General features: G+C 70.5%; 56 protein-coding genes and 1 pseudogene (1 of these 57 only partly in view). 27 read left to right on the forward strand and 30 right to left on the reverse strand.

The features are described 5' to 3' along the window. Positions 1-103: 103 nt before the first annotated feature. From RL72_RS08315 to RL72_RS08345, 7 genes are read right to left on the reverse strand one after another with little or no spacing between them, the layout of a single operon-like run. Positions 104-718, reverse strand: coding sequence for an alkylhydroperoxidase domain protein (locus tag RL72_RS08315; protein WP_045250368.1), 615 nt, complete (start codon positions 716-718; stop codon positions 104-106). Between the two features lies 1 nt (position 719). Next, positions 720-1307 (reverse strand): CMD domain protein, encoded by a 588-nt coding sequence (locus RL72_RS08320; protein WP_045250369.1) that lies wholly within the window; start codon positions 1305-1307, stop codon positions 720-722. Next, positions 1300-2415 carry a putative FMN-dependent luciferase-like monooxygenase gene (locus RL72_RS08325; protein WP_045250370.1) on the reverse strand — a complete coding sequence of 372 codons (1116 nt, stop codon included), beginning with the start codon at positions 2413-2415 and terminating at the stop codon, positions 1300-1302. Before RL72_RS08325 ends, RL72_RS08320 begins: the two co-directional genes overlap by 8 nt. Then, positions 2412-3137, reverse strand: a complete 726-nt coding sequence (locus tag RL72_RS08330) for an ABC transporter ATP-binding protein (RefSeq protein ID WP_045250371.1) — start codon at positions 3135-3137, stop codon at positions 2412-2414. Before RL72_RS08330 ends, RL72_RS08325 begins: the two co-directional genes overlap by 4 nt. After that, entirely contained in the window at positions 3134-4003 is an 870-nt protein-coding gene (locus RL72_RS08335) for an ABC transporter ATP-binding protein (protein ID WP_045250372.1), read from the reverse strand. The genes RL72_RS08330 and RL72_RS08335 overlap by 4 nt, the downstream gene beginning before the upstream one ends. Beyond that, on the reverse strand, positions 4000-5802 hold the full coding sequence (locus RL72_RS08340; RefSeq protein WP_045250373.1) for an ABC transporter permease: 1803 nt from the start codon (positions 5800-5802) through the stop codon (positions 4000-4002). The genes RL72_RS08335 and RL72_RS08340 overlap by 4 nt, the downstream gene beginning before the upstream one ends. A 10-nt stretch (positions 5803-5812) precedes the next feature. Continuing rightward, positions 5813-6982: an ABC transporter substrate-binding protein gene (locus tag RL72_RS08345; protein ID WP_052674270.1), complete on the reverse strand. Its 1170-nt coding sequence runs from the start codon at positions 6980-6982 to the stop codon at positions 5813-5815. Between the two features lie 408 nt (positions 6983-7390). Here RL72_RS08345 and RL72_RS08350 point away from each other — a divergent pair, with 408 nt between their 5' ends. After that, positions 7391-7603: an RNA-binding S4 domain-containing protein gene (locus tag RL72_RS08350; protein ID WP_045250374.1), complete on the forward strand. Its 213-nt coding sequence runs from the start codon at positions 7391-7393 to the stop codon at positions 7601-7603. Positions 7604-7618: 15 nt separating this feature from the next. Here RL72_RS08350 and RL72_RS08355 read toward each other — a convergent pair whose 3' ends face one another. Further along, on the reverse strand, positions 7619-8917 hold the full coding sequence (locus RL72_RS08355) for a hypothetical protein (RefSeq protein ID WP_052674271.1): 1299 nt from the start codon (positions 8915-8917) through the stop codon (positions 7619-7621). Between the two features lie 237 nt (positions 8918-9154). Here RL72_RS08355 and RL72_RS08360 point away from each other — a divergent pair, with 237 nt between their 5' ends. The 4 genes from RL72_RS08360 (at position 9155) to RL72_RS08375 (ending at position 12153) form a co-directional block, all read left to right on the forward strand. Next, positions 9155-9586, forward strand: coding sequence for a hypothetical protein (locus RL72_RS08360; RefSeq protein ID WP_045250375.1), 432 nt, complete (start codon positions 9155-9157; stop codon positions 9584-9586). A 9-nt stretch (positions 9587-9595) separates the two neighbouring features. Further along, positions 9596-10708, forward strand: coding sequence for a sensor histidine kinase (locus RL72_RS08365; protein ID WP_045250376.1), 1113 nt, complete (start codon positions 9596-9598; stop codon positions 10706-10708). Further along, entirely contained in the window at positions 10705-11340 is a 636-nt protein-coding gene (locus tag RL72_RS08370; RefSeq protein WP_045250377.1) for a response regulator, read from the forward strand. Before RL72_RS08365 ends, RL72_RS08370 begins: the two co-directional genes overlap by 4 nt. A gap of 69 nt (positions 11341-11409) precedes the next feature. Beyond that, the gene (locus RL72_RS08375) at positions 11410-12153 is read left to right on the forward strand and encodes a sulfite exporter TauE/SafE family protein (RefSeq protein WP_045250378.1); all 744 of its coding nucleotides are present in this window, start codon (positions 11410-11412) and stop codon (positions 12151-12153) included. 24 nt (positions 12154-12177) lie between these two features. Here the strand turns inward: RL72_RS08375 and RL72_RS08380 are convergent, their stop codons facing one another. The 8 genes from RL72_RS08380 to RL72_RS08415 all read right to left on the reverse strand — a co-directional run bounded on the left by RL72_RS08380 (position 12178) and on the right by RL72_RS08415 (position 17620). After that, a complete protein-coding gene (locus tag RL72_RS08380; RefSeq protein ID WP_045250379.1) occupies positions 12178-12573 on the reverse strand; it encodes a type II toxin-antitoxin system VapC family toxin in 396 nt (131 codons plus the stop codon). Positions 12574-12578: 5 nt separating this feature from the next. Beyond that, a complete protein-coding gene (locus RL72_RS08385; protein WP_082072265.1) occupies positions 12579-12929 on the reverse strand; it encodes a type II toxin-antitoxin system Phd/YefM family antitoxin in 351 nt (116 codons plus the stop codon). 142 nt (positions 12930-13071) lie between these two features. Beyond that, a complete protein-coding gene (locus RL72_RS08390; RefSeq protein ID WP_045250381.1) occupies positions 13072-14142 on the reverse strand; it encodes an RNA polymerase sigma factor in 1071 nt (356 codons plus the stop codon). Continuing rightward, positions 14139-14525: a YciI family protein gene (locus tag RL72_RS08395; RefSeq protein ID WP_045250382.1), complete on the reverse strand. Its 387-nt coding sequence runs from the start codon at positions 14523-14525 to the stop codon at positions 14139-14141. The genes RL72_RS08390 and RL72_RS08395 overlap by 4 nt, the downstream gene beginning before the upstream one ends. Before the next feature lie 147 nt (positions 14526-14672). Then, a complete protein-coding gene (locus tag RL72_RS08400) occupies positions 14673-15620 on the reverse strand; it encodes a proline dehydrogenase family protein (protein WP_045250383.1) in 948 nt (315 codons plus the stop codon). A gap of 48 nt (positions 15621-15668) precedes the next feature. Continuing rightward, entirely contained in the window at positions 15669-16454 is a 786-nt protein-coding gene (locus tag RL72_RS08405; protein ID WP_045250384.1) for a helix-turn-helix transcriptional regulator, read from the reverse strand. 81 nt (positions 16455-16535) lie between these two features. Then, complete coding sequence (locus RL72_RS08410) at positions 16536-16997, reverse strand: hemerythrin domain-containing protein (RefSeq protein WP_045250438.1); 462 nt, start codon at positions 16995-16997, stop codon at positions 16536-16538. 8 nt (positions 16998-17005) lie between these two features. Further along, positions 17006-17620 carry a MarC family protein gene (locus tag RL72_RS08415; RefSeq protein WP_045250439.1) on the reverse strand — a complete coding sequence of 205 codons (615 nt, stop codon included), beginning with the start codon at positions 17618-17620 and terminating at the stop codon, positions 17006-17008. 172 nt (positions 17621-17792) lie between these two features. Here RL72_RS08415 and RL72_RS20065 point away from each other — a divergent pair, with 172 nt between their 5' ends. From RL72_RS20065 to RL72_RS08425, 3 genes are all read left to right on the forward strand, one after another. Further along, positions 17793-17963: a hypothetical protein gene (locus RL72_RS20065; protein ID WP_169748219.1), complete on the forward strand. Its 171-nt coding sequence runs from the start codon at positions 17793-17795 to the stop codon at positions 17961-17963. Positions 17964-17983: 20 nt separating this feature from the next. Continuing rightward, positions 17984-18349, forward strand: a complete 366-nt coding sequence (locus RL72_RS08420; protein WP_045250385.1) for a cupin domain-containing protein — start codon at positions 17984-17986, stop codon at positions 18347-18349. A gap of 120 nt (positions 18350-18469) precedes the next feature. Further along, complete coding sequence (locus RL72_RS08425) at positions 18470-19909, forward strand: HNH endonuclease signature motif containing protein (RefSeq protein ID WP_052674272.1); 1440 nt, start codon at positions 18470-18472, stop codon at positions 19907-19909. 39 nt (positions 19910-19948) lie between these two features. Here RL72_RS08425 and RL72_RS08430 read toward each other — a convergent pair whose 3' ends face one another. The 4 genes from RL72_RS08430 to RL72_RS08445 all read right to left on the reverse strand — a co-directional run bounded on the left by RL72_RS08430 (position 19949) and on the right by RL72_RS08445 (position 23111). Further along, positions 19949-20749 carry a family 1 encapsulin nanocompartment shell protein gene (locus RL72_RS08430; RefSeq protein ID WP_045250386.1) on the reverse strand — a complete coding sequence of 267 codons (801 nt, stop codon included), beginning with the start codon at positions 20747-20749 and terminating at the stop codon, positions 19949-19951. Between the two features lie 25 nt (positions 20750-20774). Then, positions 20775-21827 (reverse strand): Dyp-type peroxidase, encoded by a 1053-nt coding sequence (locus tag RL72_RS08435; protein WP_082072266.1) that lies wholly within the window; start codon positions 21825-21827, stop codon positions 20775-20777. A 142-nt stretch (positions 21828-21969) separates the two neighbouring features. Beyond that, positions 21970-22866 (reverse strand): NAD-dependent epimerase/dehydratase family protein, encoded by an 897-nt coding sequence (locus RL72_RS08440; protein ID WP_045250387.1) that lies wholly within the window; start codon positions 22864-22866, stop codon positions 21970-21972. Continuing rightward, entirely contained in the window at positions 22863-23111 is a 249-nt protein-coding gene (locus RL72_RS08445; RefSeq protein WP_045250388.1) for a hypothetical protein, read from the reverse strand. Before RL72_RS08445 ends, RL72_RS08440 begins: the two co-directional genes overlap by 4 nt. Before the next feature lie 306 nt (positions 23112-23417). On the opposite strand from RL72_RS08445, the gene RL72_RS08450 reads away from it, so the two are divergent. Beyond that, positions 23418-24164, forward strand: a complete 747-nt coding sequence (locus RL72_RS08450; RefSeq protein ID WP_052674273.1) for an RsbRD N-terminal domain-containing protein — start codon at positions 23418-23420, stop codon at positions 24162-24164. On the opposite strand, the gene RL72_RS08455 is transcribed toward RL72_RS08450, so the two are convergent. After that, the gene (locus RL72_RS08455; RefSeq protein WP_045250389.1) at positions 24142-24708 is read right to left on the reverse strand and encodes a TetR/AcrR family transcriptional regulator; all 567 of its coding nucleotides are present in this window, start codon (positions 24706-24708) and stop codon (positions 24142-24144) included. The two genes, RL72_RS08450 and RL72_RS08455, sit on opposite strands and share 23 nt — an antisense overlap. 173 nt (positions 24709-24881) lie before the next feature. Between RL72_RS08455 and RL72_RS08460 the strand changes: the two genes are divergently transcribed. The 8 genes from RL72_RS08460 (at position 24882) to RL72_RS08495 (ending at position 35875) form a co-directional block, all read left to right on the forward strand. Next, positions 24882-26213 (forward strand): ABC transporter substrate-binding protein, encoded by a 1332-nt coding sequence (locus RL72_RS08460; RefSeq protein WP_045250390.1) that lies wholly within the window; start codon positions 24882-24884, stop codon positions 26211-26213. Positions 26214-26232: 19 nt separating this feature from the next. Then, a complete protein-coding gene (locus tag RL72_RS08465) occupies positions 26233-27177 on the forward strand; it encodes a carbohydrate ABC transporter permease (protein WP_082072267.1) in 945 nt (314 codons plus the stop codon). Then, positions 27174-28052 (forward strand): carbohydrate ABC transporter permease, encoded by an 879-nt coding sequence (locus RL72_RS08470; RefSeq protein ID WP_082072268.1) that lies wholly within the window; start codon positions 27174-27176, stop codon positions 28050-28052. Before RL72_RS08465 ends, RL72_RS08470 begins: the two co-directional genes overlap by 4 nt. A 165-nt stretch (positions 28053-28217) precedes the next feature. Then, complete coding sequence (locus RL72_RS08475; protein WP_052674274.1) at positions 28218-29186, forward strand: alpha/beta hydrolase; 969 nt, start codon at positions 28218-28220, stop codon at positions 29184-29186. Between the two features lie 190 nt (positions 29187-29376). Then, complete coding sequence (locus tag RL72_RS08480; protein ID WP_045250391.1) at positions 29377-30345, forward strand: alpha/beta hydrolase; 969 nt, start codon at positions 29377-29379, stop codon at positions 30343-30345. 331 nt (positions 30346-30676) lie between these two features. Further along, complete coding sequence (locus tag RL72_RS08485; protein ID WP_082072269.1) at positions 30677-32083, forward strand: MFS transporter; 1407 nt, start codon at positions 30677-30679, stop codon at positions 32081-32083. A gap of 97 nt (positions 32084-32180) precedes the next feature. Continuing rightward, positions 32181-34307, forward strand: a complete 2127-nt coding sequence (locus tag RL72_RS08490) for a molybdopterin oxidoreductase family protein (protein WP_248700422.1) — start codon at positions 32181-32183, stop codon at positions 34305-34307. Next, the gene (locus RL72_RS08495; protein WP_045250393.1) at positions 34304-35875 is read left to right on the forward strand and encodes an FAD-dependent oxidoreductase; all 1572 of its coding nucleotides are present in this window, start codon (positions 34304-34306) and stop codon (positions 35873-35875) included. Before RL72_RS08490 ends, RL72_RS08495 begins: the two co-directional genes overlap by 4 nt. A gap of 83 nt (positions 35876-35958) precedes the next feature. On the opposite strand, the gene RL72_RS08500 is transcribed toward RL72_RS08495, so the two are convergent. The 3 genes and pseudogenes from RL72_RS08500 to nirB form a co-directional block, all read right to left on the reverse strand. Continuing rightward, complete coding sequence (locus RL72_RS08500; protein ID WP_045250394.1) at positions 35959-37089, reverse strand: uroporphyrinogen-III synthase; 1131 nt, start codon at positions 37087-37089, stop codon at positions 35959-35961. Next, positions 37086-37862, reverse strand: a pseudogene (gene cobA, locus RL72_RS08505) (uroporphyrinogen-III C-methyltransferase); the annotation flags it as partial. The gene RL72_RS08500 and the pseudogene cobA, both read right to left, overlap by 4 nt. Positions 37863-37867: 5 nt before the next feature. Beyond that, a complete protein-coding gene (nirB, locus tag RL72_RS08510; protein ID WP_045250395.1) occupies positions 37868-40462 on the reverse strand; it encodes a nitrite reductase large subunit NirB in 2595 nt (864 codons plus the stop codon). 182 nt (positions 40463-40644) lie between these two features. On the opposite strand from nirB, the gene nirD reads away from it, so the two are divergent. Continuing rightward, complete coding sequence (gene nirD, locus RL72_RS08515) at positions 40645-41034, forward strand: nitrite reductase small subunit NirD (RefSeq protein WP_045250396.1); 390 nt, start codon at positions 40645-40647, stop codon at positions 41032-41034. A gap of 264 nt (positions 41035-41298) precedes the next feature. Here the strand turns inward: nirD and RL72_RS08520 are convergent, their stop codons facing one another. Continuing rightward, positions 41299-41634, reverse strand: a complete 336-nt coding sequence (locus RL72_RS08520) for a hypothetical protein (protein WP_045250448.1) — start codon at positions 41632-41634, stop codon at positions 41299-41301. A 602-nt stretch (positions 41635-42236) separates the two neighbouring features. On the opposite strand from RL72_RS08520, the gene RL72_RS08525 reads away from it, so the two are divergent. The 3 genes from RL72_RS08525 (at position 42237) to RL72_RS08535 (ending at position 44627) form a co-directional block, all read left to right on the forward strand. Next, a complete protein-coding gene (locus tag RL72_RS08525) occupies positions 42237-42746 on the forward strand; it encodes a PucR family transcriptional regulator (RefSeq protein ID WP_139168288.1) in 510 nt (169 codons plus the stop codon). A gap of 84 nt (positions 42747-42830) precedes the next feature. Then, positions 42831-43694, forward strand: coding sequence for a helix-turn-helix domain-containing protein (locus RL72_RS08530; RefSeq protein WP_045250397.1), 864 nt, complete (start codon positions 42831-42833; stop codon positions 43692-43694). 111 nt (positions 43695-43805) lie between these two features. Next, a complete protein-coding gene (locus tag RL72_RS08535) occupies positions 43806-44627 on the forward strand; it encodes an alpha/beta fold hydrolase (RefSeq protein WP_045250398.1) in 822 nt (273 codons plus the stop codon). 75 nt (positions 44628-44702) lie between these two features. On the opposite strand, the gene RL72_RS08540 is transcribed toward RL72_RS08535, so the two are convergent. Both RL72_RS08540 and RL72_RS08545 read right to left on the reverse strand, forming a co-directional pair. After that, positions 44703-45743 carry an NADP-dependent oxidoreductase gene (locus RL72_RS08540; RefSeq protein ID WP_045250399.1) on the reverse strand — a complete coding sequence of 347 codons (1041 nt, stop codon included), beginning with the start codon at positions 45741-45743 and terminating at the stop codon, positions 44703-44705. A 50-nt stretch (positions 45744-45793) separates the two neighbouring features. After that, the gene (locus RL72_RS08545) at positions 45794-46180 is read right to left on the reverse strand and encodes a DUF1304 domain-containing protein (protein WP_045250400.1); all 387 of its coding nucleotides are present in this window, start codon (positions 46178-46180) and stop codon (positions 45794-45796) included. An 82-nt stretch (positions 46181-46262) separates the two neighbouring features. Between RL72_RS08545 and RL72_RS08550 the strand changes: the two genes are divergently transcribed. Next, complete coding sequence (locus RL72_RS08550) at positions 46263-46865, forward strand: TetR/AcrR family transcriptional regulator (protein WP_045250401.1); 603 nt, start codon at positions 46263-46265, stop codon at positions 46863-46865. A gap of 62 nt (positions 46866-46927) precedes the next feature. On the opposite strand, the gene RL72_RS19800 is transcribed toward RL72_RS08550, so the two are convergent. Next, entirely contained in the window at positions 46928-47083 is a 156-nt protein-coding gene (locus tag RL72_RS19800) for a hypothetical protein (protein ID WP_156156744.1), read from the reverse strand. A 170-nt stretch (positions 47084-47253) separates the two neighbouring features. Here RL72_RS19800 and RL72_RS08560 point away from each other — a divergent pair, with 170 nt between their 5' ends. Further along, the gene (locus tag RL72_RS08560; RefSeq protein ID WP_052674277.1) at positions 47254-48219 is read left to right on the forward strand and encodes a DUF6264 family protein; all 966 of its coding nucleotides are present in this window, start codon (positions 47254-47256) and stop codon (positions 48217-48219) included. A 210-nt stretch (positions 48220-48429) separates the two neighbouring features. Further along, positions 48430-48972, forward strand: a complete 543-nt coding sequence (locus RL72_RS08565; protein WP_045250403.1) for a Dps family protein — start codon at positions 48430-48432, stop codon at positions 48970-48972. 16 nt (positions 48973-48988) lie between these two features. Here the strand turns inward: RL72_RS08565 and RL72_RS08570 are convergent, their stop codons facing one another. Continuing rightward, entirely contained in the window at positions 48989-50200 is a 1212-nt protein-coding gene (locus RL72_RS08570; protein ID WP_248700423.1) for an MFS transporter, read from the reverse strand. A gap of 86 nt (positions 50201-50286) precedes the next feature. Between RL72_RS08570 and RL72_RS08575 the strand changes: the two genes are divergently transcribed. Beyond that, positions 50287-51159 carry a LysR family transcriptional regulator gene (locus RL72_RS08575; protein ID WP_045250405.1) on the forward strand — a complete coding sequence of 291 codons (873 nt, stop codon included), beginning with the start codon at positions 50287-50289 and terminating at the stop codon, positions 51157-51159. 42 nt (positions 51160-51201) lie between these two features. On the opposite strand, the gene RL72_RS08580 is transcribed toward RL72_RS08575, so the two are convergent. Beyond that, positions 51202-53178, reverse strand: coding sequence for a bifunctional lysylphosphatidylglycerol flippase/synthetase MprF (locus RL72_RS08580; RefSeq protein WP_045250406.1), 1977 nt, complete (start codon positions 53176-53178; stop codon positions 51202-51204). A 153-nt stretch (positions 53179-53331) separates the two neighbouring features. Here RL72_RS08580 and RL72_RS08585 point away from each other — a divergent pair, with 153 nt between their 5' ends. Continuing rightward, positions 53332-53994, forward strand: a complete 663-nt coding sequence (locus tag RL72_RS08585) for a response regulator (RefSeq protein WP_045250407.1) — start codon at positions 53332-53334, stop codon at positions 53992-53994. Next, positions 53991-54855, forward strand: the 5' portion of a protein-coding gene (locus tag RL72_RS08590; protein ID WP_045250408.1) for a sensor histidine kinase. 251 nt of this gene lie beyond the right edge of the window; the window shows 865 of its 1116 coding nt (coding positions 1-865); it begins with the start codon at positions 53991-53993; its stop codon lies beyond the right edge, outside the window. Before RL72_RS08585 ends, RL72_RS08590 begins: the two co-directional genes overlap by 4 nt.

A 54855-nucleotide genomic window follows, 5' to 3' on the forward strand; every position in this document is an offset into this window, starting at 1 on the left:
GTCTTTCCCTCCCCGCATCGTCTTTCCCTCCCCCTGGAGGCGCCTCTAGGGGGAGGGAAAGACGATGCGGGGAGGGAAAGACGGATCCGACACGCCGATCCGGTCAGGCCTTCGGCGTCGGAGGCGTCGGCTCGCCGAGCGACAGCATGAGCCGGTTCGCCCAGTTGAAGAACGCGGCGCTCTGCACCACGTCGACGATCGCCTGGTCGTCCAGCCCCGCCGCGCGCAGCGCCTGCACGTGCGCCTCGCCGAACCGCGACGGGGTGGCCGTCAGCGCGGCCGCCGCTTCGATGATCGCGGTCCAGCGCTCGTCCTGCTCGCCGTCGATGCCCTCGTCCAGCAGCCGCTGCACGTCGTCGCGGCGCGAGGGCGCCTGGATCGTCGCGAAGCGGGAGTGCACGGAGGCGCAGAACAGGCAGCCGTTGACCCGCGAGGCCGCAGCGGCCGAGATCTCGCGCTCGGCCCGGCCCAGCCCCGCGTCGGTGTTGTAGAAGATGTCGTTGTCGGCGCGGGTGCGCGCACCGAGCACGACGGGATCGCGCACGAGCAGACGGAAGTACGGGCTCGCGGCGCGGGAGCGCTCGACGAGGGCGGTGTAGTCGTCGTCGGTCAGCTCCCCCTCGGGCTTCGGCTCGAGCCAGGGCACCCAGCCGAGCTCCTCCTGCGTGAACACGTGGGGCGGGGTCACCTCGGGGTGACGCAGAACCTGCTCTGCCATGTCAGATCGCCTCCTTGAGCACGCTGAGCCCCGCGATCACGCGGAGCTGGAAGTGGGTGAACGCGACGAGCTGCGAGACCGTGACGACGCCGTCGGTGCTCCAGCCTGCATCCAGCAGCGTCTGCAGCGCGTCGGGACTCGCGTCGCGAGGTCGGTAGGTGAGCAGGTGCGCGTGCTCGAGGGCCGCGCTCAGACGGGATCCGATCGCATCTCGGAGCGCGGTGGGCGCGATCCAGTGCAGGCCCTCCTCGTCCTCGACGCTGAGCGGACCCTCTGGATACGCCCCGTACGGACCGGTGGTGAGCGCGCCGGGCAGCGCCGCATCGATCGCGGCGCGCGCCTCGGGATCGGCGTCGTCGAGCAGCGCCCGGTAGTGCTCCGCCAGGCCGCCGGCGCGGCTGAGCGCGGCGACCCAGTAGCCCAGGGCCGCACGCTCCGCCGCGGTCGCCCGGGCGAGATCGGCGGGCGTCGTGATGAGCCCGTCGTACGTGGCCTGGGCGTCGCTGCGCGCCACGGGGCGCTTGGCGCGCAGCGCGTCGAGCGTGCTGCCCGGGACGATGCCGACGAGGTCGTCGATCAGATCAGACATGGGTCTCCTCCGCGAGGGTCAGGGGGGCGTCGTCCGCGTCGAGCGACTCGTGGCCTTCGACGGACTCAGGATCCGCCCGGCTCCAGCCCAGCGCGGGGGCGACCCGCGTGGCGATGAGCTCGAGCGAGCGCAGCAGCACCTCGTGCGGTGGATCGACCGGGTGCGACTGGAACACGATGTCGGTGGCCGAGGTGAGCACGTGGTCCTGCGCGAGCTCCTCGACGATCTGCTCGGGCGTGCCGATGTGCAGGTCGAACAGGATCCGCAGCTGCTCGTCGCTCGCCCCGTCCGGGATCACGATGCCCATGGGCCGGGCCGCGGGCAGCGAGCGCTCGATGCCGCGCGCCAGCAGCGCCGGGACATCCGCCTCGTCATCCACCACGACGAGGCCGCGGGACGCGAACGTCCGTGCGGCCACGCCCTCGGGGAGCGCCGCCTCGTAGGCGTCGATGACGAGCCGCTGCGTGTCGGCGAGCGCGGTGGCGCCGGATCCGGCGGTGTGCGGCTGGGACTTGGAGAGCATGAGCCCGGATCCCGAGGCTCCGATCCGCGCCGCCCCCTCGGGCGAGAACGTGGCCTGCCAGAGCGTGTCGAGCAGCTGCGGCGCCGCCGGGTACAGCCGGCCGCCGTCGGCGGTCAGCGCGTCGCCGCGGAGCGCCTCCTGCAGACGCGCGAGGTGGCGCCCGTAGATCGCGCCGCGCTCCTTCGGGTCGTGCCCGAACGGCGGGAAGGAGCTGGGGGTTCCGCCGCTGCCGACGCCGAGCTCGAAGCGTCCGCCGCTGAGCAGCGAGAGCACGGCCGCGTCCTCGGCCACGCGCAGCGGCTCCTCGAGCGGCAGCGTCACGATGCTCGTGCCCAGGACGATGCTCCTCGTCTGCGCGGCGGCGTGGGCGAGGAACACCAGCGGCGAAGGCAGCCCGCCCTCGTCCTCGTGGAAGTGGTGCTGCGCCACCCATGCGGAGTCGAAGCCGAGCCGCTCCGCCGTGCGGATCTGCTCGAGCGCCAGCCGGTAGCGTTCTGCGGGCGGCGCGGCGTCGAGCACCCGGGTGAAGAACCCGAGTCGGGGTCCGGCCGGAGGCACAGGATGCGGGCGGGCGTCTGCGGTCATGAGCCGCTCCTTCCGAGGTAGGCCTCTTGAATACGGGGGTCGTGCAGCAGCTCCTGCGCCGAGCCCTCGGCCACGATCTCCCCCGTCGCCAGCACATAGCCGCGGGACGCGATCGACAGGGCGAGCTCCGCCTGCTGCTCCACGAGGAGCACCGCGACGCCGAGCTCGCGGTTGAGCCGCGCGATCTCGTCGAGCACCTGGTCCACGAGCTTGGGCGAGAGACCCATCGTCGGCTCGTCCATGCAGATCAGGCGCGGCCGGCTCATCAGCGCCCGGGCGAACGCCAGCATCTGCTGCTCGCCCCCGGAGAGCGTGCCCGCCTCCTGGCGGCGGCGTTCGGCGAGCCGCGGGAAGTGCTCGCGCATCCGCTCGACGTCCTCCGCGATCCCGGCACGGTCGCGACGGGTGTACGCCCCGGCGTAGAGGTTCTCGTCCACGGTCATCTGCGGGAACACCCGCCGCGCCTCGGGCACGCTCGCGATCCCCGCGCGCACGCGCTTCGCGGTGGAGCGATGCGTGATGTCGGCGCCCGCGAACGCGATCCGCCCGTCCTTGACCCTGTTCAGCCCGAGGATCGACTTCATGGTCGTGGACTTGCCCGACGCGTTGCCGCCGAGCAGCGACACGATCTCGCCCTCGCCGACCTCGATCGACACCCCGCGCAGCGCGTGGAAGGGGCCGTAGTAGACGTTCAGCGCGTCCAGGCTCAACAGGGCCGTCATGCGGGTCCCTCCTCTCCCGAGTCCGAGCCCGGGGTCTCCCGCCGCCGGCCGAGGTAGGCCTCGATCACGGCGGGGTCGGTGCGCACGCTCTGCGGGTCGCCCTCGGCGATGATCCGGCCGCCGTCCATCACGATCACCCGGTCGGAGACCGTCATCACCAGATCGAGCTTGTGCTCGACGAGGAGGATCGCCTGCCCCGCGGCCTTGAGCTCGAGCAGCTGCGCGAGCACCTCGGCGGTCTCGGACTGGTTCATGCCGGCCGTCGGCTCGTCGAGCACGAGCAGCTTCGGCTGCAGCGCCAGCGCGCGGGCGATCTCGGTGCGCCGGCGGTTGGCGTAGCTCAGCGTGTACGCCGGGTCGTCGCGTCGCGGGCCGAGCCGCGACTCGAACCGGTCGACCTCCCGGTCGATGACCCGGTCGATCTCCGCGCGCTCCCGCCGTGCCGCCGGGGTGCCGAACACCGCGACGAACAGCTCGGCGAGGAGCGGGATCCAGCGCAGCAGGAAGACGTGCGAGAGCCGGCGGAACGGCCGGTGCGCGTGCAGCTGCGAGTGGATCCCCACCTCGATGTTGTCGGCGACCGAGAGCGTCGCGAACACCCGGCCGTTCTGGAAGGTGCGCGCGATGCCGTGCTCGGCGATGTCCACCGTCTTCGCGTGATCGATGCGGGCGCCGTCCAGGGCGATCGTGCCGCCGTGCGCGGGGATCGTGCCGGTCACGAGGTTGAGCGTGGTGGTCTTGCCGGATCCGTTGGGTCCGATGATCGAGACGACCTCGTGCGGCTGCACCTCGAAGGACACGCCGTCGACGGCGCGCACGCCGTCGAAGTGACGCTGCAGATCCTTCACGTCGAGCAGGGCGGTCATGAGTTCCTCACCAGGACGCCGCCGGGCCGGAAGCGCACGACGAGGATGAGCACGAGGCCGTAGACGATGATCCGCCATTCCGGCGTGAAGCGCAGCAGCTCCATCGCCCCGATGAGCACGATCGATCCGACGACCGCGCCGTAGGGCAGCCCCACACCGCCGAGGATCACGATCGTGACCACGAGGAGCGACATCAGCATCGTGAACATCGTGGTGTCGATGTAGGTGTACTGATGCGCCAGGAGGGATCCGCCGATGCCGGCGAAGAACGCCGAGATCGCGAACGCGAGCGCCTTGTAGTCGCGCACCCGCACGCCCGAGGCGAGGGCGGCGACCTCGTCGGATCCGACCGAGGAGATCACCTTGCCGAGGTGCGAGCGCCGGATCCGCCACATCACCAGCAGGGTGAGCACCAGCACGACGAAGTCGATGAGGTAGTAGGCGAGCGGGGTGTTCAGGTCGACGCCGGCGATCTGCGGAACCGGGATCCCGTACACGCCCTGCGGGACGAGCAGCTGGATCACGGCGACGATCGCGATGCCCAGTCCGAGCGTGGCGATCGAGATGTAGTGGCCCTTCACCCCCCAGATCGGCGAGGCCAGCGCCGAGGCGATCACGGCCGCGCCGAGGCCGGCGATCGGCAGCGCGATCCAGAACGAGAGGTGCAGGTGCACGCTCAGCAGGGCCGAGAGGTAGGCGCCGATCGCGATGGGACCTGCCTGTCCGAGCGCGAGCACGCCGGCCTGCCCGGCGGTGACGGTGAACCCGGCGGCGATGATCGCGTAGATGAGCACCTGGGTGCCGGTCGTGAGCACATAGGTGTCGGCGAGGACGGGGACGAGCACGCCCAGCACCACGAACGCGGCGATCCACGCCCAGCGCGGGATGCGCAGCGGACGCCCCTTCCCGAGGAAGGTGCCGGTGAGCGGCTCGGTCGAGATGAGCGGCACCTTGCCGAGCAGGCCGCCGGGGCGCACGATCAGCACGACCAGCAGCACGACGAAGACGATGATCTGGCGCGCCGCGTCGCCCAGCCAGTAGATCCCGAAGGCCTCCAGGATCCCCAGCACGAAGCCGCCGACGACGGCGCCGACGAGGGATCCGAGTCCGCCCAGGGCCGCGGCGACGAAGGCCGTCATGCCGATGTTGAGCCCGGAGACCGGGTTCACGACGCCGATGTAGAGCGAGAAGAAGATGCCGGCGAGACCGCCGAGCGCCGAGGCGATGACGAACGAGCGGTTCTGCACCGACCCGACCGGGATGCCCATCTGCAGGGCCGCCTCCTGATCCTGCGCCGTGGCCCGGATGGCGCGACCGGTGCGGCCGTACTTCAGGAACAGGGACATCGCGACCATGACGGCCGCCGTGACGCCCAGCATCACCAGATCCGAGGTGCCGAAGCGCATGTTGCCGATGTGCAGGTTCGACGTGGGCAGCACCTGCGGGAAAGACCGGAACTGGGCGGAGAAGGCGAGCTGGGACCCGTTGTCGAGGATCTGCGCGACGGCGTAGGTGGACAGCATCGCGGCGAGCGGCAGGTACTTCGCGAGCGGGCGCACGACGGCGATGTTGATCACGAGGCCCAGCACGGCGCAGATCGCGAGCACGAGCGGCAGCGCGATCCAGAACGGCTGGTGCAGCTGCGCCACGAAGAACCAGGCCAGCATCGCGCCGAGCCCGAAGAACGAGAACTGCGCGAAGTTGACGACGTTCATGACGCCGAAGACGAGCGAGATGCCGACCGCTCCGAGGGCGTAGACGTTCCCCCGGAGCAGGCCGGCGATCAGAGTGTCGAGCATGGAGGCGGGATCAGCCTTCGATGGCGACCCAGGCGCCGTCCTTCAGCACGGTGGGCGTGAGCTGCGGCGAGGCCGGCCGACGGGTGTCCTGGTCGAAGGAGAGCTTGCCGTAGACGACGCTCGGGACGTCCTTGATCTCCTGGAAGCCCTTGAGGATCCCGGCGCGGTCGGTCCCGCCCTTCTTCGCCGCGGCGACGGCGACGTGCAGCGCGTCGTAGGCGCCGGCCTCGAAGAGGGTGACCTCCTTCTCCTCCGGGTACTTCTTCTTGAACGCGGTGACGAACGCCTGCACCTCGGGCGCGGTGCTGGTCGAGACGAACTCGGTGCCGATGACCGATCCTGCGGCATCGGGCGTGGCATCGAAGGACTGCTCGTCCTGCCCGCCGTAGAACGTGCCCGTGAAGCCGATCGCACGCAGCTGTGTCACGAGCTTCGCGGCATCCGGTCCGTATCCGACGTGCGCGAACGCCTTCGGGTTGCCGGCGACGGCCTTGGTCAGCGAGGGCCGGTAGTCGTCCGAGGTGGGGTCGATCGCCTCCGCGTCGGTGATCTTGAGCCCGATCTTGTCGGCCTCGGCCTTGAACGCCTGGAAGGCGGGGATGCCCCAGTCCGCGGTGTTCAGGTAGGTCACGCCGATCGAGTCGACGCCCTGCTTCTTGATGTAGTCGGCCGTCCAGGTGTAGCTGGCGCTCGTGGTGATGGCGCTCGACCACTGGTACTGGGTGCCCTTGGCGGTGAAGTCGGGGTTCGAGTTGTTGAAGCCGTACTGCAGCAGCTTGCCCGCGGTGTAGATGGGCGAGGCCGGGATCGACGCCGCCGACGAGTAGTCGCCGAACACGAGGGAGATCTGCGGGTCGTTCACGAACTTCTGCGCGACGGTGACCGACTGCTTGGGGTCGGACTGCGAGTCCTCGTACTTGAGGGCGACCGGGTGGCCGTCGATGCCGCCGTCCTTGTTGACCTCCTCGACCGCGAGGTCGAACGCCTTCTTGAACTGCTCGCCGTACTGCGCATACTGGCCGGTGGTCGCGGAGGAGACGCCGAAGTACACGGTGCTGCCCGCGGAGGCGCCGGCCGACGGGCCGTTCGCCGAGGCGGAGAGGCTGCATCCCGCGAGCGCGAGGGCCGCGGTGGTCGCCATGAGCCCGGCGAAGGCGATGCGTCGAGTGTTCCTTGCCATGGGGGGCCTCCTTCGGGTCTTCGCACCGCGGGTCGGTGCCGTCCGGACGCCGCGCTGTGTACGGCGCCCGGGAACGCGCCGGCGGAACGGGGGGCCGCGGGCGTGTGCCCACATTCACACGCCCGCGGGATCGGCCGTCGTTGTGTGTCGGTTTTCGACATCGTGTGACGCCCGAGGCGGCTTCTGTGACGCCGCGCGTCGCGGATTCCGGGCGAGCGGATCCGCTCGCCCGAGCGGCGCGGTAGGCTCCGCCGTCGCCCGCGCCCCCGATCCACGTTTCCCTCCCCTGGTCGCGTTTCCCTCCCCTGGCAAGCGTCGATGGGAGGAGGGAAAGACGGTGCGAGGAGGGAAAGGGGGATGCAGTGCCGGGCAGGATCCTGAGCGCGAACCTTCGATACCGTGGACCGCATGAGCGACGACATCTCGATCGGCGGCGAGAGCATCCGGCTCGGGCAGTTCCTGAAGTACGCGGGCCTCCTCGACTCCGGCGGCGACGCCAAGGAGGCGATCATCGACGGGTACGTGCGCGTGAACGGCGAGGTGGAGCGCCGTCGCGGGCGCCAGCTCGTCGACGGCGATCTCGTCACCTACGAGGAGCGCACGGTGCGCGTGCGGCCCTGACCGCCGCCGACCCGATCACTGCGATGCGGGGCGGCGCAGGAGCTCGACCGCGATCAGCACGAGCACGGCGCCCAGCAGCACCCACAGCACGAGCCAGGCCGTGAGCGGGTGCACGAGAAGCACGACCGCCGCGGCGACGAGCGCGACGACGATCAGGATCCCCCGGTGCGAACGATCGATCCAGACGCCCAGACGAGCCCCCGGCGCTGTGGCATCCGAGCCTCCGCCGCCCGGACGCGCCGCTGAGGCGAGCCGGCCGCCGGCGGCGCGCAGGGCGATGGCCGGACGGGACGCGCCGACGACCCACGCGACGAGCGCGATCACGAGGGCGAGCAGGCCGAGCGCGAGCACGCGCTGCGTGAGCGGCTGCGTGATCTGGTCGAACACGCCGCCCGCCGCGGCCGGCGTGATCACGGATCCGTTCGACGCCAGCGCCCCGATCCCCACCGCGCGTCCGACGGCCACCGCCGCGAGCAGCGCCACCATGATCACGACCGCCGCGACGCCCGCGGCGAGCACCGCCCGCCGGCGTCGCCTCGCGACCACCACGCCGGCGACGAGCAGCGCCAGCGCGACCCACGGCAGCCATGCCGAGACCGTGACGACGATGCCGTAGGCGGCGACGGCCGTGCCGAGCGACGCATCGTGCACGAGGACGATCGAGCGGTCGGTCGTGGGGATGGCCTGTGCGAAGGTCACCCCCTCGGCGAGCAGGCGCGTGCGCACCCCTTCGAGGATCGGGCCGAGCTGCAGGGTCAGCGCTCCGTCGGTCCCCGCGACGACGGCGGATCCGGGGTCGCCCTGCAGGGCCGCCACGGCCTGCGCGTGCGAGACCCGCAGCGCCTGATTCCAGATGTCGGAGAAGGCCGGCGACGTGATCACGTTCTCCACCATGCCGCGCACGAGGTTCCGAGCGCCCTGTGCGACCGGGGCCTCGAGCAGTCCCAGCGCGGTCGACGCCCGCGGGGGCAGATCCAGCGAGCGCAGGCCGAAGAACACGTCGGCGGTGAGGCCCGGGATGTCGACCTGCTGGTCGATGACGTCGTTCGTCGCGCGCACGAGCACGGACTGCACGGCCGGATCCGCGGCGAGCGGGGCGAACGTCGCGACGAACTGATCGGTGTCGGTGAGCAGATCCCGGGCATAGCTCGTGACCGCGCTGACGGATCCGAGCAGCAGGCCGATCACGATCAGGACGGCCGAGGCCGCGCTGCGCCATCGCGACCCGGCACCGTGCGCGATGCCGCGCCGCAGCGCATCGTTCTCGGCCTCGAGCCTCGCGATCCGGGCGGCCGGGTCCTGTTCGCTCGTCATGGGCGCGTCCTTCCGTGGCTGCTCGATCGGGCGGGCGCGCCGGGTGAGCTGAGAGCAGACTATTGCCCCGCTCGGCTCGGGGAATCGCTCAGCTCGCGACCCTGTAGTGCTCGAACAGCGGGTGCACGCTCTCGCGCGATCGCCGCCACAAGCTCGCCGGATCTGATCCACCGATCGGTGGCCGACCGTGACCGATCGGTGGATCCGGCGGCACGCGCCGCTGAGGACGCTGGAGTCATGAACACCACACTCTCCCCCTCGCCCGAGACCGTCGCCTCGTCCCGCCGCGCCGCGTTCCGCCCCGTGCTCCTGCTGTCCTGGGCGTTCGTCGCCGTCAGCGCCGCGATGATCGCCTTCCTCGGCGTCGCGAGCGCGACCGGGATCGGCTTCGAGACGGCGATCTGGATCCGCTGCTCCCTCGTGCTCGCGAGCGCCGTCGTGGTGCTGGCGATCGCCGCCTCCGCCGCCCGCGGCTCGCGCGGCGCCTGGGTGCGCCTGCGCATCATCAGCCCGATCATCGTCGCCGCGGTCGTCGTGATCGTGTCCATCCCCGGCTTCCTGCCCGACTGGGTGCGCCTCGAGCAGGCCCTGTGCGGACTCCTGCTGCTGCCCGTGGCGATCCTGGTGAACCTGCCGCGCATGCGAGCGCTCTTCGCGCCGAAGGCGTAAGGTCGGCCCGTGGTGGACACCCGCTGGCGGACCGTGCTCGCGGTCGCCCCGTACCTCGTGCTGGGCCTTCTGGTCGCGTTCGAGCTCCTCACCCAGTGGGGACGGCCGGAGAGACTGCTGCCGACGCTGGCCCTGTGCGCGGCGTACGGGCTGTGGGTCCTGACGATGCGCACGCTGCCGTTCCCGTGGCGCGACCGGCCCGCCGCAGTCGCCGTGTTCCTCGCCGGCGCGATCGTGCTGAACCTGGTGCTCGTGCTGCGGGAGGGAACGTTCGGGTTCCTCGCGATCGCCACGTTCTCCTTCGCGTACTCGCTGGCCTCGTGGCCGTGGGAGCTGCTGCCCGTCGCGGGGACGGCGGTCGTGGCGGGGCTCGCGCAGAGCTCCGGTTTCGGCGCGGATCCTGCCGGCGCCGCCGGCACGGTCGCGGTGATCCTGCTGAACACGGTCGTGATGTGCGGTCTGTCGTTCGGGCTGCACCGCGCCGAGCAGAACCTGCATCGCACCGCCGTACAGGACGAGCGCACGCGGCTCGCCCGCGAGATCCACGACACGCTCGCGCAGGGTTTCACCGGCATCATCACCCAGCTGCAGGCGGCGGAGCAGGCGCCCGACGAGCCGACCCGGCGCCGCCATGCCGACGCCGCACTGTCCCTCGCTCGCGAGGGGCTCGCCGAGGCCCGCCGCTCGGTGCAGGCGCTGCGGCCCACCGTTCTGGAGCAGACCTCGCTGGCCGACGCGCTCGGCGGGGTCGCGCGGTCGTGGTCCTCGCGCACCGGGATCGCGTCGACGGTGACGGTGTCCGGCACGGCCCGGCCGCTGCCCACCGAGACCGAGGTGGCGCTGCTGCGCACGGCGCAGGAGGCCCTCGCCAACGTGGAGCGTCACGCGGCCGCGCGGCGGGTCGCGGTCGCGCTGCGCCTGGGCGGAGACCGGGTCCGCCTCGAGGTGCGCGACGACGGCCGCGGGTTCGATGCCGTCGACCGGGTGCAGCGCGCCTCCGCGGAGGCGGGCGGATACGGCCTCATCGCGATGCGGGAGCGCCTGGAGTCCGCGGCGGGCTCGCTGGAGGTCGACTCCCGTCCTGGCCGTGGCACCGTGGTGCGTGCGGAGGTGCGGGCATGACGCCGCTCACGCTGCTCGTCGTCGACGACCACCCGGTGGTGCGCGACGGCATCGTCGGCATGGTCGGATCCGCCGACGACATCACCGTGATCGGCGAGGCGTCGGATGGGGCGGAGGCGGTCGCGCTCGCCCAGGTGCATGCTCCGGATGTGGTGCTGATGGATCTGCGCATGCCGCGGATGGACGGCGTCGCCGCGCTGCGCGAGTTCTCGCGGCTCGGCATCGCGAGCCGCGTGGTGGTGCTGACCACCTTCGACGCGGACGCCGATGTGCTGCCGGCGATCGCCGCCGGCGCCACCGGCTACCTGCTCAAGGACGCCTCCCGCGACGAGCTGCTGCACGCGATCCGCGCTGCCGCAGCCGGCCGGACCGTGCTGGCGCCGGAGGTGGCGTCCCGGCTCGTCGACCGGGTGCGCACGCCGGAAGCCGCTCTGCTGACGCCGCGCGAGCTCGAGATCCTGGGTCTCATCGCCGACGGCGCCACCAATCGTGCGGCGGGCGACCGCCTGCATCTGAGCGAGGCGACCGTGAAGACGCACCTGCTCAGCATCTACGGGAAGCTCGGCGTCGGCGACCGCGCCGCGGCCGTGGCGGAGGGCTTCCGGCGCGGTCTGCTGGACACCACCCGCTGACCGCACCTGTTAGTTTTCGATGATGCGCCGACCCCCGATCGATCCCTCCGCGCAGACCGGATCCCGGCCGTGATCGATCTCGCGCCGTGGGCATGGATCCTGCTGGCGATCGCGGGGACCGTGGTCGGGCTGTCGAAGACCGCGCTGCCGGGCGCGAACACCGTGTCCGTCGCGATCTTCGCCGCGCTGCTGCCGGCACGCACCTCGACCGGCGCCCTGCTGCTCCTGCTCGTCGTCGGCGACCTGTTCGCCCTCCTCACCTGGCGGCGGCACGCGCACTGGCCCACGCTGCTCCGGCTCGCCCCCGCGGTCGCCGCGGGGCTGGTGCTCGGCGCCGTGTTCCTGGCGGTCGCCGGCAACGCCGTGGTGCGCCCCGTGATCGGCGCGATCCTGCTGGCCATGGTGGCGATCACGCTCTGGCGGCGCCGTCGGACGACTGCGGCTCCCGAGGGCGCGGCGCACCTCGGCACCACGCTCGGCTACGGCGCGCTGGGCGGCTTCACCACGATGGTCGCCAACGCGGGCGGTCCGGTCATGTCGATGTACTTCCTCGCGATGCGCACGCCGGTCAAGGTGTTCCTGGGAACGGCCGCGTGGTTCTTCGCCATCGTGAACATCGTCAAGGTGCCGGTGCTCGCGGGCCTCGGCCTGATCACGGTGCCCGTGCTGCTGATGGACGCCGTGCTCGTGCCGATGGTGGTCATCGGGGCGCTGTTCGGGCGCTGGCTCATCCCCCGGATCCACCAGGCGCTGTTCGACCGGATCGTGCTGATCCTGACCGTCCTCGGCGCGCTGTACCTGCTGATCCCCTAGGGCGCCCTGAGCGCGGCGTCGCCGTCAGCGGAGCTCGTCCGGATGGACCACGTCGATCTCGCTGATCCGGTCACCGAAGTCCTTGCGATTGTTGGTCAGGAAGCGATCCGCGCCCGCGGTGATCGCCGTCGCGAGATGCACGGCATCCGCCGCGCGGAGACCGTACTTCGCCCCGAGCGTCACCGAGAGCTGCGCCACCTCCCGGTCGACGGGAAGAAGCTCGAGGCGCGAGAGCAACCGTGTGAGCTCCGCGACGACGGCAGACCCGGGCTCCGTCCTCGTCGGCTTGCTGAGCACTTCCGGCAGGAGAAGCTGCGAACCGATTCCTCGATCCCGCTCCGTCGCGCGCACGATCCCCGCACCCATCGGGTGACCGGGCGCGCCTGCGTAGATGAGGACGTCGGCATCGAATGCGGTCACCCGGCTCACCGCGAGTCACGCCCTTCTCGGATCCAGGCGACGAGCTCCTCCGCGTCCCCCGCGCTCAACGACCCCTCGAGAGGCTCCGACCGGGCGGCCTCCAGACGCGCTCCGAGCTCGTCGGCGGCCTTCCACAGCTCGGCGGCGCGAGGGGATCGGAGTCTCTTCGGATCGATCATCACCGCGACGACGCGACCGTGACGGGTGATCCTCACCTCTTCACCGGCTTCGACGCGATCCAGGAGTGCGGGAAGAGTCTGCCGAGCGACGGATGCCGTGACGCTGTCCATGGCCGCAATCGTACTCTCTTGTACATAATTGTACGATTGTGGGATCGAGATCTGCGCGAGTGCCATGCGCCGAGCCTGACCGCCGGCTGCGCGTCCTGTGCGCCGATCCCCGCGACCCGTGCAGAACCGCGCGACGCGCGCTGTGGTGCGGAGCGCGCGAAGACCCGGCCCGTGGGACCGGCACGGGTGGCCGAAGCCGGCACCCGGCTCAGCTCGCGGAGCCCTCGACGGCGGCGAGCGCCTCGATCGCGCCCCGGGTCGGCGCGATGCGCACCAGTCCGCGGTACAGCCGCAGCAGCGCCTCGCGGTCGAGCACGCCGGTGCGCGCGCGGTCGCAGTGCACCGACTGGATCGCCGCCTCGAGCTGGAATCGTCCCGGCTCCCCGCCTCCGGCGACGTCGCTCAGGCGCGCCGCCCGGTGCAGCAGCGCCTCGCCCTCGGCGATGAGGGCACGATCCCAGAGCGCCGGATCCTGCGCATCGAGCGCGGGCCAGCGCTCCCCCGGCGCCGACGGCACCCGCGCCGGCGCGCGCGACTGGGCGAGGGTGAGCAGCGCCGCGAGACCCCAGGCCTCGGGATCCGTCTCGAGCAGGGTCGCGGTGAGCACGGCGAGCCAGCGGGCCTCGTCGGCCAGCGTCGTGCGCACGTCGTCGTGGTCGCCCAGCCAGTCCAGGGCGTAGGCGCCGTAGATCGCCTCGAGCACGGCGGTCGTGCGAACGGGCATGTCGGCGCGCGTCGGCAGCGCGAACGGGATCCCCGCGTCGCGGATCTTGCGCTTGGCCCGCACGAGGCGCTGGGCCATCGCGGCGGGCTCGATGTCGAACGCCCCGGCCACCTGGGCCGCGTCGAAGCCGAGCACGGTCTGCAGCATGAGCGGCGTGCGGATCCCCGAGTCGATCGCCGGGTGCGCGCAGGCGAACAGCAGCTCCAGGCGGCGATCCGGGATCGCCTCGCCCTGCTCCACGAGCGCGGCCACGTCGATGCCGGAGTCCGGGCCGACGTCGAGCACGTCGTCGTCGAGCGGTGCGCGCGTGCGCTGCGCCGCCGATCCCCACACGTCACGGAGTCTGTTGCGGGCCACGGTGAGCAGCCATCCTTCCGGGTTCTCCGGCACACCGGCCTCGGGCCAGGTGCGCAGGGCGCGTTCGAGCGCGTCCGCGAGGCAGTCCTCGGCGAGCGCGAGGTCGCCGGTGCCGCCGGCGAGGAGCGCGACGAGGCGGCCGTAGGAGGCGCGCACCGCCCGTTCTGCGGCGGCGCGCGCCTGCTCGACCGCGCTCACCGCACCGGCGACGCGCCCTGCCAGGCGCCGTCGGCGAAGCGCGTCGCGACCGGTCGCACCTCGACGGCTCCCCAGGCGACCGACGGGGCCTGCTGCGCCCAGGCGATCGCGGCGTCGAGGTCGTCGACCTCGATCACGAAGGTGCCGCCGACCTGTTCCCTGGTGTCGGCGAAGGGGCCGTCCTGGACGACGAGCTGCCCGTCGCGCACGCGCACCGTGGTGGTCGCGGTGGAGGGATGCAGCACCTCGGCGCTGCGCAGGACGCCTGCCTCGTCCAGCGCCTTCGCGTAGACGTCGAAGGCGCGCATGCCCTCGGCGAGCGCTTCGGGTCCGAGGTCCTCCGCGGACATCTCCGGATACTGCAGCAGAAGCGTGTAACGCATGATCGGTCCTTTCCGGTGTCGCCGAAGACCTGCTGTGCTTCGACACCCTGATGACGATCGAAGGATCCGCCGATCGACATCCTCCTCCGGCGGCTCCGGATTCGCACCTGCCAGGCCTGTTGCGAAGACCGATCGACCCGCGAGAGATCAAGCCTGGCGGAGATCGGCCAGCGCGGTGATCGCGCGTTCCGGGTGCTCTGCGATGCGGTTGAGCACGTAGAGCCACCACTCGGGCCCGTACACGATGTACTCCCGGGTGATGAGCCCGTCTTGTCGAAGCGCGTCCAGAAGGGTGGCGCCGAGCCCTTGGAGCGTCTCGAACTCCACGTGCTCGGCGCGGAGGTCACCGCCGAGTTCTGCGCGGAGGTCGCCGATGAGCGCCTCGTCGTGCGTCGCGATGTTCACGCGGTGCCCCGCACCGACGAGACGGCGCGCCATCGTGCGATAGGCGTCGTACATCGGTGCCGAATTGCGCACGTGCGCGACCGCCGCGGTCTCCAGGAACGCGCCCTTCACGATGCGAACCGGGCCGGAGCGTCTCATCACTCGTTCGAGGTCGGTGCCTGTCCGGTGCAGCCGTGCCTGAAGCGTCACGCCGGTCTCGGGGAAGTCGTAGGAGATCTGCTCCCAGATCCCCAGCACGAGGTCGGTACGGTCGGACCCCTCCGCGGAGATCATCACGGAGGTGCCGGCATCGCGTGCCGCCTGTGCGATTCGCAGGCCGTTCTCGAGCCCGAGCTCGGACGAGACGACCGATCCGACGTGGGACAGGTCGAAGGAGATCGTCGCCGTGCCGCCGCCGGCGACCAGCTGACGAATCATGCCGATGATCTCTTCCGTCTCCCCCGACGCGACATCCGCATCGCGCACCGACTCCCCGACGCATTCGATGCTGCCGCGGTGCCCGCGCGCCGCATTGAGCGCCAGAAGGCGCAGCGCATCGTCGGCCCGCGCACCGGCCGAGTAGCGACGAGCGATCTTGGCCGCGATCCCGGCGAGAACCGGGTGAGCCATCACCGTCTGCTTGAGGCGTTCGTCCAGGGCCCAGCCCCGCAGAGTGTCGGCTGCGGCCAGAAGTTCCGAGGGATTGGTCATCGCACCAGCCTGAAATGCCGCGGAGGCACTCGTCTTGTACGAAGTTGCTCAACCGCGGTAAGCCCCCGGAGTGGCTGCGACATGGGCGCGGAAGACGCGATGGAAGTGGCTCTGATCGGCGAAGCCGAGCACCGCAGCCGTGTCGGCGAGGGAGCGTCCCTCCCGCAGCATCTGCCGCGCGGTGACGATGCGCTGATCCTGCCGCCAGGCGATCGGCGTCATGCCGGTCGCCCGCCTGGTGGCGCGGATGAGCTCGTATCTGCTCATTCCCGCCAGCTCGGCGAGCTCCTCGAGAACCCCTCCCGACGCCTGCCCCTGGAGGTGCTCGAGCACGGGGGCCAGCCGCGCCGCCAGCAGCGGATCGTTCACGGGTGCAAGGCGATGAACCGGAGCGAGTCGCGCACATTCGCGCAGGCCCTCGGCGAGATCGGCCTCGACACGCGAGATCTCCCGGTTCGCGAAGAGCCGAGTGTTCAGATCGTCGAACCGGTCGTAGACCGCCGCGTCCTGGTACACGCTGATCCCGCGCATCACCTGCGTCGCCGCGTTCCCGCCCAGCGACTCGATCCACCCCTCATCGGCATGGATCATCTGATACTGCCATCGTCCCTGATCCGGGTTGCACGCGTGCACGTGTCCGGCCGGGATGATGATGACATTGCCCGCCTCGAGCGTCACCGCTTCGTCGCGTATCCCGGTGAGTCGCGCAGAGCCGGAGTCGATCAAACCGACCGAGAACCGGTCATGCGTGTGGGGCCGGTAACAGGTCGCCATCTGGCACGACCGCCGGGACTCGAGGTGAGGGAGCAGGTCGCTGCGCCAGAACTCACCCATCAGCCCGCCTCTGCCTCCTGCGCACGTCACGCGAGTACGGCGCGCCCCACAGCACCATACCTGCCAGGCCGGATCCGGCGATCAGAGCGTTCCGAGCACGTCCCGGGGATCCGCGTCGAGGGCGAGGGTCTCGAGGACGCGGAGCAGCTGCCGCTCCTCGAAGGCGAAGTGGCTCTCCATGATGGCGCCCACGCCGTCGAGATGCCGGTCGAGGTCGCCGGGCGCGATGCCGCCGTCGACCGCGTCCCGCAGCGCTGTGAGGAGGGTGTCGATCATGGCGTGGTCCTCCGAGAGCTTGCGCAGCACCGGGGCGAGCTCGGGATGCGCGGCCTCGATGGCCGGGAAGAGGGCGCGGTCCTCGCCCCGATGGTGCTGATCGAGGGCGGTGCAGAAGCCGCGGCAGTGCAGCAGCAGATCCCGGTCGGCCGACCGCGGATCCGCCCCTCCTGCGCGCACGAAGGCGAGTGCGTCGCGCAGCCGGGTGTGGGCCTCGCGGAGCTCGCTGCTCCACGCGATCAGCCGAGTCGTCTCGTTCTCGGGCATGCGCGCGGTCACAGCTTCCCGAAGAACGCCGTGACGCCGTGCAGCGTGATCTCGACCCCGATCGCGGCGATGAGCAGGCCCATGATGCGCGTGAGGGCGCCGATCCCGTTCGGTCCGAGCTTCTCGATCAGCGGGGTGCCGTAGCGCAGCGCGACCGCCGTGACGGCGGCGATCGCGACGCAGGCCAGCGCCACGCCCAGGCGCTCGTCGAGCTGCGGATGCCGTGCCGCGAGCGCGATCACCACGCCGATCGCCCCGGGGCCGGCGATGAGCGGCAGGGCCATGGGCGAGAAGCTCACGTCGGCCTTGGCGACCGCGCCCTTCTGCTCGGGCTTGGTGAGCTGCGGTCTCGGGTAGAGCATCGTGAAGCCGGAGTAGACCACGATGAGGCCTCCGGCGATCTGGAGCGCCGGCAGTCCGATGCCGAGCACCGTGAGGAGCTCGGTGCCGACGAAGGTGAAGACGACGAGGATCCCGCCGACGTAGACGCCGGTGAGCCAGGCCTGCCGATGCAGGTCGCGCGGGTCGTCTCCCGCGGTGAGCCCGGCGAACGCGGCGATCGCGCCGACGGGGTTGGTGATCGGGATCAGTGCCAGGAACGACGCGAGGAGGACGGCCCACATGCCCTCATTGTCCCGCGTGTGCACCACGGCCGCCCGCGGCGGCGCGGCTCTCGCCCCGGGATCCTGTGCGCACGGACAAGCCCGGCTGTGCCCCGGCGTGCGCGCGCCGCCGACGATGTGCGCCCGGGCGTAAGGTGGCGGCGAAGCCACCGCACGGACCAGAGGAGACGCGATGTTCGGAGAGAAGCGGCGCGAGGAGAAGCGCGAAGAGGCGGCGCTCGCAGAGGCGAAGGAGCAGGCGGCGGCCGCGGTCGAGGAGAGCGAGACGGACGACGCCTCCTTCGAGCCCGACGAGGCGGTCGAGGAGGGCTTCGAGCCCGACAGCGGCGACATCCGCAAGTAGGCGTCGGCTACCGTCGTCCCATGACAGACGACGTGCGCAATGTGAACGAAGCCCTCTCCGCGATCGGCGAGCACTGGCAGCCGCATCGGCTCACGAGCGTCAACGACTACGACGTCAAGGTGGTCAAGCTGCAGGGCGAGTTCGTCTGGCACACGCATCCCGACACGGATGAGCTGTTCATGGTCGTGGCCGGTCGGCTGACGATCCAGCTCCGCGATCGGGATGTCGTCCTCGAACCGAACGACGTGTTCGTCGTGCCGCGGGGCGTCGAACACTGTCCGAAGGCGGACGAAGAGGTGCACGCGATCCTGTTCGAGCCGAAGGGCACGGTCAACACCGGAGACGCCGGCGGCGCGCGGACCGCGGAGCTGCGCGAGCTCCGCTGATCCCGGCATCCGTCACGTCGTCGCCGGACGGAACGGTATGACGCGGTGATGACACTTATTGCACCTGATCTGGGCATTTGCAGGTCGGGAATGTCGGTGGCCCCCTGGTTGACTGAGGGCATGGCAGACGCGGTGGCGACGACGACGGATCCGGTGGATCCGGTCGCCGTGCTGCGCATGCTGACCGAGGGTCTGGCCGCGACGGAGGCGTCGATCGTGCGGCTCCAGGCGGTGCGGGAGGCGCATCTGGCCGTCGCCCAGCGCCTCGCCGAAGAGATCGCCGCCGCGGCGTCCGAGCATGCGCGACCCGACTCCGCGGACCTGGCGTCACGCAGCGTCGCCGCAGAGCTCGCCGGAGTGCTGCACATGTCCGACCGCGTCGTGCAGGCGCGCATGTCACGCGCCGCCGATCTCATGACCCGCTACCCCGAGACGATGCGGGCGTTCAGCGACGCGCGGATCAACGGCGCGCACGCGCGCCTGATCCACGACGCCGGCGCCCCTCTCGACGATGACGCCCGAAGCCGGTACGAGCAGGCCGCGGTGGCCGCCTGCATCGACGAGACGCCGCATCGCGCCAAGCGCGCGGTCGAGCGGATCGCGGAACGCCTCGCGCCGCGCAGTCTCACGGAGCGCCATCGCGACGCGCAGCGCAACCGCACCGTGTGGCGGGAGGATCTGCCGGACGGGCAGAAGGCGCTGGGCCTGATCCACTCCGCCGCGGTGATCGACGGGATCTACGACCGGCTGACCCAGCAGGCGCGGCTCGTCACGACCGAGAACGCGAAGGCGGCACGGAACGCCGATGCGCAGGGGCGCTCCGGCGCGGACGGCCGCTCCGGCTCGGACGGCCTCGGCGACCCCGCAGACACCCGTACGGTCGATCAGCTGCGGGCCGATCTGTGCGCCGACCTGCTGCTGACCGCAACGCCCCGCGGACACGACAGCGCCGAGGGGCTGCTCGCGGCGATCCAGGCGCGCATCGAGCTCACCGTGCCCGCGCTCACCCTGCTCGCCTCCGACGCGACGGCGGGCTCCGCGCCGGACCCCGGTGCCGCCCCTGCGTTCGACGTTCGCGCCGAGCAGCCCGCGGAGCTCGCCGGCCGACAGCCCATCGACGCCCGCACCGCCCGCGTCCTCGCCGGCGGAGCCACAGCCTGGGAGCGCGTGCTCACGCACCCCGTCACCGGCGCGATCCTCGCCGTCGACCGCTATCGGCCCAACGCCGACCTCCGCCGCCTCCTGCACGCCCGCGACTCCCGCTGCCGATTCCCGACCTGCGGTCTCCCGCCGCGCACTCAGGACCTCGATCACACCGTCGACGCAGCCCTCGGCGGGGCGACGGAGGAGGGCAACCTGGGCGGGCTCTGCCGACGCCATCACGTCCTCAAGCACCAGACCGCCTGGACCGTGAGGCAGCGAGGCGCCGGCGTGCTCGAGTGGACGAGTCCCACCGGATACAGCTACATCGACCGGCCGCCGTCGCCCGTCACCTTCACCATCGACGACCAGGACCCCGACCCGCCCTGGGAGAAGGATCCCGCCGCGCCCGGATTCTGACGTCCGGAGAACGGGCGCCGACACACCGTCCCGCGGCGCTCAGCCGAGGATGACGCTGGCCTCCGAGGTGTAGGCCGAGAACGTCACCGACTCCTGCGCGTACAGGCGGATGCCCTCCGCGTCGTGCGAGAGGTAGCCGATCGAGACGTCCTGACCGAGGGTGAGCGCGTAGTCGCCGCCGCGCATCGTGAGCACGATCGCGCCGTCGAGCGCGGGGGCGAACACGATGGTGCCGTCATCGCCGAGCAGGCGGCGCAGGTGCTCCGCCACCGGGTAGCCGTGGTCGACGGTCTCGGAGGCCGCGGTGTACAGCTCGGCCGACAGCAGCAGCGCGTACGGCCCCTGCACCCCGACGGTGCGGAGCACGGTGAGGGCGCGGGCGACCGCGGCCGGAAGCTCGCGCGGATCCGCCGGCAGCGGGATCGTGTCGTTCGAGCTGCTCGCGATGATGCCCTGCACGCCGGCGGCCTCGGATCCGGCGAACACCAGGGTGTCCTCGGCGGTCGCCAGCGCCTCGACGGCGTCCTTCACGGGCTGCCAGTCGGAGTCCTGCGCTCCGCGCTCGACGTCGTCGACGGCGGCGTGCGTGACCGTGAACGGGGCGCGCAGCTCCACGAGCGGCTGCACCTGCCGCCGTCGCGCCTCGACCGATGGCGCGGGCGCCGCGATCGGTTCGAGATGGCCGGTGCCGATGGCGGAGAGGCCTGACCCGCCCGCCTCGGGCACGTCGACGACGCGACGTCCCGCGATGCGCGTGATGAAGGTGCGCCGCGCCTCGTCGTCGATCTGGTCCCAGGCGGCCGAGGAGATCGGTGCGAGTCTGCGGTGGAGGTTGTCCATGTCGTCGGCCTTTCGCTGTTCGGTGTCAGTGCGTGGCGGCGCGGAGCCCGCCGATGCCCAGATCCGTCGCCTTCGCGTCGGAGGGGGCGGAGTGGCCGGGCGCGGCGGCGACCGGCGCCGTGTCGGCCGGCGCGTCATCCGCCGACGCGCCGGCGCGCGGTCCCGGCACATCGTCGAGGAAGTCCAGGGCCGGCGTGAAGAATAGCGTGCCCGTGTGCGCCGTGGAGAAGTCCAGGATCCGGTCCGTGTTGCCGGGCGGGCTCCCGAGGAACATGTTCCGCAGCATCTGCTCGATCACGCCCGGATCCGCCGCGTAGCCGATGAAGTACGTGCCGAACTCGGCCGTGCCGAGCTCGCCGAACGGCATGTTGTCGCGCAGGATCTGCCGCTGCACGCCGTCGGCGTCGACCACCGTGTTGAGGTGCACGTGGGAGTTGATCGGCTTGACCGCGTCCGGCATCTCGACGTCCTCGAGCTTGCTGCGGCCGATCGCGCGCTCCTGCTCCTCGACCGGCAGCGCACCCCACGCCTCCAGGTCGTGCCGGTACTTCTGCACGATGACGTAACTGCCGCCGGCGTAGTCGGGATCCTCGTCGGCGATGAGCACCGCTGCGGGTGCGGCGTCGCCCTCGGGGTTCTCGGTGCCGTCCACGAAACCGAGCAGATCCCGCTCGTCGAAGTACTTGAAGCCGTGCGTCTCGTCGACGACGACCGCGTGCCCGCGCAGCCTGTCCATCACCTGGCGCGACAGTTCGAAGCACACGTCCATGTGGTGGGCGCGCACGTGCAGCAGCAGGTCCCCGGGGGTGCTGGGCGCGCTGTGGCGCGGCCCGTCCAGCGGCACGAAGGGATGCAGGCCGCGAGGGCGCGGCAGATCGAACATCCGGTCCCAGAGCCCTGCGCCGAGGCCGAGCACGCAGTTCAGCTGGTCGCCGGGCACGCGGAACGACACGGATCGGGTGATGCTCGACAGGTCGGCGAACACGTCGCGCACGACCTCTTCACTGCCCTCGTTCACCGTCATCACGAGGAACAGGGCCGCGCGCGCCGGCGCCGCGACGAACTGCTGAGTGACCACTCGACCCGTCCCCTCCGCGGGCGCACGCCACGCACGGTCAGCCTGTCATGCGCGCGCACCGGCTTCAAGCCGGGTTGTCGGCGCGGTCAGCGGGCCTTGGCCGGGAGCACAGACGCGCACCCGGCCACGATCGGATCGCCGGTCAGCCCCAGGCCGGATCCCCGGGAGCATCGAGATAGCCGGCGCGCAGCTCGTCCACGAGCGAAGGCCGGACGGTGCGCCAGCCGAGCCGCTCGCGCGCCCGGTCGGCGGCGGCGTGCTGATCGAGCAGCAGCACTCCGGCGAGCCCGGATCCGATCCGCGCGGCGGTCTCCTCGGCGGTCTCGGCCCGCACCGTGGCGCCCTCCGGATGCGCCGCGGCCGCCGCCAGCTCGGCCACGGTCTCCGACGCGCCGGACGCGGCGATGTACACGTCGTCGTCGTGGGACTCGGCGCCGATGATCCGGACGTACAGGTCGGCGAGGTCGTCGACGTGCACGGTCGCCCACCGCTGCGACCCGTCGCCGATCAGCGGCAGCACCGGCTGCGCACCGCTGCGGTCGATGTCGTCGACGAACCGGCGCGGGATGCCCTGGCCGTGCCCGTAGACGATCCCGGGCGCGACCACCACGACCCGCATCCCCTCGCCGTCGTCCGCGAGGAGCCGCTGCACGGTCTCCGCCATCCAGGTCACCGCCGGCGGCGGCGCGGCCGGCGACTTCTCCGTGAGGTCCCGTCCGGATCCATAGGTCCACAGGCTGCTCGTGTAGACGAAGGGCTTGTCGCTGGTCAGCAGCCCTGGCGTGACCGCCGCGATGAAGTCCGCGTCCTCGGTCCGCGAGGTCGCGGTGTGGATCACGCCGTCCGACGCCAGCGCGAGATCCGCCACCGTGCGGGTGTCCTCCTCGGAGGCGAGGAACGGATCCGCTCCCGCGGCGCGCACCTCGTCCGCGTCGTCCTGGTCGTCGACGAGGGCGGTCACGCGATAGCCGGCCGCGAGCAGCGCCTCCCTCACCGCCCGTCCGATGAAGCCGGTCGCCCCGGTCAGCAGCACGCTCATCGTTCCTCCTCGTCCGTTCCGATGTCCTCCGGCCCTTCGTAGGCGAGCAGGTAGGAGAAGAGCCGGCCGTCGCGCTCCTCCGGCTCGATGTCGTAGACCTTCACCCACCGCCGGCCGTCATGCTCCACGACCCGGCGGAGCACGTCCTCCGGTCTCCGTTCGATGAGGACGAGCCCCTCCAGCCGCTCCACCACGGGGCCGAACGGCCGGTCCCGCAGCTCCGCGGTGTACGTCTGCGGGATCATCGCCGTCTCACGATGGTCATGGCCACCCCCTTGTGGCACGCCACGCTAACCCTCCGCCGTCTGTCACGGGAGGCTCCCGGGGCGGACCTGTCGGCGCGCACAAACGGTGCTGTGACCCCGGACAGACGTCGCGCGCGCCGACGCCGCCGTGCATCCCGCCCATGATCTGCTGAAGGCGCGAGGCGCCCTCGCCGACGGCGTAATCTCGCTGTCAGCGACGCGCACGGGACGGAGCGGCCACCCGGCGGGATCGAGGAGAGCGGACATGACGGAAAGCGCGGCGAGCCTCTCGTCCACGGGGATCCGATGAGCCCGGCCGACCGCGACGAGGGCATCGCCTGGGTCGAGCACCAGCTGCCGGGACTGATCGAGAAGGTCTACGCCCGCAGCGTCGAGACCCTGCCCGTCTACCAGGACGAGAAGCACGTCTCCACCGGCGAACTGCGACGCTCGATCGAGGACAACCTGCGCTTCCTCGTGCGCGCGCTGCGGCATCCGGGAGAGCCTCTGGACCTCGCCGTCCCCGAGCAGACCGGCCGCCGCAGGGCGCACCAGGGCGTGCCGCTGCCCGAGGTGCTGCAGGTGTACCGGATCGGATTCGGGATCCTGTGGGGAGCGCTCGTGGAACGCGCCTCGCAGAGCCCGCGGACAGAGGTGCTCACCCGGCTGCTGGACACGTCGACGCGGATCTGGGCCGTCGCCGAGGAGCACGCCACGGCCGTCACCGAGGCCTATCGCGCCACGACCGCCGAGATCCTCATCTCCCAGGAGCACCGTCGCGCCGCCCTCGTCGAGGTGCTGCTCACCGGGCACGTCAGCAAGGACGCCGGCCCCTGGGAGGCGGCGTCGCTGCTCGGCTTCCCCGCCGACGCGGATCTCGTCGTGGTCGCGGCGCAGACCAACGAGGTGGCGGCGGAGTCGCTGCCGGGGATCGCCCGGCGCCTCGCCGAGCAGGGCTGCGTGTCAGGATGGCGGCTCACGCCGGCCCTGCAGGATAGCGCGAGCTGCGCGACCTGGCAGGCGCTGCTCGTCAGGGCTCGGTCAACCTCGTGATCGCAGAGCGGAGCTGACTTGCCGGATTGATGCTGGGGTCGATCAGCCATTGCAGCTGCAGGCCGTCGGACAGAGAGATGAGCATGACGGCGATCTCATCCGAACTCAGCGCCGGGACGTACCGGCCCTCCCGCATACCTCGATCCACCTCATCGGCAACCCTGCGGCGGATACGGCGATACCGATTCTGGAAGAAATCGTGCGAAGGGTGATCAGGGGTGGAGGCCTCGGCCGCGAGAGCTGTATATAAGTGCACGAGGCCGGGGATCTTCGCGTTGCGCTCGAGGACCTCGGGCCAAATCTGCAGGAACGGTGCATCATTCTGCGCGTCCACCGGTGCATCCCAGGCGCGGATGACTTCCTCGAGGAGGCCTTCCCGCGATTGGAAGTAGTGAAGGATGTGGGCGGGCTCGATTCCCAGCTCGCGACCGATCGCCCGGAGCGAGGTTTCACGGTAGCCGCGCTCAGCGAGCACCTTCAATGCAGTTTCCAGTATCTCCGCCCGGCGAGCCTGGCCCTTTCGCGTCAGAACCCGCTCGCTCATCCCTCGATCTTAGTGGTCGGGTTCGAATCCATACCCAAGGAGGATTGTACGAGGAACTTATCAGTGGTAAATTCCTCGTACCCGTTGCACCTGTCGTACCCGTGGCGCCACCCAGCATCGCCGTCGACGCGGCACGCGCACCGCAATCACTACATCAGCCATAGGAGTCTGAAATGAAACGTTCCATCCGGATCGCGGCCATTGGAAGTATGGGCCTGGCCATGCTGCTCGCGGGGTGCTCGGCCCCCGGAGGGTCGAGCCAAGACGGGGGTGTTGCGGCTGACGGCAACGCGCACGTCGTCGCGAAGAAGCTGACGGTCTGGACGAACGCCGCAGACAGCGATGCGGTTCGCCACGTCTACTCGCGATTCGGGGAGAAGTTCGGTGTCAAGATGAACATCGTCGAGATTCCGGCCGACAGTTTCGAAACAGCGGTCCAGACGAAGTGGGCCAGCGGGGACCGGCCCGACCTTCTGGAGTATCACGCCACGTCGAACTTCTGGTCCCTCAACCCGGCGAAAAACCTCATCGACCTGTCGCACATGCCCTATGTGGCGAAGTCGGGCGATACGTACAAGTACGGTGGTTCGCTCGACGGCAAGGTGTACGCGGCCATCACTGACACCCCCACGCTCTTTGACATCTTCTACAACAAGGAGGTCTTCGAGAAGAACGGCCTCAGCAAGCCGAAAACCTACGCCGATCTCGCGAAGATCTGCTCGACCCTGAAGACCAGCGACCCCGGTGTCACACCGATCTTCGAGAGCGGCGGATCGGTCTGGCCGACCCAGATCCTCGGCGGGATCATGTATATGTCTTCGGCTCAGAAGAAGGACAACTGGGCGCAGCAGGTAATCGATCGCAAGACTACGTTCGACGCACCCAACAGCCCGTTCGTCGACGGTCTCGCTGCGTACAAAGACCTGCAGAAGTCCGGTTGCTTCAACAGCGATGCGACCACGGCGAAGTTCGAGGACTCGATCGCGGCAGTTGCCCAGGGGAAGACGGCGATGGTGGCGCTCCACTCCGGGTTCGTGTCGACCTTCAACGAATATTTCGGATCGGCCAAGAAGACCGATGAGACGATCGGGTTTGCTGCGGTGGGGGCGGATGGACCGACCGCAGCGTGGGCTCCAGCTCTCGGTGGGACATGGTATGTGCCAAAGACCGGCCATGCCGACACCGAGAGTACCGCGCTCGCGTTCATCCAGTACGCCACTGGAGAGGGGTACCAGGCCTTCGTCAACGAGTCGGGGACGTTCCCGCTCTTGAAGGGCGCGAAGCCCCCTACTGGGGGGTATCAGGAGCTCTCGAAGGAGATCGCCGACGCCTATAACGCCGACTCCGCAATTGCCTTCAACTCGAACCTCGTCGGGTTCGGCTCTAAGTTCGCCGACTATCTCACCGGCTTGCTCAGCGGCAGCCAGACTCCCGAGCCGATCGGGGAGAACGCTCAAAAGGTGTTCGAACAGGCGGCGAAGGCAGCGCAGCTTCCAGGCTGGTAAGAAAGGTCCTCCACAACTCATGACTTTCGTTCACAGCGACGCAGCTGTCGCCGCCCCCGGCCGGAGCCGGGGGCGGCACCCCGTCCGCCCCCAACGCCGGCGCCGGAAGGATCTGCGCTGGTGGCCGTTCGTAGTGCCGGCGGTAGCACTGACCGTCGCATTCTTCCTTCTTCCCTTCCTCCTCAACATCTATTTCGCCTTTACGAACTGGACGGGCTTCTCCTCGTCCATCAAGTGGAACGGGATCCAGAACTTCATCGACCTCGCGGACACCGGGGTGCTCGGAAACGCGATCCGCGTGACGATCACTTATGCGATCGTCGCGCTGGTCGTCCAGAACACCGTGAGTCTGATCCTCGCGCTCCTCCTGCAACGCACGAGCGCGGTGAACTCCGTGTTTCGCGCGGCCTTCTTCGTCCCGGTGCTGATCTCGCCAGTAGCAGCCGGCTACATCTGGGCCGCGATCCTCTCACCCCACGGTCCACTTAATGCAGCGATCGGAATCGTCATCCCGGGATTCGACTTCGGTTGGATGGGGAACTACGACACCGCCCTGTTCACCGTGGCGTTCATCGACGCATGGAAATGGAGCGGGTTGGTGACGCTCGTCTACATCGCCGGGCTGAACTCCATCCCGCACAGCTTGATCGAAGCCGCCATGATCGACGGCGCGAACAGCTGGCAACGATTCTGGCGAGTGAAGTTCCGTCTACTGGCACCGGCATTCACCTTCAGTGTCGTCTCCACCTTCCTCGGTGCGCTGAGCGCCTTCGACATCATTCAGGCAACGACGGGCGGGGGACCTGGCGACGCCACGACCGTCCTTAACATCGCGATGTACCGGCAGTACGGGATGGGCTTCTTCGGCAGCGCGAGCTCCCTGAGCCTGGTGGTGACGATCCTGGTCGTCGCTCTGGGCCTGCCCTTGATCGCATACCTACGGCGTCGGGAGATCGAAGCATGAGCACACAGCACGTCCGCAGTCGGCTCGGGGCGACTCACCGGACCGCCCGTCTCCGTGAAGGCGGCCGCCTCACCCTCCTCGTGCTCATCGGCATGCCGTGGATCGGGATTCCCCTGTGGCTTCTTCTCGTCAACTCCGCCAAGCCGTACAGCGAGGCCAGTCAGCTCAGTCTCGCGCTCCCTCACCAATGGGCGATCGTCGAGAACTACTCGCGGGTCTTTGTCGAAGGAAACTATCCGGCTGCGCTGCTGAACAGCTTGATGATCACCATCCCCACCCTGGTGTGCGTGATGATCTTCGGGTCGATGGCTGCGTGGGCATTCGCGCGATCCAAGCGGATCAGCATGAAAACGGGCTACACGCTGAGTGTCATGTCCATTCTCCTACCGCCGGCGATCCTTCCGACCATCTACGAGCTGCAGGTGCTCGGAATCGCCGGCGATCGCTTCGGCTACTTCCTGGTCATGGTGGGAACCCGCATGGGGATCGTTGTGTTCCTGGCGACCGGATTCGTAAAGGCGATGCCTGCCGAACTCGAGGAGGCCGCCGCAATCGACGGCGCCTCTAAGCGGCAGATCTATCGCCTGTTGATCCTGCCCAGCCTGATCCCGGTGCTTTTGGTCGGAGGGGTCATCCTGATCATCACGATCTGGAATGAGTTCTTCTTCGGCCTGTTTCTCCTCCACGGATCCGAGAACGCGACCCTCCCGCTCGCTCTCTACCAATTCTCCAGCACTTCGTCCGAGATCCAATCGATGCGGTGGGAACTCATCTTCGCCCACGTTGTTCTAACGAGCCTTCCAGTGATGATCGCCTACATCCTCGTCCAGCGTCGCCTCGTATCGGGCCTGACCGAAGGATCGATCAAGGGATGAGAGCCCAGGTTCGCCACTCTGAAGAAGGAACCGACCGCAGGGGCCGTCCCCTGCTCGTTGGACTGGCTCGTTGCGGAGGCGGGATGTGAACACTGAGCACCGTGGCAGTGAAGAGAGCCAAGGCTCGGGCCCTGATGGCCCGACTACTGACCGCCAAGGAGAGTCATGACGCTCAAGACCCCGCTGCGCCTTCCGACGGACTGGGAACCTGCTTGCTGCGATAGCCCATCGGAGATCAACTACACGACGGAGGACGGATTCCGGCGCTATCGAGACGTTGAATACGCGATCGTCGACGGCTACCGCCCGCTACTCCTTGACCTGATGATTCCCGCTGATGCGAATAAACCCGCGCCTCTGATCATCTTTATTCATGGTGGGGCCTGGCTCGCCGGCAGTAAGAACTTCCGCTCCCGCGATGTCGATGACCGTCGACCTCTCTTTGCGAGACTGTTCGAAGAGGGCTACGCCGTCGCCACCATCCAGTACCGACTCTCGGCAGAAGCGACCTTCCCGGCACAAGTGCATGACGTGAAAGCGGCCACTCGGTGGCTTCGAAACGCCGCTCCAGCACTCGGCCTCGACGCGGATCGGATCGGGTCAGTGGGTGAATCCGCCGGCGGATATCTCTCCCTCTTCCTCGGCTCGAACACCAGCGATCCCGTACTGGAAGGTGAAGTGGGCATGACTGGGCTGTCCTCTTCTATCGCCGCCTCAGTAGCCTGGTATCCGGCCACACGGTTGGACACGTTGCAGGAGGAAACACTCCCCGGCTCGCCGTTCCCCGATCATGGCGCTGCCACATCGCCCTCCTCGCTTCTGATCGGAGTCGCAGTGTCGGAGCAGCCCGAGCTTGCTCGCCGGGCGAGCCCGATAACGCACATCAACCAGGCGACGGCGCCCACGCTCCTCATACATGGCACGCTCGATCAGCTGGTTCCGCACCAGCAAAGCATCGCCTATCACGAGGCACTCCAAGCTGAGGGCGTTCCTAGCGAGCTTCATCTCATCGAAGGCGCTGACCATGGATTCTTCGGGGGCGACGTCGACGCCATCGTTGATCTGACCGTCGCCTTTCTTAACGCCCGACTGTGCCGCGGGCGCGCCCGCGGCACGGAGGAGGTGCACGTGTGAGGGGTGCTGCAGGCCCATTCGCAAGCCACCAGGATGTCGAGGCGGATACCCGCACTGCCGAGGGCCCCGTATCACAAACCCCTCTCGTTCTCCTCGCATACCCCTTCCCGGTGTGCGCTCTGACCATGGCTGATGCCACTCAAGCCCACAAATCCGCCACAACCAAGTGGCACTAGACAAAGGAGTCCAGATGACCGAGACCCTCGCACGGCCACCTTTTGACCCTCAGTTGGAGGCGCCGCTGGCCGTGATCCGTGGGCAGATGCCTGACGTACTTACAACCGATCTGCTCCCCGCGCTCCGGCCGAACTTCGTTACGGACCAGGAAGCGCTGCGGGCGCGCATGACCACGCTAGGCCTGTCACGCCGTGACATCACAGTCCCGGGTCACCTCGGAGACGAGATCGTGTTGACCGTGATCGCACGCAACGACCACACCGGGCGGGGGCCGGGCATCTATCACACTCATGGCGGCGGGATGATGCTCGGTGACCGGCTTGGCGGCGTGGAGGTCTTCTTCGGCGCAATCGAGCGCCACGATGCGGTGTTGGTCAGTGTCGAGTACCGACTGGCACCCGAGTTCCCAGATCCATATCCAGTCGAAGACTGCTTCGCCGGCCTCGTGTGGATGGCGGCGCACGCTAACGAATTGGGCATCGACCCTTCTCGCATCCTGATCGGCGGCGGTAGCGCCGGAGGCGGTCTCGCCGCTGGCGCTGCGCTGCTCGCGCGCGATCGGGGCGGCCCTCACCTTCTCGGCCAGGTTCTAATGTGCCCAATGCTCGATGATCGTGACGCGACCGTCTCCACGAAACAGATAGACGGTGTCGGTCTCTGGGACCGGGCAGCGAACATCGTGGGTTGGACCGCGCTTCTCGGCGATCGGAAAGGCACTCGGGACGTCTCGATCTACGCCGCACCTGCACGCGCGACGAACTTGTCCAACCTGCCGTCAACGTACATCGACTGCGGCAGCGCCGAGGTGTTCCGTGATGAGGACGTGGCCTACGCGACGAAACTGTGGGAGGCCGGTGTTCAAGCCGAACTGCACGTATGGGCGGGCGGCTTCCACGGGTTCGAGATGCTTGCAGACGCCATCGTGTCTCGTGCCGCTACTACCGCCAGAGAAAGCTGGCTAGACCGCGTCCTTAGCTCCTAGAGCGTCTCCTAACCTGGCGGGCAGGGGACTGCTGAGCGTTTAGCGGTGAGATCACTGACTGTCACGAGGATCGGATCCGGCGAGAGCGTGATTATGTCGCCCGCGAGTGGATGATCCAACCTGAGCGCCTCATCCTCGACGCAGACGCACCGCAACGTACACACGCAGCTGTCTCGTTTCGGTCCTATAGATGTCCGGCGCACATACCCCCGTCGCCTCACAACTGCACGTGGGGGAGGAGAGGACTTCGACACGCAGTCGTTACGGCGCGCGCGACAGCCCGAAACAAGCACTTCCTAGCGTGATCGCACAGGCACACTGGGAGGTCCGCATGACTGGCATCGCCACGAACAGCACGTCCACGCACAGCGCGCAGAGCCCCGCGACCGGCGCCGCGCTCGGCTTCCTGCCGGGACGGTGGATCTCTGGGTGGAACGCGGAGGACCGTGAGCAGTGGCGAACCGCCGGCTCTGCGATCGCGCGGCGCAACCTGCGCTGGTCGATCTTCGCCGAGTTCCTCGGCTTCGTCGTCTGGCAGCTCTGGTCGATCGTGGTCGTGGCGCTGCCGGCGGCAGGATTCCACTTCACCGTCTCCGAGACGTTCTGGCTGATCTCGATCCCGAGCCTGGTCGGAGCGACCCTGCGCTTCCCGTACACGTTCATGGTGCCGCGCTTCGGCGGACGCAACTGGACGGTGGTGTCGGCGCTGCTGTTGCTGATCCCCGCGCTCGGGCTCGCGCTGTGCGTGTCGAACCCCAGCACCCCGTTCCCGGTGATGCTCACCGTTGCGGCGCTCGCAGGCCTCGGCGGCGGCAACTTCGCGAGCTCGATGGCGAACATCACCTCCTTCTACCCGCAGCGGCGGAAGGGTTGGGCCCTCGGGCTCAACGCCGCCGGCGGGAACCTCGGCGCCGCTGTCGCCCAGTTCGTCGTGCCGATCGTGATCACCCTGGGAGCCAGCACCACCCTGCATTTGCCTCTCGCGGGTCTCATCTGGGTGCCGCTCATCCTGATCGCAGCCCTCGGCGCCTGGCGCCGGATGGACAACCTCACGAGCGCCCGTGCCGACATCTCGGCTTCTCTGGCCGCGCTGCGCTATCCCGAGCTGTGGCTCATGGCGCTTCTGTACATCGGCACGTTCGGATCCTTCATCGGCTTCTCCGCCGTTTTCCCCAAGCTCATCGCCGACCAGTTCCCCGCCTTCACTGCCTTCCCTGTCGGCGGCGCGATGCTGTCGCTCGCGTTCGTCGGGGCACTGGTCGGGTCGCTCGCGCGCCCCTTCGGCGGACGGCTGGCCGACCGGTTCGGCGGCAGCGCCGTGACGATCGCCGCCTTCGCAGTCATGGCGCTCGGCGCCCTCGCCGTGGTGCTCACCCTGCCGCTGCACTCCTTCTGGCTGTTCCTCGGTTTCTTCCTCCTGCTGTTCGTCGCGAGCGGCGCCGGCAACGGCGCGACATACCGGATGATCCCGACTCTGTTCGCGCTGAGGTCCGGTGTGGACGGCCACTCTTCGTCCGGCGACGCTGCCACCCAACGCGCCGCGGCCGCCGCGCTGGGGATCGTCTCCGCGCTGGGCGCCTACGGCGGGTTCCTCATCCCGCAGGCGCTCGGGCTGTCCAAGGCAGCGACCGGAGGCTACGCCGTCGGTCTCGGCTGGTTCGTGGTCGTCTACGTGATGCTGTGCGGGGTCACGACCGCCGTGCTGCTGCGCGGACGCCGTCGCGGGACGCGGATCTGAGTCGGCCGCGATGGCAACCGGATCCCCGCCCCCGACGGCTCCCGCCTGTTCTGCTGCGGCGGACACGCACTGCCCGTACTGCGCACTGCAGTGCGCCATGACGCTCACCCCGGATCCGGCCGGTTCCGCCCCGGTGCGAGTGGAGGGGCGCACGTTCCCGACCAACCGCGGCGGGCTCTGCAAGAAGGGGTGGACCTCTGCCGCCCTGCTCGCCTCCCCGGAACGGCTCACCACCCCGCTGATCCGCGACGCCGGCGCCCTGCGCCCGGCGAGCTGGGACGAGGCGCTGGCGCGGATCGCGTCGTCGCTGCGCGCGATCCGCGAAGCAGACGGACCCGACGCGGTGGCGGTGTTCGGGGGCGGCGGGCTCACGAACGAGAAGGCGTACCTGCTCGGCAAGTTCGCCCGGGTGGCGCTGGGCACCTCGCGCATCGACTACAACGGCCGGTTCTGCATGTCGTCCGCCGCGGCGGCGGGCAACCGGGCCTTCGGGATCGACCGCGGCCTTCCCTTTCCCGTCTCCGACCTCGACGACGCCGACACGATCCTGCTGCTCGGCTCGAACGTCGCCGCGACCATGCCACCCCTGCTCTCGCACCTTGCGGGCGCCCGCGCCGCCGGTGGCCTGGTCGTCGTGGATCCGCGCCGTTCGCAGACCGCCGAGCTCACGGCGGACGGGGCAGGCGCGCACCTGCAGCCGGCGCCCGGCACCGACCTCGTGCTCCTGCTCGGCCTCGCCCACGTCGTGCTGGCGGACGGACTCGCCGACCACGACTACCTGGATGAGCGCACCGTCGGCTTCGACGCGCTGCGTCGCAGTGTCGCGCCGTGGTGGCCGGAACGGGTACAGGCGGCGACGGGGATCCCCGTCGGCGTGCTGCGGGCGACCGCCCACCGGCTCGCGCGCGGCCATGGCACCTACATCCTCACCGGGCGGGGCGTCGAGCAGCACATCGACGGCACCGACACGGCCACGGCGGCGATCAACCTCGCTCTCGTGCTCGGGCTGCCGGGCCGGCCGGGCTCGGGCTATGGAACGCTCACCGGCCAGGGCAACGGCCAGGGCGGGCGTGAGCACGGGCAGAAGAGCGACCAGCTGCCGGGCTACCGCAAGATCGCCGATCCCGCGGACCGGGCGGCGGTGGCGGCCGTCTGGGGTGTGGATCCGGACAGCCTGCCCGGGCCGGGCGTTCCGGCCGTGCCGCTGCTGGGTATGCTCGGACGGCCCGGGGGCGTTCGCGCCCTGCTCGTGCACGGCGCGAACGTGGTCGTCTCCGGACCGGACGCGCACGCGGTCATGGCGGGGCTGCGCGCGCTCGATCTGCTCGTCGTGAGCGACTTCGTGCTCTCGGAGACCGCCGCACTCGCCGACGTCGTGCTTCCGGTCACGCAGTGGGCCGAGGAGGAGGGCACCCTGACGACGCTCGAGGGGCGGGTGATCCGCCGCCGCCGCGCGCTGCCCCCGCCGCCCGGGGTGCGCAGCGAGCTGGAGATCCTCGCCGATCTCGCCGCCAGGCTGGAGGCGCCGTCGGAGTGGCCGACCGATCCGGCGATCGTGTTCGCGGAGCTCGCCCGCGCCTCCGCAGGCGGGATCGCGGACTACTCAGGGCTCAGCCACGCGCTCCTCGACGCCCAGCTCGCCGCGGGGGTGGCCGCGCACTGGCCGTACCCCGCAGGCTCCGACGGCACGCCGCGGTTGTTCGCCGAGCGGTTCGCGCACTCGGACGGCCGGGCACGGCTCGTGCCGGTGCAGCCGCGGGAGCACGAGCCAGAGGCGCTCGACGAGCCGCTCTGCGGCGCGACGATGGGCGCGGGGACCCGTTCGATGCTGCTCACGCTCATCACCGGGCGCCTGCTGGAGCACTACCAGTCCGGGGCGCAGACCCGTCGGGTCGGCGAGCTGACCGAGGCGCAGCCGCGTGCCCGCGCCGAGATGCACCCCGCGACGGCGGCCCGCCTCGGCGTCGCGGACGGGGATCCTGTCGTGGTTCGAAACCGGCGAGGGCGTGTCGTGGCCGACGCCCTTCTGACCGAGCGGATCCGCCTCGACACGGTGTTCCTGCCGTTCCATTTCACGAACGAGGAATGCGTCAACCTGCTGACGGCCGCGGTGACGGATCCGGTCTCGGGCATGCCGGAGTTCAAGCGAACCATGGTCGTCGTCACCCCGGCGGTCGGAGAGAACGGAGCCGCATCCGTGAACGCCGAGCGGGTGCAGGCATGACGGCCCCGCTGCGGACCGTGCTGATCGGCTACGGACCGGTCGGCGCCCGCTTCGTCGAGGAGCTGTTGCCCGCGGTGACCGCGGGGCGGGTGTCGCTCACGGTGCTGGGTGCGGAGGCCGAGGATGCCTACAACCGCGTGCTGCTCGCGGAGTACGCGGTGGGCGCCGCCTCACGGACGCGCCTCGAGATCGCTGACACCGCCGCGGCCCGGGCGGCAGGAGTGCGGATCAGGCTCGACGAGACGGCGGTCGCCGTCGACCGCGCCGGGCGCGTGGTGCGCACCTCGGACGGGGAGGAGATCGGCTGGGACCGGCTCGTGCTGGCCACGGGCGCGCGCGCCAACGTACCGACCCTCGGCGGTCTGGAGCACACGCGGCACGAGCGCAGCGCGACGCCCGTGCGCGGTCGGGACGGCGGGCGCCGGGCGCTGCCCGCGGGCGTGCTCGCGCTGCGCGACGTGGCCGACGCCGAGGCGGTCGCGCCGGTAGTCGCCGGGGGTGGGGCGATCCTTGTGCTCGGGGCAGGGGTGCTCGGCATGGAGTTCGCGCTGCTCGCCGCCGAGCACGGGGCGCGGGTCACCGTGGTGCACCACGGTGCGGCGCCGATGGCCCGCAATCTCGACGAGACCGGCGGCCGCATGCTCGCGCGTGCCGCCCGAGCGGCGGGCCTGCGGATGGCGGCGCACGCGCGCGCCGAGACCGTCGAGCTCAGGGACGCCCCGGGTGGGCCCGTGTTCGACGGCATCGTGTGCGCCGACGGCACCTACCTGCGCGGCGACCTGCTCGTGCTGTCCTGCGGTGTCGCGCCCCGGGTCGAGCTCGCGCTCGCCGCCGGCCTCGCGTGCGCGACCGGTGTACTCGTCGACCCGGATCTGCGCAGTTGGACGGATCCGGACGTGTTCGCGATCGGCGACTGCGCGCAGGTCGCCGATCCTGAGGAGGCCGACGCCACGGGGCGCGTGCCAGGGGCGCCGAGCGGTCTGATCGGACCCGGATGGCGGCAGGCCGCCGCCGTCGCGAGCCGACTGCACGCCGAGTCGGCCGGATTCGCGGTCGGCGCGAAGGCGACCGTCGCGCGGCACGAGCGCCCCACGGCGCTCATGCTCAAGGCGACCGGGATCGATGTGGTGTCGGGCGGGGCGTATGCGGCCGAGCCGTGGGACGCCGACGCCGAGGTCAGCGTGTGGGTGGACGCCGCGCGGGGCGCGTATCTGAAGACCGTCGTCCGCGACGGCGTGCTCGCCGGGTTCGTCTCGGTCGGCCTGCCCCGGGCCGGCGCCGAGCTCACCCTGCGCTACGAGCGAGGAATGGGCCTCGTCGCAGATCCGGCGGCGCTGCTGCGGCTCGACGCGGCCGATGCCGGCACGGCCGTGGCCGCCGATGACCCGCTCGGGCCCGATGCGACCGTGTGCTGGTGCAACGGCGTGACGGCGGGTCGCATCGCAGACGCGGTGGCCGACGGGTGCGGCACCGTCGATGAGGTCGGCCGCTGCACGCGCGCCGGCACCGGGTGTGGGGGTTGCAAGGGACGTATCGCCGCGCTGCTGGCGGTGGTGCCGGCGGGGTGAGAGCCGGCGCGATCCGGTCCCTGGGCTTGTCCAAGGGCCCGGGTCAGGGGGGAGCGCTTCGACAGGTTCAGAGACCGGCAGGCTCAGACGTCGAGCCGGTAGCCGCGCTTGACGACCGTGGCGACGAGGCCGGGGGTCGCGAGGCTCTGCCGCAGCCGGCTGAGCGAGACCTCCATGGTGTGTTCGTCGCCGTCCACGGATCCGGAGAGCTCCCGGCGGGAGACCACCGCGCCGCGGGCGGCGACCAGCGCGCGGAACAGCGTCACGGAGGTGGGGGTGAGGCGCACCGGCGTGCCGTCAACGACGGCGACGCTGCCACGCAGCTGGACCTCGCCGTGCCGGGTCTGCACGCGCTGCGTCGCGCGGTCTTCGAGGTGCTCGCACACGAGCCGGATGAGCGCGCCCATCCGGTAGCGATCCGGCTGCAGCACCGGGATGCCGACCGCTCGCAGCGGCGCGGAGGTCACCGGGCCCACGCTCGCGGCCACCACGTCCCGCCGCAGCGCGTCAACCACCTCGTCGTGGCGGCTGCGGGCCAGGGCGGCGATGAACAGTCCGTCCACCGCAGGGGCGCTCGTGAAGGTGACGCCGTCCAGTTGCCGGGCCGCGATCGCGTCGATGAGGCGGGTGATCCGCTCGTCGTCGTCCTCGGCGTTCGACCAGGTGTATGGGGCGACCGTGAGCACGTGCATTCCGGCCTGCGCGAGCCGCTCCAGTTGCGCGTGATCGGTCTGGCCGTGCAGCTGCACCGCGACCGTGGTGCCCGCTCCGAACTCGGCGACGGCCCTGTCCACCAGAGACGCCGTCGTCTCCTCGTCGCTCATGCCCTCGTCGTCGAGCCCCGCCGCGCGCACGGCGCCCCGCGCCTTCGGGCCGCGCACCAGGATCGTCGCCGCGGACAGCGAGTCCTGCAGCGCTGCGCCGAGCCCCGCCGCATCGGCGACCTCGAACCAGCGCCGCATTCCGTAGCTGGTCGTCGCGAGGAGGAGATCGGGGTGCGCGGCGACGATGCTGCGGGTGTCGTCGATGACAGGACCATCGTCATCCGCATGCCGCATCCGTACGGTGGGAGCGTGCAGCACGGACGCTCCGCGGCGCTCGAACGCGTCGATGAGGTCGGCCGAGCGACGATCGCTCGTCACGCCGATCCGGAAGCCGGCGAGCTGGTCCGGACCGAAGCCGGACACAGGATCGATGCGTTCGGACGGTGTCATGGGGCATCCCCCGCGAGTGCGACGGCGTCCGTGAGCAGCGCGACGGCCTCCCGGTCCCCGTGAACGGCGAGCCGGACGACGTCGCCCACGACGATCACCGCGGGGGACTGCACCCCGGCGTCCTCCGCGGCCCCGCGGATGCCTGCGAGGTCGGAGACGGTGGTGCGCTGGTCGGCGGTGAATCCGCGTTCGACGATCGCGACGGCCGTGCCGGGATCCATGCCGTGGCGCAGCAGACCGGCACTGATCGACGGCAGGTTCGAGACACCCATGAGCACGACGATGGTACCGCCGAGGCCGGCCAGGTGCTCCGCCTCGGACTCCGTGAGCGGTGCATGCCCGGAGACCACCGTAAACAGCCGCGCGACCCCGCGGTGCGTGACCGGGATGCCGGCGGACGCGGGCACCGAGATCGCGCTCGTCACCCCGGGGATGACCTTCACTGGCACGCCGGCCGCCCGGCAGGCCGCCGCCTCCTCGCCGCCGCGACCGAAGACGAACGGATCCCCGCCCTTGAAGCGCACGACCGCGGCGCCTGCGAGCGCGTGGTCGATCAGGATCCGCTCGATCTCCTCCTGCGGGATCGCATGATGGCCGGGGCGCTTGCCGACATCGACCAGCTCCGCCTGCGGCGCGAGCTCCGCGAGCAGCGCGTACGGCGCGAGCCGGTCGAACAGCACGACATCGGCGTCCCGCAGCGCCCTGACCGCGCCGACGGTGAGGAGGTCGGGGTCGCCCGGACCGCCGCCGACGAGGGCGACCGACCCGACCGCGGCCGTCACGATCGCCCCTCCGCGGGCATCGCGTCGGTGCGCAGCGGGATCGTGGCGCCGGCGATCGACACGACGCCGGCCGCGCGCTCCGCCGCGGTCGCCGGGCGGAGCTGTCCCCGCTCGGCGACGCGCGCGATGGACGGATCCGCAAGAGCCGGCTCGTTCACGAAGGAGCGGAACCGGCGCAGCCGCTCCGGGTCGGCGAGCGTTGCCGCCCACTCGTCCGCGTAGGTCTCGACGTGCTGCGCCACGGCCGCCTCGAGCTCGGCGGCCAGGCCGAGTGAGTCGTGCACCACGACGTCGCGGACGTGGTCGAGGCCGCCGTCCAGATCCTCCATCCAGCGCGCGGTGCGCTGCAGCCGGTCGGCGGTGCGGATGTAGTACATCAGATAGCGGTCGATGTAGCGCACCAGCGTCTCGTCATCCAGGTCGGATGCGAGCAGCTGCGCATGGGCGGGCTGGAAGCCGCCGTTGCCGCCGACGTAGAGGTTCCAGCCCAGATCGGTCGCGATCACGCCCACGTCCTTTCCGCGCGCCTCGGCACATTCGCGGGCGCATCCGGAGACGCCGAACTTGAGCTTGTGCGGGCTGCGCAGGCCTCGGTAGCGCAGCTCCAGGGCGATCGCCATCCCCACCGAGTCCTGCACGCCGTACCGGCACCAGGTTGATCCGACACAGCTCTTCACGTTCCGCAGCGCCTTGCCGTACGCCTGCCCCGACTCGAAGCCGGCGTCCACCAGCCGACGCCAGATGTCCGGCAGCTGGTCCAGCCGTGCGCCGAAGAGGTCGATCCGCTGTCCGCCGGTGATCTTCGTGTACAGGCCGAAGTCCTGCGCGACGCGGGCGATCACGCCGAGTTTCTCGGGGGTGATCTCGCCGCCGGGGATGCGCGGCACGACCGAGTACGTGCCGTCCTTCTGCATGTTGGCGAGGGCGCGGTCGTTCGTGTCCTGCAGCGGGCCGCGACCGCCGTCAAGCAGATACTGGCCGTGCTGGGTGGCGAGGATCGATCCGACCGCGGGCTTGCAGATGTCGCAGCCGCGCCCGCGACCGAGGCGGGTGATCGTCTCGTCCCAGCTCGTCAGCCCCAGAACACGGACGGACTCGAACAGCTCCTGCCGGGACAGGTCGAAGTGCTCGCACAGCGCGTGCGAGACCGTGGCGCCGGCGGCGGTGAGCTCCGCTTCGAGCAGCTTCTTCACCAGCGGCACGCAGGATCCGCACTGCGTGCCCGCGCGGGTGCAGGTCTTCAGCTCTCCGAGGTCGTGGCAACCGTCGCCGACCGCGGCGCGCACCGTCCCCGCGGCGACGTTGTTGCAGGAGCACACCAGCGCGTCGTCTGGCAGCGCGCCGCTCGTGGGCGGCTCGGCACCGGCGGCGGAGAGGTACGCGGCCGGCTCGGCGTCGAGGGTCCGACCGAGCAGCGGTCGCAGACCGAGGTAGGGCGTGGCGTCGCCGACGAAGACGCCGCCGAGCAGCGTGCGGGCGTCGTCGCTCACGACGAGCTTCTGGTACAGCCCGCGCGCGGGATCCGCGTACACGATCTCGAGGGCGCCGGGATCGCGGGCGAACGCGTCGCCGAAGCTCGCCACGTCGACGCCCGACAGCTTGAGCTTGGTGGCGTCGTCGATCGTGGTGAAAGCCGCATCGCCGCCGAGCAGCCGGTCGGCGACAGTCTCGGCCATAGCGTTGGCCGGCGCGACCAGGCCGATCGTGCGGCCGTCGATCGCAGCGACCTCGCCGATGGCCCAGATCGACGGATCAGCGCTGCGGCAGGCCTCGTCCACGATCACGCCGCCGCGCGGCGCGGTCTCGATCCCCGCCGCCGTGGCGAGTTCGTCGCGCGCTCGGATGCCGATGGCGAACACGACGATGTCGGCCGGAACGCTGCGGCCGTCGGTGCAGAGCACCTCGACGGGGCGGCCGCCAGCGCCGAGCACGATCTTCTGCGGCCGGGTGCCGAGGTGCAGGTGGACCCCGCGGGCCGCGATCAGCCGCCCCAGGGCCTGGCCCGCGCCCTCGTCGAGCTGGGCCGACATCAGCCACCCGCCGGAGTGGATGATCACGGCGTCGGCACCGAGTGCGGCGACGCCTCCTGCAGCTTCCAGTCCGAGAAGACCGCCTCCGGCCACGGCGACGCGCGGAGAACGGCCCAGCTCGTCGCGGAGTGCCGCGACCTCGGCAACGAGGGCGTCCACGTCGTCGATCGTGCGGTACACGCGGGCGGCCGCAGCACCGGGGATCTCGGGCACAGGGGCGGAGGATCCAGTCGCCAGCACGAGATCGTCGTAGCCGAGCACGTCGCCGGTCGACGTTGTCACTGTCTTCGCGGCGCGGTCGATCGCCTGCGCCCGTTCGCCGACCCGCAGGGAGACCGCGGCGTGCTCCCAGCACGACGCCGGATCCAGCGTGAGATCGACGGATCCGTCCGCGAGCCGCTTGCTCAGCTGCACCCGGTCGTACGGAAGATACGGCTCTTCCGCGACGACGGTGATGCGGTGCGCGGCGGCCGGCTCATCGGCGAAGCGCGATAGCAGGGCCTCCACGAGCCGGTGGGCGGCGGGGCCGCCTCCGACGATGAGCGTGTTGCGGGACGTCATGCGTGCCCCCTCCAGTTCGGTGGTTCCCGAGCGTAAGAGCAGGCCGTTTCCCCGCCATTTCGATGATGTAACCGACGCGTGACGACCACCGCACAGGCCTGCCAGGCGCCTGTGAGAGGAGATTCACATCCCTGACATACGGCGCGAGCACAAACGAAACACACGCGTTCTAGCGTCATCTCATGACCACGATCACGCAGACCCGCCCTCGTGCCGTCTCCACCCGGTCCGTTCCGTCGGACCCCACCTGGGAGCGGGTGTGTCGCGTTGACGACCTCGAACCCTCCTGGGGCGAAGCGGTGCTCATCCGGATGCGTCAGATCGCCCTGTTCCTGCTCTCACCGCGTGAGGTGTACGCGGTGGAGCACACCGATCCCGCGGCAGACGGCGCACCGGTGATGGCGCGAGGTATCGTCGGCTCCCGGGGTGATCGCCCCACCGTCGCCTCGCCCCTGCACAAAGAGGTCTACGACCTCGGCACAGGAGAGTGCTTGACCGATCCTGCTCTGTTGCTGCGCACATTCCGCACACGCATCGTCGGCGGTTTCATCGAGATCGAACTCAGCGAATGACCGGCACCCACGGTACATAGACGCGTAGAGTCTGGAAGGTGCCTCTCTCCCGCGGCTCTCTCCTCCCCTGGCGCGCGGGAGAGAGGTTAAGACTGAGGTGGGCGGGTTGGATTTTCAGATTCCAACCCGCTTGGCGGGGACCTCATGGGGCATAGCCCGTGGGAGCCGACCCCAGGGGTGGGCCGGCACTCGCGCAACGAGATCCGCACCACACTTCGGCGTGTAGCCCTCACACCTCTAGGGGCGCCCCGAGGATCCGACGGCCTAGATCCAGGCGTCCGTGCGGTTCTCAAGTCGCTGCACGGCGCCCTGCCAGATCCAGCAGCGCAACCATTCCTCGTCGACGGGGACCGCGACGCCCACGGCGTCAGGGGTCCATCGGAGGATCCGGACGACGCAGCGCACGTCGACGTCGCCGAACCGCACCCAGGCATGACCCCACATCGCGGGCGTGCGCGGCGCGTGCGTGATGGGAACGGTGTGGGAGCGGATCTGGATGTCGGTGAGCGACTGTAGCGGCCCCGCCTTGCGGGCCTTGCGCAGCTCGTTCTCCTCGGCCCGCTGTGCGGCCAAGTACGGGTAGCGCTTGTTAGTGCCCACGGGGCCCGCGATCCGGACGCCGGCGCCGGCGCGCGATCGCGAATCCTGGCCTACCATCCTTCATCTCATTAGTATAAAACTACGATTTTCAGGCGATAGAAGAATATCCGATATCGAATATTATATCAGGTCAGGGGTTTCCGCGGTCTCGGCCTATGTTCTTGTCCGATGGACGCGCGCCGCCTGGGGGGTGGAAATCCTGGACCCGGCGACCATGCCAGCTCTGTCCGCCCTCCCCTCCGGGCTAGGAGACGTAGGGCCGCGAGATGCGTTGCGATGGCAGCGTCAAGCGCCATGGCGACGGATGCGAGGTTCGCGGTGAACTTGGCTGCGAACACTTCTCCGTCGGCGAGACGTTCGATGTCTGACGCGGCGATGCTTCGTTTCACCGATGGGTGTGTGAGTCCGCTGATGAAGGCCCACATTCCTTGTGTATGGTTCCCGCTGATGCCGACGATCTCACTGGATGCGCGAACGATAGGCCCGAATCCCGGAAGGCCTCGGTTGATGTCCTCGAGTGCGATCCCAGAGTCGGCGGCATACTCCCGGAGTCGCTTCTTCTGCGCCCGCGACCGTTGTGAGTTCTCCCGCCGGTGCTTGGCGTGATCGCCCTCGCCCGCCCCGATGCCATGGACGAGGTCCTCGAGACGCTGCGCGGCTACCCGGGCGCCCGCGTCGGCGTCAGCCCGCCGTTCCCCGCGCGCACCGATGCGCCGCGGGCGCTGCGGCTGGCCCGCGCGGCACTGGCGACGACGGCCCGCAGCGTGACGAAGGTGCGCGTGTTCAGCGCGAGCCCGATCGCGGCCATGATCGCCGCGGATCCGCACGAGGCCGAGCGCCTCACCGACGACGTGCTCGGCCCGGTCCTGCACCTCGCCGAGAGCGACCGCGACGTGATCCTGGAGACGCTCGAGACGTACATCGACACCGGCGGATCCGCGGCCGACGCGGCGGCGCTGCTGCACTGCCACCCCAACACCGTGCGCTACCGGCTGCGGCGGATCGAGGAGCTCACCGGGCGCAGCTTCACCCGCCCGAACGACATGGCCGAACTCGCCGCCGCGGCGTACGGACTCGAGCTCACCCGGATCGCGCAGCACCGCGGCACCTGAACCGACCCGCGCGACATGCCCGGGACGCCGGTGCGGTGACGGAGAATTGAGGCAACCCCTTCTCTCCCCCGACCGAGGACCTGCGTGAGCGACTCCCTGAACGCCGTGGGCCGCTACGTCCGCGCACGACGCGACGTGGTCCAGCCCGAGGACGTCGGACTGACCCGGCAGCCCGGGAGAAGGGTTCCGGGCCTGCGGCGTGAGGAGGTCGCCGAGCTCGCGGGCATCAGCGCCGAGTACTACCTGCGCATCGAGCAGGGACGCATCGGCCGCCCGTCCGAGCAGGTCCTGGCGGCCCTCGCGCGCGCCCTCCGCCTCGACGACGAGTCGATCGCGCACCTGGACCGTCTCGTCACCGGCCGACCCCACCGGCCGCACGTGCCCGACGCCGGAGCCGCCGAGCGCATCGCGCGCACGCTCTCGCGCTGGTACCGCACGCCCGCGTACATCTCAGATCCGCATCGCGACATCGTCGCCGCGAATGCTCTGGCCACGGCGCTGGGACACGGGGGCCTCGCCGTGGGCTCCAATCAGATCGCCGGCCTCTTCAACGACCGCATGAAGAGCACGCTCCGGGAGTGGGAGGAGATGACCCGGTCCGCCGTGGCCACGCTCCGCCGCGACGCGCATCCGGATTCCCCCCGCCTGGCGGAGCTCGTGACCGAGCTCTCCGCGGATCCGGACTTCGTGCGGATCTGGGGGCGCCACGACGTCTCGGGCCCGGAGGACACGACCTTCCACATCGTCATCGAGGGATTCGGCGACGTCGCGATCGATGCCCACAACTTCGCCGTGCGCAGCCTCCCCGGCTATCAGCTCACCGTGCTCTCCGCCGGGCCCGGGGGGATGGCCGAGACGCTCTTCGCGGGGCTCGCCGCGTCGGTGCCGCTCTCGTCGGGGCCGACGCCGCCGACGGCCCCGACGAGCACCGCGGCGCCCGAAGGGTAGTACTACGCGGGCCTCCCTCCCCGATGCGCCCTCGCCCTAGCGTGTGTCTCGCGGCAGCGCGGCGATCCGTCGCCGTGCGCGTCGCGCCCCCTCCCCAGGAAAGGACACACGATGCCCTACATCACCACGCCCGACGGCACCGAGATCTACTACACCGAGCTCGGCGAGGGCCGCCCGGTCATCTTCAGCCACGGGTGGCCGCTCAGCTCGGACGCCTGGCAGAAGGAGCTCAAGCTCTTCGCCGACGCCGGCTACCGCGCCATCGCGCACGACCGCCGCGGCCACGGCCGCTCGGCCCGCACCTACCGTGGCAACGACATGGACACCTACGTCGCCGACCTCGCCTCGCTCGCCGAGCAGCTGGACCTGCAGGACATCCTCCTCGTCGGCCACTCCACCGGCGGTGGCGAGGTCGTCCGCTACGCGGCCACCCGCGGAGCCGGGCGCGTGTCGAAGGTCGCCACTGCGGGCGCGGTCCCGCCGATCATGCTCCAGTCCGCCGCCAACCCGGAGGGCACGCCGCTGGAGGTCTTCGACGGCATCCGTGCGGGAGTCCTCAACGACCGGTCGCAGTTCTACAAGGACCTCGCCGAGACGTTCTTCGGCTTCAACCACCAGCCGGAGAAGCGCTCGCAGGGGCTCGTCGACGACTTCCAGCGCCAGGGCATGATGGCAGGCCTCAACGCCGCCTACGACTGCGTGAAGGTGTTCTCCGAGACCGACTTCACCAAGGACCTGGAGGCGCTCGACGTCCCGATCCTGATCGCCCACGGCGACGACGACCAGATCGTCCCCATCGCCGCGGCGGCCGAGAAGGCGATCACCCTCGTCTCGCAGGGGACCCTGAAGGTCTACGAGGGCGCGTCGCACGGGATCTGGGGCGACTACCAGGTCGCCCTCGACGACGACATCCTCGCGTTCTTCGCGGAGTGACGCCGAAGCGGCGGGGGTTTCGGGACCCCCGCCGCTTCCACCGCGATCCGGTGCGCTCAGGAGGATCCGGCGCGCTCAGGCAGTCTCCGCCGCGTCCTCCGCGGGCGCGATGCGCACGAGCATCTTGCCCGTGTTCGCGCCGCGCATCATGTCGAGGAACGCGTCGACGGTGTTCTCGATCCCGTCGACGATCGTCTCGTCGTACGCGATCCTCCCCTCGGCGAACCAGGTCGCCATCTTCTCCTGGAACTCGGGCGCCAGGCCCAGGTACGCCGCGAGCGTGAAGCCCTTCAGGGTCAGGGCCCGCGTGATGATGTTGGCAAGGTTGTCCGGCCCCGGGGTGCGGTCGGTCGTGTTGTAGCCGGCGATCGCACCGCAGAGCGCCGCGCGGCCGCCGTCGTTGAACACGTCGAGCGCCGCCTCCAGATGATCCCCGCCGACGTTGTCGAAGAACACGTCGATGCCCTCCGGAGCGGCGGCCGCGAGCTGCGCCCGCACGTCGCCGTCCTTGTAGTTGAAGGCCACGTCGTAGCCGTACTTCTCGGTCAGCAGCGCGACCTTCTCGGGAGTGCCCGCCGAGCCGATCACCCGGCCCGCGCCGAGGAGCTTGGCGATCTGGCCGACCGCCGTGCCCACCGCGCCGGCCGCACCGGAGACGAACACGGTGTCGCCGGGCTTGAGCCCCGCGATCGCGGTGAGCCCGACGTACGCGGTGAGGCCGGTCATCCCGAGGATGTGCAGGCGCAGCGAGGACGAGAGGCCGGGCACCTCGGGGACGGCGCGGAAGGTCGATGCGTCGGCCTGCACCACGTCGGCCCAGCCGTGCTGGTGCAGCACGAGCGTGCCGACCGGGAGCTCGGGGGCCGCGGAGACGACCACCCGCCCGATCGCGCCGCCGGTGATCGTCTCGCCGAGGGCGAAGGGCGGCACATAGCTGCGGACGTCGTTCATGCGTCCCCGCATGTACGGGTCCACGGAGACGAACTCGTTGCGCACGCGCACCTCGCCGGTTGCGGGGGCCTCGTAGACCACCTCCGCGGTCTGGAAGTCATCGGGCGTCGGCCAGCCGACCGGACGCTGGGCGAGCTGGATCTGGGTGCTCAGGGCAGTGGACATGGAACTCCTTCGTGAGGGGGATTCGGATGGGTCGGGAAGTGCGGGCGAGGTCAGAGCACGAGGCCGATCACGAGGAGGATCGCGGCCACCGCCGGGATCACGCCCTGCGTGAGGGCGGCGCCCCGCTTGTCCGGGCTGGACAGCAGGAGCACGAGCGCCGCGGCGGCCATCGACCCCACTCCGACGAACACGAGGGTGGCGCCGACGACCGGGGCGCCGACGGAGAAGAAGACGATGCCCGCGAAGACCGCGATCGCGAGGAACAGGTTGTAGAACCCCTGGTTGAACGCCATCGGCTTCGTCGCCCGCGCCTCCTCCTCGCTCATGCCGAACGTCGCGCGCACCCGGGGCGTGGTCCACGCCACCGACTCCATGACGAAGATGTAGACGTGCACGAGCGCCGCGACTCCGGCGAAGATCAGACCTGCGACGACCACGATGGGACTCCTCTGCGTGAAACCTTTTCTGTAACGACCTGTCCAATATATACTGGATCAGTCATTACAGAAAAGGGCGACCATGGCACGCACGCAGAGCTTCGACCGCGACACCGTGGTGCGCGCGGCTCGCACGCTGTTCTGGACCGTCGGCTACGAGAGCGCGTCGATCCCCGAGCTCGAGACCGCGACCGGCCTCAGCCGCTCCAGCATCTACAACGCGTTCGGCTCCAAGCGCGGCCTGTTCGACGCCGCCGTGCAGAGCTACCTCGATGAGGTCGTCCGTCCGCGGCTGCGCCCCCTGACCGGCGAGACCGTCGCACCGGGCGCGATCATCGACTATCTGGAGGGTCTGCGCGACGCGTTCGGCACCCTGACCTCGATGCCCGCATCGCACGGCTGCCTGCTCGTGAACGCGGCGGGTGCGCCGATCGCGCAGGATCCGAAGGTCGCGCAGGTGATCGCCGACTATCGTGCGGAGCTCCGCGACGCCTTCGACCGCGGGGTGCGCGCGCTTGCGCCCCACCTCGACGTCGCGGATCGCGAACGCCGGGTCACCGCGATCACGAGCAGCGTCGTCGCCGCGTTCGCGCTCGCGCGGATCGACCCCGCCGAGGCGGCGCGCGGCATCGCGTCGGCGATCGAGCTGGTCGCGCTCGAGACCGGGGCGGCTGCGCGCAGCTGACCGCGGCGTCGGTGCGCTCCACTGCGGTCAGGTCGACCACGACCGCCCGCAGCGCACCCGGATCAGATCCGGTCGAGCCCTTCCTTGCGGCGCTCGTCCTGCGATCCCTCGTCGTCGACGCCGCCCGTCTCGTCGAACGCCTCGTCGCGGTGGTGCTGCCGGCGCTCCTCCTGCTCCTGCCGGTCCTCGCGCAGCTCGTCGTTCTTGTCGTGACCCATCTCGTCCTCCTCGTCCGCGCGCGTGACTCGCGCTCAGGGACAGGATCCTCCACCCGCCCCGGATCCGCACGGGTTTCTGTGCCGGCGACAACCAGGACGAGCCCGTGCGCCATCGCCCGACTGCTATGTTCGGCACAGCATCACCACCGGCGCCGATTTCGAGGACTTCCATGAGCGATCCCCAGCCCCCCGCCCCTCAGCCCGAGCCCGCGCACGGTGCCGCCGCCTTCCCGCCGCCTCCGCCGTCTGGCGCGCCCGCGCAGCCGGTCCAGCCGGCCCCTCCGGCGCAGGCCCCGCAGTACGGCGAGTACGCACCGCCCGCACAGGCCGCGCCTCCGGTTCCGCCGTACGGGCAGCCGCCGCAGCCGGTTCAGGCCCCGCAGTTCGGCGAGTACGCGCCGCCGGCGCAGGTCGCGCCTCCGGTTCCGCCGTACGGGCAGTACGGCGCGCCCACGCCTCCGGTTCCGCCCGCTCCGGGGTACGTGCAGCCGGGAGCGCCCTCGGCGTACCCCGGCGCCTGGACCGCCGCGCCCGCCGCGGTGCGTCCCCTCCGCGGCGTCGGCGCGACCGCTCGCTGGCTGATGCTCGTCTACGCAGCGTTCTCCCTGATCACGATCGCCGTCGACGCCTGGGGCATCGGCGCACTCACCGCGTACGACCAGGGGTCCGCGGGCATCGAGGCGCTCAACGCCTACGACGCCGTCTCGATCCCTCTCTCCATCGTCGCGCTGATCGTGCTCCTCGCCGCAGCCGTCTTCTGGGTGGTCTGGCAGTACCGGGCCGCAGCCTCGCTGCCGGCGGGATCCCTTCGCCGCTCCCCCGGCTGGCACGTCGGATCGTGGTTCATCCCGATCGTGTCGCTCTTCTTCCCGTTCCAGAACGTGTCCGACCTGGCCCGCGCCTCGCAGGCACGGCTGACTCCCGGAATCCGCGGCGCCTGGTGGGCGCTGTGGATCTCGGCGAACTTCGTGAGCGCGGGCGCCAGCCGGCTGATGACATCGGCCGACTCGACCGCAGCGCTCAGCGGAGCGCTCGGAGCCGCGATCCTCGGCGAGGTGCTCGTGATCGGCGCGGCCGTGCTCGGCGGGATCGTCGTCTCCCGCATCACCGACGCGATCGATCCCGCGCGCCGCTGACCCGCGGACCTCGCCGCTGCGACGCACGTCCGGCATCCCAGTCAGGCGTCACACGTCCGGCGCCGTCGGATCCCACCCGGATCCGGCTCGACTAGTGCCCGATGCCGAGATGCGCAAGCCCGTGGGACTCCGGGCGGCGAGCACGTAGCGTGCGCAGGGTCAGCGCAGGCGGATCCGTCCGCCTGCGGATCCCGTCGAAGAAGGAGTCCCATGAACGCCCAGGCGACGACAACCCCGAAGAACCGCCGCAAGCCCTCCCGCGGAGCCGCGCGCACCGCGGAGGAGAACGCCGAGAAGGGCTTCGCCGCATCCCAGAAGCTGAGCGACAGCATGCAGCGGGTGCTGGTCGACCTCATCGAGCTCTCGCTGCAGGGCAAGCAGGTGCACTGGAACGTGGTCGGCACGAACTTCCGCGACACGCACCTCCAGCTGGACGAGATCATCGAGGCCAGCCGGCTGTTCGCCGATACGGTGGCCGAGCGGATGCGCGCCCTCCACGCGCTCCCCGACGGCCGCAGCGACGTGGTCGCGGAGACCACGACGCTGCCCGAGTGCCCGCACGGCGAGATCGCGACCCGCGACGCGATCGATCTCATGACCGAGCGCCTCGACGGCGTCGCCGCCACCTGCCGCGAGGTGCACGACCAGGTGGACGAGGAGGATCCCACCACCGCCGACATCCTGCACACGATCCTCGAGCGGATCGAGCAGCTCTCCTGGATGGTCAGCGCGGAGAACCGCACCCCGAAGTGACAGGGGGCGGCTGCGTTCAGCGACGCGTCATCCGCGCTCCCGACACCACGACGAGCAAGCCGGCGAGGGCGCTGAGACCGATGAGCACCGTGACCGGCGACCAGATGCTCAGTGCACCGGCCGCGAGCAGCGGGGGCAGCGTCATGCCGGCGTAGGCGATCAGGAAGATGGCGGCGAGCGCCTCGCCCCGTCGTTCGGGCATGGCCGCCGACGCCGCGGTGGTCAGCGCGTTGCGGAACAGGATCCCGATGCCGGCGCCCGTGGTCCCCGCTCCGATCAGGAAGAACGACAGGGACGTCAGCACGGCGCCCGCTGCCACTGCGGCGAGGCCCAGCACCGCGAGGACGATCGCGAGGAGCAGCTGCGCGCGCGCCGGCACCGTCGTGGTGAGGATCTGCGCCGCCGCGGCGGCCATGAAGAGGATGAACGGCGCCACGCCCACCAGCAGCGGCGAGTGCACGCCGAGCACCCGCCCGAGGAACGTCGACGAGAGTCCCATGAAGGTGCCGAAGACGGCGAAGGCGCCGAAGGCCGCCGCGGCCGCCGACCAGAAGGCCGACCGACCCGCCGCCGGGACGGCCACCCGCTGCGGCCGGTACGCGGGCCGCTCCTCGCGCCGCTCGACGGTCTCCGGCACGAAGGCCACGACGACCGCCTCCACGGCGAGGAGGACGGCGAAGATCGCGTAGGGCGTCACGAGCGGGCGCGCCGCCCAGGTGGCGACCACTCCGCCCACGAGGGGACCGAGCGAGATCCCGCCGAGGTTCGCGAAGGTCGACACGAGGGCCGAGCGCCCCGCAGGGCGGCCGGCGGCGGCACCGAGCTCGGAGAGGTGCGCCGTCGCGGTCGCGGTCAGGATGCCGACACCGAGCCCGCAGACGAAGCGGGCGATGATGAGGCCGGTCACGTCGGTCCACACGAGGAAGAGGACGGCGGAGAGCACGTTGATCAGCAGCGAGCCGAGGATCACGCGCCGGCGGCCGAGCCAGTCGGAGACGTGTCCCGCCAGGTACAGGCTCACCATCACGCCGACCGCGTAGGACACGAAGATCACCGTGAGGACGATCGTCGGGAAGCCGTCGCGCTGCTGGTAGATCGCGTAGAGCGGGGTGGGGATCGCGCAGAACGCCATCTGGGTCAGGAACGCGACGGCGATGATCCAGAAGCCGGCGTGGTGCGGGAGGCGCCGGGCGGAGGGAAGGGCGAGGGATGCTGTCGTGGTGGTCACGGCTCCATGCTCGCCGCCCGACGTCATCGAGTCCAACGGTTATCATTGATCACTGCCATCGTTCTCATCGATGACTAGGAGCCTGCATGGACACCCGTCAAGCCGAGTACGCGATCGCCGTCGCCGAGGAGCTGAGCTTCACCCGGGCCGCGCAGCGCGTGTTCGCCGGCCAGTCGACCGTCTCCGCCGGCGTGCGCGCGCTCGAGAAGGAGCTGGGCGCCGCCCTGTTCGAGCGCGATCAGCGCGGCGTGCGGATCACCGCGGCCGGAGAGGCCGTCCTTCCCGTCCTGCGTGAGCTCGCCGACGCCGAGGCGCGCGCCAAGGCCGCGGCGGATCCGCGAGGCGAGCTGCGGGGGCTCCTGCGCATGGGCATGTTCACGAGCATCAGCTCCATGGCCGTCCCGCGCGTCATCGGGGCCTTCCATCGCGCGAACCCCCTCGTCGAGCTCCGCCTGCGCGGCACGTCCGGCGGATCCGGCGAGCTCGTGGAGTCGGTGCGCCGCGGCCGGGTGGATCTGAGCCTGTTCGGCCTGCCTGCATCGGCGGCGTCCGGCCTGGCCGTGCACCGGCTCGCGACCACGCCGTACCGCGTCGTCCTCTCCGAGGACCACCCGCTCGCGCAGCGGACGGAGATCGAGGTGGCCGAGATCGCCGCGGAGCACTTCGTCGACACACCGGTCGGCTTCGGCAATCGCGACGTCCTCGACTCCGCCCTCGCCGCACGCGGCATCGTCCGCGACATCCGCGCCGAGGTGACGGAGACGAGCGCGATCCCGGTGTTCGTCGCCACGGGCCTCGGGATCGCGATCCTCCCCGAACTGATCATCACGCCCGTCGACGGCGTCGTCACCGTGGCCCTCGCCGAGCCGATCGAGTGGGATCTCAGCATCATCAGCCCCCGCTCTCCGAGCGCCCCGGCCGCGGCGCTGATCGAGGAGTTCCTGGCCGCCTATCGCTGAGGGGCCGGCGATCCGTGCCGGACGGGTCGACGTCCCATCCCGTCAGGCGGCGGCGCGGAGTGCTCTGAACACCTGGGTCAGCCGCAGCGTGGGCGCATAGGTGCGCAGCAGTGCGGGCCCGATCCGGGTCAGTAGCAGCGGCTGCGGATAGCTCATCCAGAGCGGTTCGTGCCGGGCGCCGAACTTGGCCTTGAAGCGTTCGAGCGAGGCGAATCCGTAGCTGGGCTCCAGCATCTGCGACATCCGGCGGGCCAGCCAGCCGGACTGCCGACCCTCGTGCGGCGCCAGCGGCGTCCCGGAGAGGCCGATCGTCTGCAGACCGTCCTCCGACGCCTGTCGCACGGCAGAGACGATGGTGAACTCCATCGCGCCCGGCATCGCCCGGCGGTCGCGCCGCATGACGTCGAGGGTCCACCCGACGATCCGGCCATCACGCCGAAGAGGAAGCCAGCTCGTCACGACCTGGACGCGGCCGTCCGCACCGATCGCCAGCATCAGGCGCACGTCGGGGTCGGTCAGCTCCGCGAGGCCGCCGAGTGTGAAGCCCATCTCCGGGAGACGCTTGTCGTCGGCCCAGGCGGAGCAGAGCGCGTCGACCTGCGCGCGCACCGCGGGTGCCGTCTCGGCGTAGCGGGTCCACACCGCAGAGAGACCTTCGCGATCGGCACGGTTGACGGCCGTGCGGAGATCCTGACGGCGTCGCCCGCTGAGCGTGAAGCCGTCCACGTCGATCACGGCGTCCGTGCCCACCGGGATGCGCGCCCAGCCGACCTCCTGGAGAGCCGACGCCGCCTCGTCATGGATGCTGTAGAACACCGGCGTCCAGCCGCGCGATTCGCAGAACTCAGCGAAGGTGGGCAGGGCGAAACGCGGATCCTCGGAGATCGGATCTCCGACGGTGAAGGCGATCCCGTCGCGCACACGGTAGGCGACAGCCGAACCGTCCTCGCCGAACCACAGGGAGTTGCCTGCCCAGGTGGCCATGTGCGCGAACGTGGAGTCGCCCGACGCCTTGAGGGCCACATGCAGCTGCTGACGGTCCGCCGCGGTCGCGACCGGAGCCGGCCGGCGGATGACCTTTCGTGCCCCCAGGGCGAGGATCAACGCAGCCAGTGCCGGCAGGCCGCCGGAAAGCAGGAGGATGACCTGCCATTCGGTCTCCGCACCGGTGAGCCCCTGCCACACGATCCCGCCCTCGACGATCGGGCGCACGATCAGTTCGACGAGGGAGACGGCCGCGACCCCGGCGAGAGCGATCCCGCCCACGACGATGCCGAGGATACGACCCCGCATGATCAGCACGGCGCTCACGACGAGCAGAGCCGATGCGACCGGCGCGGCGATCGGATCGATGACGGCACCCGCCCAGGCCAGCACGCCTGTGGCGTTCGGCACGACCGATCCCAGCGCGAGCCCGCTCGCAATGACCACCAGGGCCGAGGCCACCGCACTGCGCCAACGCGTCTGCGCACTCGGCCTCCAGTCCGTACCGGGGCGCGCAGGCCGGCCGATGGTCGCCGCCACGGCGGCCGCGAGCACCGCGAACATCCGCGCCACGTCGGATGCGTGGCCGCTCATGAGCAGCAGGACGACGACGCCCGTTCCGACGACCCATCGCAGCGTCCAGCGCGTGGCCGGACGGAGCCGACTGGAGACGGCCATCAGGAGGGCGGCGCTGGTGACCGACGGTGTCCACGCCTGGTAGCGCAGCGCCTCCTGGGACATCGGCTCTCCGAATGCTGCGGCCGCCGACAGGAGGCTCCAGGCGGCGGCGACACCGGCGGCGGTCGCGGACGCACCGACGCTGAACGCCCACCTGCTGCTCACCGAACGCTCCGCCACCCCGACGGCGACGATGAGGAGGATCCACGAGAGGAAGCTGAAGTGCACGCCGGCGAGTTCCGCTTCGCTCGCCCACGCGGCTCGGGCGATGCCGGCGCCCACCGCCGCGGCGGCGAGCGCCAGCGCCAGCGGATACCGCAGGGAGTTCCGGGCGAGGCGGGGCAGAACACGGTGCATGACTCCAGTCCAGCCGTTCCTCCGTCCCGCGTCGTCATCCGACCGGCGTAACCGCATCCGTCGATCGGCGGGGATCGGGTCCACCGGACGGCGGTGATGGATCCTCGATGCGCGTCTTTGCCCTAGCGTGTGCGGGGAGGAGAAGAGGAACCCATGATTCGTGTCGTGATCGTCGACGACGAGGCCCTGGTGCGTTCAGGATTCACGATGATCCTGAACGCCACGGACGACATCCGCGTCGTCGGTACCGCGTCGGGCATCGAAGCGCTCGATGTGATCAAGGCCGAGAAGCCCGACGTGCTCCTGCTCGACATCAGGATGCCGCAGGTCGATGGGCTGACCCTCCTGGGCATCGTCTCGACCATGCCTGAGCGGCCCGCCGTGGCGATGCTCACGACCTTCGACGCGGACGAGTACATCATGACGGCCCTCGGCTCCGGCGCGTCCGGATTTCTGCTGAAGGACACCGAGCCCGAGCAACTCGGACAGTATGTCCGCGCCCTCGCGGCGGGCGGGGTCGTCCTGTCGCCGAGAGCCTCCCGCACCCTGCTGGACACCCACCCCGGCCTGGGCGCCGCGCTCGACGAGGAGGCGGAGCGCGTCGGCACGCTCACCGACCGCGAGCGCCAGGTGCTGGTGCTCGTCGCCGAGGGGCTCTCGAACGCCGACATCGGCGCGCGGCTCTACCTCGGCGCCGGCACGGTCAAGGACCACGTCAGCGCCATCCTCGCCAAGCTCGGCGTCGCGAGCCGAGTGCAGGCGGCACTGGCAGCGCAGCGCGCCGGGCTGCTCGACGAACGGCCGTCGGACCGGTGAATCGCCTGGCGGCCATCTGGCGGCGCATCCCGGCGTGGGCGACGGATCTCCTCGCCGTCGCCATCGCCGCCGTCGATGCGACCCTCACATCCGTCGACGAGGGGGTGCTCGGCATCAGTACCAGCGCGCTCGCGTGCGCGGCGCTGCTGATCCGACGCCGATGGCCGCTCATCGCCTTCGCGCTGACACTGCCCGCCGCCCTCATCGCGAACATCCTCGCCGCCCCGGTCATCGTGCTGCTCGCGCTCTCGAGCCGCAGCCGCCGCAGATGGCTGCTCTTCCTCTGCGGAGCGCTGTTCGCCGCAGCCGAGGCCGTCGGCTGGCCCCTGACGAGCCTGCTCACGACCGACCAGAACTGGACGGCTGTGACCTTCGTCTACCAGCTCGCCACCGCCGCCGCCCCGATCCTGCTCGGGCAGCTGACCCAGGCGGCATCCGATCTGCGAGCGAGGATCGCCGAGATCGAGGCGACGAAGCAGCACGAGCGCGAACTGTACGCGCAGAGTCTTCTCACCCAGGAGCGCAACCAGCTCGCCCGCGAGATGCACGACGTGGTCTCCCATCAGGTGAGCCTGATCTCGGTGCAGGCCGGCGCACTGCAGGTGACGGCCGCCGACGCCGAGGTGCGCGATGCGGCCAGCTCCATCCGGACGATGGCCGCAACCACTCTGGACGAGCTGCGCTCGATGGTGACCCTCCTGCGCGCCGCGGGCACGCGGAGCCCTGGCCTCGCGCCCCAGCCCACCATCGCCGATCTGACCGACCTCATCGCGGCGAGCGGTCTGCCGGTCACCACGATGGGAGAGCTCCCGCGCGGAATCCCCTCCGCCGCCCAACGCGCCGTGTACCGCACCGTGCAGG

Source organism: Microbacterium azadirachtae, from assembly GCF_000956545.1.
GTDB lineage: Bacteria > Actinomycetota > Actinomycetes > Actinomycetales > Microbacteriaceae > Microbacterium > Microbacterium azadirachtae.

What these genes read in the sequence shown, in the direction of transcription:
- RL72_RS08315 (WP_045250368.1), bottom strand. Translation starts at nt 718, where the DNA reads ATGGCAGAGCAGGTTCTGCGTCACCCCGAGGTGACCCCGCCCCACGTG.
- RL72_RS08320 (WP_045250369.1), bottom strand. Translation starts at nt 1,307, where the DNA reads ATGTCTGATCTGATCGACGACCTCGTCGGCATCGTCCCGGGCAGCACG.
- RL72_RS08325 (WP_045250370.1), bottom strand. Translation starts at nt 2,415, where the DNA reads ATGACCGCAGACGCCCGCCCGCATCCTGTGCCTCCGGCCGGACCCCGA.
- RL72_RS08330 (WP_045250371.1), bottom strand. Translation starts at nt 3,137, where the DNA reads ATGACGGCCCTGTTGAGCCTGGACGCGCTGAACGTCTACTACGGCCCC.
- RL72_RS08335 (WP_045250372.1), bottom strand. Translation starts at nt 4,003, where the DNA reads ATGACCGCCCTGCTCGACGTGAAGGATCTGCAGCGTCACTTCGACGGC.
- RL72_RS08340 (WP_045250373.1), bottom strand. Translation starts at nt 5,802, where the DNA reads ATGCTCGACACTCTGATCGCCGGCCTGCTCCGGGGGAACGTCTACGCC.
- RL72_RS08345 (WP_052674270.1), bottom strand. Translation starts at nt 6,982, where the DNA reads ATGGCAAGGAACACTCGACGCATCGCCTTCGCCGGGCTCATGGCGACC.
- RL72_RS08350 (WP_045250374.1), top strand. Translation starts at nt 7,391, where the DNA reads ATGAGCGACGACATCTCGATCGGCGGCGAGAGCATCCGGCTCGGGCAG.
- RL72_RS08355 (WP_052674271.1), bottom strand. Translation starts at nt 8,917, where the DNA reads ATGACGAGCGAACAGGACCCGGCCGCCCGGATCGCGAGGCTCGAGGCC.
- RL72_RS08360 (WP_045250375.1), top strand. Translation starts at nt 9,155, where the DNA reads ATGAACACCACACTCTCCCCCTCGCCCGAGACCGTCGCCTCGTCCCGC.
- RL72_RS08370 (WP_045250377.1), top strand. Translation starts at nt 10,705, where the DNA reads ATGACGCCGCTCACGCTGCTCGTCGTCGACGACCACCCGGTGGTGCGC.
- RL72_RS08385 (WP_082072265.1), bottom strand. Translation starts at nt 12,929, where the DNA reads ATGGCACTCGCGCAGATCTCGATCCCACAATCGTACAATTATGTACAA.
- RL72_RS08395 (WP_045250382.1), bottom strand. Translation starts at nt 14,525, where the DNA reads ATGCGTTACACGCTTCTGCTGCAGTATCCGGAGATGTCCGCGGAGGAC.
- RL72_RS08400 (WP_045250383.1), bottom strand. Translation starts at nt 15,620, where the DNA reads ATGACCAATCCCTCGGAACTTCTGGCCGCAGCCGACACTCTGCGGGGC.
- RL72_RS08405 (WP_045250384.1), bottom strand. Translation starts at nt 16,454, where the DNA reads ATGGGTGAGTTCTGGCGCAGCGACCTGCTCCCTCACCTCGAGTCCCGG.
- RL72_RS08410 (WP_045250438.1), bottom strand. Translation starts at nt 16,997, where the DNA reads ATGCCCGAGAACGAGACGACTCGGCTGATCGCGTGGAGCAGCGAGCTC.
- RL72_RS08415 (WP_045250439.1), bottom strand. Translation starts at nt 17,620, where the DNA reads ATGTGGGCCGTCCTCCTCGCGTCGTTCCTGGCACTGATCCCGATCACC.
- RL72_RS20065 (WP_169748219.1), top strand. Translation starts at nt 17,793, where the DNA reads ATGTTCGGAGAGAAGCGGCGCGAGGAGAAGCGCGAAGAGGCGGCGCTC.
- RL72_RS08420 (WP_045250385.1), top strand. Translation starts at nt 17,984, where the DNA reads ATGACAGACGACGTGCGCAATGTGAACGAAGCCCTCTCCGCGATCGGC.
- RL72_RS08425 (WP_052674272.1), top strand. Translation starts at nt 18,470, where the DNA reads ATGGCAGACGCGGTGGCGACGACGACGGATCCGGTGGATCCGGTCGCC.
- RL72_RS08430 (WP_045250386.1), bottom strand. Translation starts at nt 20,749, where the DNA reads ATGGACAACCTCCACCGCAGACTCGCACCGATCTCCTCGGCCGCCTGG.
- RL72_RS08440 (WP_045250387.1), bottom strand. Translation starts at nt 22,866, where the DNA reads ATGAGCGTGCTGCTGACCGGGGCGACCGGCTTCATCGGACGGGCGGTG.
- RL72_RS08445 (WP_045250388.1), bottom strand. Translation starts at nt 23,111, where the DNA reads ATGATCCCGCAGACGTACACCGCGGAGCTGCGGGACCGGCCGTTCGGC.
- RL72_RS08450 (WP_052674273.1), top strand. Translation starts at nt 23,418, where the DNA reads ATGAGCCCGGCCGACCGCGACGAGGGCATCGCCTGGGTCGAGCACCAG.
- RL72_RS08455 (WP_045250389.1), bottom strand. Translation starts at nt 24,708, where the DNA reads ATGAGCGAGCGGGTTCTGACGCGAAAGGGCCAGGCTCGCCGGGCGGAG.
- RL72_RS08460 (WP_045250390.1), top strand. Translation starts at nt 24,882, where the DNA reads ATGAAACGTTCCATCCGGATCGCGGCCATTGGAAGTATGGGCCTGGCC.
- RL72_RS08465 (WP_082072267.1), top strand. Translation starts at nt 26,233, where the DNA reads ATGACTTTCGTTCACAGCGACGCAGCTGTCGCCGCCCCCGGCCGGAGC.
- RL72_RS08470 (WP_082072268.1), top strand. Translation starts at nt 27,174, where the DNA reads ATGAGCACACAGCACGTCCGCAGTCGGCTCGGGGCGACTCACCGGACC.
- RL72_RS08475 (WP_052674274.1), top strand. Translation starts at nt 28,218, where the DNA reads ATGACGCTCAAGACCCCGCTGCGCCTTCCGACGGACTGGGAACCTGCT.
- RL72_RS08480 (WP_045250391.1), top strand. Translation starts at nt 29,377, where the DNA reads ATGACCGAGACCCTCGCACGGCCACCTTTTGACCCTCAGTTGGAGGCG.
- RL72_RS08485 (WP_082072269.1), top strand. Translation starts at nt 30,677, where the DNA reads ATGACTGGCATCGCCACGAACAGCACGTCCACGCACAGCGCGCAGAGC.
- RL72_RS08490 (WP_248700422.1), top strand. Translation starts at nt 32,181, where the DNA reads ATGACGCTCACCCCGGATCCGGCCGGTTCCGCCCCGGTGCGAGTGGAG.
- RL72_RS08495 (WP_045250393.1), top strand. Translation starts at nt 34,304, where the DNA reads ATGACGGCCCCGCTGCGGACCGTGCTGATCGGCTACGGACCGGTCGGC.
- RL72_RS08500 (WP_045250394.1), bottom strand. Translation starts at nt 37,089, where the DNA reads ATGACACCGTCCGAACGCATCGATCCTGTGTCCGGCTTCGGTCCGGAC.
- nirB (WP_045250395.1), bottom strand. Translation starts at nt 40,462, where the DNA reads ATGACGTCCCGCAACACGCTCATCGTCGGAGGCGGCCCCGCCGCCCAC.
- nirD (WP_045250396.1), top strand. Translation starts at nt 40,645, where the DNA reads ATGACCACGATCACGCAGACCCGCCCTCGTGCCGTCTCCACCCGGTCC.
- RL72_RS08535 (WP_045250398.1), top strand. Translation starts at nt 43,806, where the DNA reads ATGCCCTACATCACCACGCCCGACGGCACCGAGATCTACTACACCGAG.
- RL72_RS08540 (WP_045250399.1), bottom strand. Translation starts at nt 45,743, where the DNA reads ATGTCCACTGCCCTGAGCACCCAGATCCAGCTCGCCCAGCGTCCGGTC.
- RL72_RS08550 (WP_045250401.1), top strand. Translation starts at nt 46,263, where the DNA reads ATGGCACGCACGCAGAGCTTCGACCGCGACACCGTGGTGCGCGCGGCT.
- RL72_RS19800 (WP_156156744.1), bottom strand. Translation starts at nt 47,083, where the DNA reads ATGGGTCACGACAAGAACGACGAGCTGCGCGAGGACCGGCAGGAGCAG.
- RL72_RS08560 (WP_052674277.1), top strand. Translation starts at nt 47,254, where the DNA reads ATGAGCGATCCCCAGCCCCCCGCCCCTCAGCCCGAGCCCGCGCACGGT.
- RL72_RS08565 (WP_045250403.1), top strand. Translation starts at nt 48,430, where the DNA reads ATGAACGCCCAGGCGACGACAACCCCGAAGAACCGCCGCAAGCCCTCC.
- RL72_RS08575 (WP_045250405.1), top strand. Translation starts at nt 50,287, where the DNA reads ATGGACACCCGTCAAGCCGAGTACGCGATCGCCGTCGCCGAGGAGCTG.
- RL72_RS08580 (WP_045250406.1), bottom strand. Translation starts at nt 53,178, where the DNA reads ATGCACCGTGTTCTGCCCCGCCTCGCCCGGAACTCCCTGCGGTATCCG.
- RL72_RS08585 (WP_045250407.1), top strand. Translation starts at nt 53,332, where the DNA reads ATGATTCGTGTCGTGATCGTCGACGACGAGGCCCTGGTGCGTTCAGGA.